General features: G+C 71.8%; 50 protein-coding genes, 1 pseudogene and 1 riboswitch (1 of these 52 running past the window's edge). Of the genes and pseudogenes, 21 read left to right on the top strand and 30 right to left on the bottom strand.

What is annotated here, in order from left to right; translation table 11 throughout:
* Positions 1 to 530: the 3' portion of a FadR/GntR family transcriptional regulator gene (locus tag ACIGXO_RS16400; protein WP_399786364.1), read on the top strand. The gene continues 181 nt to the left of window position 1, outside the view; the window shows 530 of its 711 coding nt (coding positions 182-711); its start codon lies beyond the left edge, outside the window; it ends in the stop codon at positions 528 to 530.
* 125 nt (positions 531 to 655) lie between these two features.
* A pseudogene (locus tag ACIGXO_RS16395) lies at positions 656 to 1759 on the top strand (CynX/NimT family MFS transporter); the annotation flags it as partial.
* 35 nt (positions 1760 to 1794) lie between these two features.
* Here the strand turns inward: ACIGXO_RS16395 and ACIGXO_RS16390 are convergent.
* Positions 1795 to 2808, bottom strand: a complete 1014-nt coding sequence (locus tag ACIGXO_RS16390; RefSeq protein ID WP_399786361.1) for an adenosylcobinamide amidohydrolase — start codon at positions 2806 to 2808, stop codon at positions 1795 to 1797.
* A gap of 34 nt (positions 2809 to 2842) precedes the next feature.
* On the opposite strand from ACIGXO_RS16390, the gene mltG reads away from it, so the two are divergent.
* Entirely contained in the window at positions 2843 to 3709 is an 867-nt protein-coding gene (gene mltG, locus ACIGXO_RS16385; RefSeq protein ID WP_399786358.1) for an endolytic transglycosylase MltG, read from the top strand.
* A 25-nt stretch (positions 3710 to 3734) separates the two neighbouring features.
* Here mltG and ACIGXO_RS16380 read toward each other — a convergent pair whose 3' ends face one another.
* The 4 genes from ACIGXO_RS16380 to ACIGXO_RS16365 are packed head-to-tail and all read right to left on the bottom strand — an operon-like array spanning position 3735 to position 7467.
* A complete protein-coding gene (locus ACIGXO_RS16380; protein ID WP_399786355.1) occupies positions 3735 to 4463 on the bottom strand; it encodes an ABC transporter permease in 729 nt (242 codons plus the stop codon).
* A 47-nt stretch (positions 4464 to 4510) separates the two neighbouring features.
* Complete coding sequence (locus tag ACIGXO_RS16375) at positions 4511 to 5422, bottom strand: ABC transporter ATP-binding protein (protein ID WP_399786352.1); 912 nt, start codon at positions 5420 to 5422, stop codon at positions 4511 to 4513.
* A gap of 49 nt (positions 5423 to 5471) precedes the next feature.
* Entirely contained in the window at positions 5472 to 6383 is a 912-nt protein-coding gene (locus ACIGXO_RS16370) for an ABC transporter permease subunit (RefSeq protein ID WP_399786349.1), read from the bottom strand.
* A complete protein-coding gene (locus ACIGXO_RS16365; RefSeq protein ID WP_399786346.1) occupies positions 6376 to 7467 on the bottom strand; it encodes an ABC transporter ATP-binding protein in 1092 nt (363 codons plus the stop codon). The genes ACIGXO_RS16370 and ACIGXO_RS16365 overlap by 8 nt, the downstream gene beginning before the upstream one ends.
* Positions 7468 to 7650: 183 nt before the next feature.
* On the opposite strand from ACIGXO_RS16365, the gene ACIGXO_RS16360 reads away from it, so the two are divergent.
* The 4 genes from ACIGXO_RS16360 to ACIGXO_RS16345 all read left to right on the top strand — a co-directional run bounded on the left by ACIGXO_RS16360 (position 7651) and on the right by ACIGXO_RS16345 (position 12007).
* Entirely contained in the window at positions 7651 to 8511 is an 861-nt protein-coding gene (locus ACIGXO_RS16360) for a M24 family metallopeptidase (protein WP_399786343.1), read from the top strand.
* The gene (locus ACIGXO_RS16355; protein ID WP_399786340.1) at positions 8508 to 10307 is read left to right on the top strand and encodes an SDR family oxidoreductase; all 1800 of its coding nucleotides are present in this window, start codon (positions 8508 to 8510) and stop codon (positions 10305 to 10307) included. Before ACIGXO_RS16360 ends, ACIGXO_RS16355 begins: the two co-directional genes overlap by 4 nt.
* Positions 10308 to 10542: 235 nt before the next feature.
* Complete coding sequence (locus ACIGXO_RS16350; protein WP_399786337.1) at positions 10543 to 11535, top strand: MerR family transcriptional regulator; 993 nt, start codon at positions 10543 to 10545, stop codon at positions 11533 to 11535.
* Positions 11536 to 11551: 16 nt separating this feature from the next.
* Positions 11552 to 12007, top strand: coding sequence for a hypothetical protein (locus tag ACIGXO_RS16345; protein ID WP_399786334.1), 456 nt, complete (start codon positions 11552 to 11554; stop codon positions 12005 to 12007).
* 95 nt (positions 12008 to 12102) lie between these two features.
* On the opposite strand, the gene ACIGXO_RS16340 is transcribed toward ACIGXO_RS16345, so the two are convergent.
* The 3 genes from ACIGXO_RS16340 to ACIGXO_RS16330 form a co-directional block, all read right to left on the bottom strand.
* Positions 12103 to 12666 (bottom strand): hypothetical protein, encoded by a 564-nt coding sequence (locus tag ACIGXO_RS16340; RefSeq protein WP_399786331.1) that lies wholly within the window; start codon positions 12664 to 12666, stop codon positions 12103 to 12105.
* 54 nt (positions 12667 to 12720) lie between these two features.
* Positions 12721 to 13620 (bottom strand): zinc metalloprotease HtpX, encoded by a 900-nt coding sequence (gene htpX, locus ACIGXO_RS16335; protein ID WP_399786328.1) that lies wholly within the window; start codon positions 13618 to 13620, stop codon positions 12721 to 12723.
* Positions 13621 to 13838: 218 nt separating this feature from the next.
* Entirely contained in the window at positions 13839 to 14747 is a 909-nt protein-coding gene (locus tag ACIGXO_RS16330; RefSeq protein WP_399786325.1) for an LLM class flavin-dependent oxidoreductase, read from the bottom strand.
* 79 nt (positions 14748 to 14826) lie between these two features.
* Between ACIGXO_RS16330 and ACIGXO_RS16325 the strand changes: the two genes are divergently transcribed.
* Positions 14827 to 15735 (top strand): Cof-type HAD-IIB family hydrolase, encoded by a 909-nt coding sequence (locus ACIGXO_RS16325; protein WP_399786322.1) that lies wholly within the window; start codon positions 14827 to 14829, stop codon positions 15733 to 15735.
* 91 nt (positions 15736 to 15826) lie between these two features.
* Here the strand turns inward: ACIGXO_RS16325 and ACIGXO_RS16320 are convergent, their stop codons facing one another.
* The 5 genes from ACIGXO_RS16320 to ACIGXO_RS16300 form a co-directional block, all read right to left on the bottom strand.
* Positions 15827 to 17122: a M23 family metallopeptidase gene (locus ACIGXO_RS16320; RefSeq protein ID WP_399786319.1), complete on the bottom strand. Its 1296-nt coding sequence runs from the start codon at positions 17120 to 17122 to the stop codon at positions 15827 to 15829.
* A 182-nt stretch (positions 17123 to 17304) separates the two neighbouring features.
* Positions 17305 to 18984, bottom strand: coding sequence for a GAF domain-containing protein (locus ACIGXO_RS16315; RefSeq protein ID WP_399787106.1), 1680 nt, complete (start codon positions 18982 to 18984; stop codon positions 17305 to 17307).
* Between the two features lie 173 nt (positions 18985 to 19157).
* A complete protein-coding gene (gene cydD, locus ACIGXO_RS16310; RefSeq protein WP_399786316.1) occupies positions 19158 to 22715 on the bottom strand; it encodes a thiol reductant ABC exporter subunit CydD in 3558 nt (1185 codons plus the stop codon).
* 28 nt (positions 22716 to 22743) lie between these two features.
* Positions 22744 to 23745 (bottom strand): cytochrome d ubiquinol oxidase subunit II, encoded by a 1002-nt coding sequence (gene cydB, locus ACIGXO_RS16305; protein WP_399786314.1) that lies wholly within the window; start codon positions 23743 to 23745, stop codon positions 22744 to 22746.
* A gap of 9 nt (positions 23746 to 23754) precedes the next feature.
* Positions 23755 to 25263, bottom strand: coding sequence for a cytochrome ubiquinol oxidase subunit I (locus ACIGXO_RS16300; RefSeq protein WP_399786311.1), 1509 nt, complete (start codon positions 25261 to 25263; stop codon positions 23755 to 23757).
* A gap of 301 nt (positions 25264 to 25564) precedes the next feature.
* On the opposite strand from ACIGXO_RS16300, the gene ACIGXO_RS16295 reads away from it, so the two are divergent.
* Positions 25565 to 25933, top strand: a complete 369-nt coding sequence (locus ACIGXO_RS16295; RefSeq protein ID WP_399786308.1) for a cyclophilin-like fold protein — start codon at positions 25565 to 25567, stop codon at positions 25931 to 25933.
* Positions 25934 to 26015: 82 nt separating this feature from the next.
* On the opposite strand, the gene hisC is transcribed toward ACIGXO_RS16295, so the two are convergent.
* Positions 26016 to 27095: a histidinol-phosphate transaminase gene (gene hisC / locus ACIGXO_RS16290; RefSeq protein WP_399786304.1), complete on the bottom strand. Its 1080-nt coding sequence runs from the start codon at positions 27093 to 27095 to the stop codon at positions 26016 to 26018.
* A gap of 426 nt (positions 27096 to 27521) precedes the next feature.
* Here hisC and ACIGXO_RS16285 point away from each other — a divergent pair, with 426 nt between their 5' ends.
* The 3 genes from ACIGXO_RS16285 to ACIGXO_RS16275 all read left to right on the top strand — a co-directional run bounded on the left by ACIGXO_RS16285 (position 27522) and on the right by ACIGXO_RS16275 (position 31370).
* The gene (locus tag ACIGXO_RS16285) at positions 27522 to 28622 is read left to right on the top strand and encodes a LacI family DNA-binding transcriptional regulator (protein ID WP_031049857.1); all 1101 of its coding nucleotides are present in this window, start codon (positions 27522 to 27524) and stop codon (positions 28620 to 28622) included.
* A gap of 249 nt (positions 28623 to 28871) precedes the next feature.
* Positions 28872 to 30095, top strand: coding sequence for a metallophosphoesterase (locus ACIGXO_RS16280; protein ID WP_399786300.1), 1224 nt, complete (start codon positions 28872 to 28874; stop codon positions 30093 to 30095).
* A 210-nt stretch (positions 30096 to 30305) separates the two neighbouring features.
* Positions 30306 to 31370, top strand: a complete 1065-nt coding sequence (locus ACIGXO_RS16275) for a hypothetical protein (protein WP_399786297.1) — start codon at positions 30306 to 30308, stop codon at positions 31368 to 31370.
* A 69-nt stretch (positions 31371 to 31439) separates the two neighbouring features.
* Here ACIGXO_RS16275 and thiC read toward each other — a convergent pair whose 3' ends face one another.
* Positions 31440 to 33224, bottom strand: coding sequence for a phosphomethylpyrimidine synthase ThiC (gene thiC, locus ACIGXO_RS16270; protein ID WP_399786295.1), 1785 nt, complete (start codon positions 33222 to 33224; stop codon positions 31440 to 31442).
* A riboswitch (TPP riboswitch) is annotated at positions 33218 to 33371 on the bottom strand. It overlaps the preceding gene by 7 nt.
* Positions 33372 to 33441: 70 nt before the next feature.
* On the opposite strand from thiC, the gene ACIGXO_RS16265 reads away from it, so the two are divergent.
* Entirely contained in the window at positions 33442 to 34821 is a 1380-nt protein-coding gene (locus ACIGXO_RS16265) for a YibE/F family protein (protein ID WP_399786292.1), read from the top strand.
* 17 nt (positions 34822 to 34838) lie between these two features.
* Here ACIGXO_RS16265 and ACIGXO_RS16260 read toward each other — a convergent pair whose 3' ends face one another.
* The 4 genes from ACIGXO_RS16260 to ACIGXO_RS16245 form a co-directional block, all read right to left on the bottom strand.
* The gene (locus ACIGXO_RS16260; protein ID WP_351602082.1) at positions 34839 to 35264 is read right to left on the bottom strand and encodes an SsgA family sporulation/cell division regulator; all 426 of its coding nucleotides are present in this window, start codon (positions 35262 to 35264) and stop codon (positions 34839 to 34841) included.
* Between the two features lie 105 nt (positions 35265 to 35369).
* Positions 35370 to 36146 (bottom strand): IclR family transcriptional regulator, encoded by a 777-nt coding sequence (locus ACIGXO_RS16255; RefSeq protein ID WP_399786288.1) that lies wholly within the window; start codon positions 36144 to 36146, stop codon positions 35370 to 35372.
* A 486-nt stretch (positions 36147 to 36632) separates the two neighbouring features.
* Complete coding sequence (locus ACIGXO_RS16250; protein ID WP_399786285.1) at positions 36633 to 36836, bottom strand: DUF5326 family protein; 204 nt, start codon at positions 36834 to 36836, stop codon at positions 36633 to 36635.
* A gap of 239 nt (positions 36837 to 37075) precedes the next feature.
* Positions 37076 to 37393, bottom strand: a complete 318-nt coding sequence (locus tag ACIGXO_RS16245) for a cupin domain-containing protein (protein ID WP_399786283.1) — start codon at positions 37391 to 37393, stop codon at positions 37076 to 37078.
* A 48-nt stretch (positions 37394 to 37441) separates the two neighbouring features.
* On the opposite strand from ACIGXO_RS16245, the gene ACIGXO_RS16240 reads away from it, so the two are divergent.
* The 4 genes from ACIGXO_RS16240 (at position 37442) to ACIGXO_RS16225 (ending at position 40906) form a co-directional block, all read left to right on the top strand.
* A complete protein-coding gene (locus ACIGXO_RS16240; RefSeq protein ID WP_399786280.1) occupies positions 37442 to 37819 on the top strand; it encodes a phage holin family protein in 378 nt (125 codons plus the stop codon).
* Between the two features lie 190 nt (positions 37820 to 38009).
* A complete protein-coding gene (locus ACIGXO_RS16235; RefSeq protein ID WP_399787103.1) occupies positions 38010 to 39149 on the top strand; it encodes a cystathionine gamma-lyase in 1140 nt (379 codons plus the stop codon).
* Positions 39150 to 39384: 235 nt separating this feature from the next.
* Positions 39385 to 40281: a LysR family transcriptional regulator gene (locus ACIGXO_RS16230; RefSeq protein ID WP_399786277.1), complete on the top strand. Its 897-nt coding sequence runs from the start codon at positions 39385 to 39387 to the stop codon at positions 40279 to 40281.
* 145 nt (positions 40282 to 40426) lie between these two features.
* Positions 40427 to 40906 (top strand): NUDIX domain-containing protein, encoded by a 480-nt coding sequence (locus tag ACIGXO_RS16225; RefSeq protein WP_030259556.1) that lies wholly within the window; start codon positions 40427 to 40429, stop codon positions 40904 to 40906.
* Between the two features lie 142 nt (positions 40907 to 41048).
* Here ACIGXO_RS16225 and ACIGXO_RS16220 read toward each other — a convergent pair whose 3' ends face one another.
* The 3 genes from ACIGXO_RS16220 to ACIGXO_RS16210 all read right to left on the bottom strand — a co-directional run bounded on the left by ACIGXO_RS16220 (position 41049) and on the right by ACIGXO_RS16210 (position 44671).
* Positions 41049 to 41786, bottom strand: a complete 738-nt coding sequence (locus ACIGXO_RS16220; RefSeq protein WP_399787100.1) for a pyridoxamine 5'-phosphate oxidase family protein — start codon at positions 41784 to 41786, stop codon at positions 41049 to 41051.
* A gap of 309 nt (positions 41787 to 42095) precedes the next feature.
* Positions 42096 to 43601, bottom strand: coding sequence for a globin domain-containing protein (locus ACIGXO_RS16215; protein WP_399786274.1), 1506 nt, complete (start codon positions 43599 to 43601; stop codon positions 42096 to 42098).
* A gap of 428 nt (positions 43602 to 44029) precedes the next feature.
* Positions 44030 to 44671, bottom strand: a complete 642-nt coding sequence (locus ACIGXO_RS16210) for an HAD family hydrolase (RefSeq protein ID WP_399786271.1) — start codon at positions 44669 to 44671, stop codon at positions 44030 to 44032.
* 175 nt (positions 44672 to 44846) lie between these two features.
* On the opposite strand from ACIGXO_RS16210, the gene ACIGXO_RS16205 reads away from it, so the two are divergent.
* Positions 44847 to 45404 (top strand): DUF2269 domain-containing protein, encoded by a 558-nt coding sequence (locus ACIGXO_RS16205; RefSeq protein ID WP_399786268.1) that lies wholly within the window; start codon positions 44847 to 44849, stop codon positions 45402 to 45404.
* Between the two features lie 168 nt (positions 45405 to 45572).
* Positions 45573 to 46025 carry a GNAT family N-acetyltransferase gene (locus ACIGXO_RS16200; protein ID WP_399786264.1) on the top strand — a complete coding sequence of 151 codons (453 nt, stop codon included), beginning with the start codon at positions 45573 to 45575 and terminating at the stop codon, positions 46023 to 46025.
* Here ACIGXO_RS16200 and ACIGXO_RS16195 read toward each other — a convergent pair.
* From ACIGXO_RS16195 to ACIGXO_RS16185, 3 genes are all read right to left on the bottom strand, one after another.
* The gene (locus ACIGXO_RS16195; protein ID WP_399786262.1) at positions 46009 to 46884 is read right to left on the bottom strand and encodes a TetR/AcrR family transcriptional regulator; all 876 of its coding nucleotides are present in this window, start codon (positions 46882 to 46884) and stop codon (positions 46009 to 46011) included. The two genes, ACIGXO_RS16200 and ACIGXO_RS16195, sit on opposite strands and share 17 nt — an antisense overlap.
* A gap of 560 nt (positions 46885 to 47444) precedes the next feature.
* Positions 47445 to 48596, bottom strand: a complete 1152-nt coding sequence (locus ACIGXO_RS16190) for a pyridoxal-phosphate-dependent aminotransferase family protein (protein WP_399786259.1) — start codon at positions 48594 to 48596, stop codon at positions 47445 to 47447.
* A 141-nt stretch (positions 48597 to 48737) separates the two neighbouring features.
* On the bottom strand, positions 48738 to 50111 hold the full coding sequence (locus tag ACIGXO_RS16185) for a serine hydrolase domain-containing protein (protein ID WP_399787098.1): 1374 nt from the start codon (positions 50109 to 50111) through the stop codon (positions 48738 to 48740).
* Between the two features lie 265 nt (positions 50112 to 50376).
* On the opposite strand from ACIGXO_RS16185, the gene ACIGXO_RS16180 reads away from it, so the two are divergent.
* Positions 50377 to 50628: a hypothetical protein gene (locus ACIGXO_RS16180; protein ID WP_399786256.1), complete on the top strand. Its 252-nt coding sequence runs from the start codon at positions 50377 to 50379 to the stop codon at positions 50626 to 50628.
* Positions 50629 to 50685: 57 nt separating this feature from the next.
* On the opposite strand, the gene dnaB is transcribed toward ACIGXO_RS16180, so the two are convergent.
* Positions 50686 to 52140 carry a replicative DNA helicase gene (gene dnaB, locus ACIGXO_RS16175; RefSeq protein WP_399787095.1) on the bottom strand — a complete coding sequence of 485 codons (1455 nt, stop codon included), beginning with the start codon at positions 52138 to 52140 and terminating at the stop codon, positions 50686 to 50688.
* A gap of 485 nt (positions 52141 to 52625) precedes the next feature.
* Between dnaB and ACIGXO_RS16170 the strand changes: the two genes are divergently transcribed.
* Positions 52626 to 53963 carry an MATE family efflux transporter gene (locus ACIGXO_RS16170; RefSeq protein WP_399786253.1) on the top strand — a complete coding sequence of 446 codons (1338 nt, stop codon included), beginning with the start codon at positions 52626 to 52628 and terminating at the stop codon, positions 53961 to 53963.
* Between the two features lie 184 nt (positions 53964 to 54147).
* Here ACIGXO_RS16170 and rplI read toward each other — a convergent pair whose 3' ends face one another.
* The 4 genes from rplI to rpsF all read right to left on the bottom strand — a co-directional run bounded on the left by rplI (position 54148) and on the right by rpsF (position 55930).
* Positions 54148 to 54594 (bottom strand): 50S ribosomal protein L9, encoded by a 447-nt coding sequence (gene rplI, locus ACIGXO_RS16165; RefSeq protein WP_223734983.1) that lies wholly within the window; start codon positions 54592 to 54594, stop codon positions 54148 to 54150.
* Between the two features lie 18 nt (positions 54595 to 54612).
* The gene (rpsR, locus tag ACIGXO_RS16160; protein WP_003978893.1) at positions 54613 to 54849 is read right to left on the bottom strand and encodes a 30S ribosomal protein S18; all 237 of its coding nucleotides are present in this window, start codon (positions 54847 to 54849) and stop codon (positions 54613 to 54615) included.
* Between the two features lie 121 nt (positions 54850 to 54970).
* Positions 54971 to 55561, bottom strand: coding sequence for a single-stranded DNA-binding protein (locus ACIGXO_RS16155; RefSeq protein ID WP_030615309.1), 591 nt, complete (start codon positions 55559 to 55561; stop codon positions 54971 to 54973).
* Positions 55562 to 55639: 78 nt separating this feature from the next.
* Positions 55640 to 55930 (bottom strand): 30S ribosomal protein S6, encoded by a 291-nt coding sequence (gene rpsF / locus ACIGXO_RS16150; protein ID WP_003978891.1) that lies wholly within the window; start codon positions 55928 to 55930, stop codon positions 55640 to 55642.
* Between the last annotated feature and the right edge of the window lie 152 nt (positions 55931 to 56082).

The raw sequence follows: 56082 nt of genomic DNA, 5'->3' as shown, positions 1-56082 counted from the left end.
CGGGGATGCTGCGGTCGCGCCAGGGCGAGGGCACCTTCGTCGTCTCGGCCGCCGACCCGGCCGCCGTCATGCGCGGGATCCAGCGGTCGGGCGTACGGGACGTCCTCGAAGTACGCATCGCGCTGGAGGCCGAGGCCGCCCGTCTCGCGGCCTCGCGGCACGAGCCGGCGGACCTGGACCGGATGCGGGCCGCGCTGGACGCACAGCGCGCGCTGGAGGACGCGGAGGGCCAACCCCTGGCCGACAGCCTGGAGCAGTACGCCGACCACGACGTCGCCTTCCACCGGGCCGTCGTCGCCGCCGCGCACAACGCCGCGCTGAGCGCCACGTACGAATGGTTCAGCAGCTCCGTGCGCGAGGCGCTCGTCTCGGGGCTCGGCGACCGGGAGATGCCGCAGATCCTGCACGGCGATCACCACGACGTCCTGGAGGCGATCGCCTCGGGCGACCCGGACGCCGCGGAGGCGGCCGCCCGCACGCTGCTGGACCGGCCGAAACGCGCGGTGGAGGCCCTGCTCGCCGGACGGTGAGCCACTGCTCGCCGGACGCTGAGCCGTACTGCCTGACGTACCCGCCCCGCCGCTCGTACGCAGGCCCTGCCCGCCCCACGCGTACCGCACCGGACCGCACCCACCGACAGGAGAGTCACCCCACCATGCCCGGGACCAGCCCCGAAGCCCCGCCGACCGGCATCGATCCGCTGATCGACGCCGAAGAGGACCTCGCCCCCGCGCCCCCGCTCGCTGCCGCCCGCCGCCGGCTGCGGACGCACCCCGCGCTGCTCCTCCTCGGCATCGTCCTCGCGTCCCTCAACATGCGGGCCGCGCTCGCGGGCGTCTCGCCGCTGCTCGGCGAGATCGGCGAGCACTTCGGGCTGAACGCGACCACCGGCAGCCTGGTCACCGTGATCCCGCTGGTCTTCATGGGGCTCGGCTCCTACGTGGCGCCGAAGCTGGCCGGGCGCTGGGGTACCGAGACCGTGCTGTTCAGCGCGCTCGTACTGCTCTGCGCCGGCATCGTGGTGCGCGTCGCGCCGCCCCTGGTGGCGCTGTTCGCCGGCTGTGCGCTGGTCGGCGGGTCCATAGCCCTGCTCAACGTGCTGATGCCCGGTCTGATCAAGCGGGACTTCCCCGACCGGGCCGCGCCCATGACCGCGCTGTACTCGACGGCGATGATCCTCGGGGCGACCGTTTCGGCGGCCACCTCCGTGCCCCTGGAGAACGCGCTCGGCAGCTGGCAGGGCTCGCTGGTCTCCTGGGGGCTGCTCGCCGCGGTGGCCGCGCTGGTGTGGATTCCGCAGGTGGTCGTCGCGCGACGCGGCGCGCGGCACGGGGAGGCCGCCGCGTCCCCGAAGCACAGCGTCGAGACCGGCCCGAAGCTCGGCCGCTCACCACTGGCCTGGCAGGTCACGCTCTTCATGGGCTCACAGTCCCTGATCGCCTACGTGGCCATCGCCTGGCTGCCGACGATCTTCACCGACCACGGAATGGACAAGGCGCAGGCCGGACTGGTCTTCGCGTTCAGCACGCTGGTGCAGATGGCCGGTTCCTTCGTGGTGCCGGTACTGGCCGGGCGGATGCGGCGGCAGCGGCTGCTGGCGGCGTGCGTCGCGCTGCTGATGGCGCTCGCCTGCACGGGCCTGCTCGTCGCCCCGGTGGCCGGGGCGTGGGTGTGGGCGGCGCTGCTCGGCATCGGGCAGGGCGGGGCGCTGGGCCTGGCGCTGACGATGATGGTGCTGCGGGCCGGCGATCCGCACACCGCCGCGCGGCTGTCCGGCATGGCGCAGACGTGGGGCTATCTGCTCGCCGCCGTGGGCCCGTTGGCGCTGGGCGCGGTGCACCAGGCGACGGGCGGCTGGACGCTGCCGATCACGCTGCTGCTCGTGGTCTGCGCGGCGCTGGTACTGCTGGGGCTGGGCGCGGGGCGGGACCGGCGGATCGGCGCCTGACCTTCCTGTAGCGGCGCGGCGGCCTCCCCGGGGGAGCCGCCGCGCTCCTGTATCAAGGCACGCAGCGTCGCCTCGTGCACGGCGCGTGCCAGCCGCGCGCCCCAGAGGGAGCGTGGCCCGGCGAACTCCTCAACGGGCTCCACCGGTAGCGGTACTCGGGCGGCGACGCACACCGCGTCCGTAGGTGTGCCCGAAGCGTCCAGGCCGTGGTCGAGCAGCGCCTGCACCTTCGCCTCGGTCGCCGTCATCACGGAGTTGACCAACGCGGCGTCGCTCAGCGCCACGGGCAGCGTGACGAGAATGTTGATCGTGCCGGGGCGGTACGGGGCTTCGGCGGCGCCAGGTGCCGCGTCCGCAGCCCCCGGTGTCGCGTCCGCGGCGCCCGGTGTCGCGTCCGCGGCGCCCGGTGTCGCGTCCGCGGCGCCCGGTGTCGTGACCGCCGGGCCCGGTGTCGCGTCCGCGGCCTCCGGTGTCGTGACCGCGGCGCCCGGTGTCGTGTCAGCGGCCCAGCCGTGCACGCCGGTTCCCGCCGTGACGAGCGCCTGTGCGCCCCCGTCGTATGCCGACGAGCGGGTGCGCAGGATGTCCGCGGCCGTCATCATGCCGACGCCCGGGCCCGTCGCGCCGGCCGCCGCGGCGATCTCCGCGAGGTGCGCCTGGGGGTCGCGGCGCGTATAGCCGTGCGCGACCTGGGCGTTGAGTACCCAGGAGCGGGCGCCGATGCCGCCGCCGAGCACCGCGCTGGAGATCATCCGGTGGCCCGGGCCCGGTCGCCACAAGAGGGCGGGGAGGGTCCGGCCGTCCGTGGTGTCGCGGTGCCGCACGGTGCGCACCGGGAGCGGCGGGATGAGCGTGGTCACCCACGCACCCTACGGTCTGGCCTACCGTGCCCTCATGAGCGATGTGCACGATACGCAGCACTCCGGTGGCCGCCGCCGCGCACGCCTCACCCGGAGGGCGCGGTTTCTCCTGACAGGGGGCGCCGTCCTCGTCGTCGGCCTCGTCCTCCTCCTGGTGCTGCTCCCCGGGGACGGGAGTCCCGGCCGTCCCGAGAAGCTGACGCTCCCGGAGGGCAGGCGGGCCTCGCAGACGTACGCGGCCGTCGACAAGGCGCTCCGCGTGGCCCCGGGGACCACCGAGAAGGCCGCCAAGAAGGCCGCTGCGGCCCGCAATCCGGCGAAGCGGCTACGGCTGCCGGCCGAGGCGAAGGGCAACCCGGAGGGGTACCTCTACCCGGCGACGTATCCGGTCGACGAGGACACCACTCCAAGGGGCCTGCTGTCCTTCATGGTGAACACCGCGCGCCAGAAGTACGCGGCGGACGGCCTGCCGCCGACGGCCCGCCCCGGGGGCCTGAGCGCGTACGAGACGGTCGTGGTGGCCTCCGTCGTACAGGCGGAGGCGGACACCCCGCAGGACATGGGCAAGGTCGCCCGGGTCATCCGCAACCGGCTCGCCAAGGGCATGCCGCTCCAGATGGACTCGACACTCAACTACGGGCTGGGCCGGTCCACTCTGCGCACCAGCCACGCGGACACCCGTACGGACAGCCCGTACAACACCTACCGGCACAAGGGGCTGCCGCCCACGCCGATCGGCAATCCGGGGCAGGACGCGACGCGGGCGGCGATCTCGCCCCCGAAGGGCGACTGGCTGTACTTCGTGACCGTGGCGCCGGGTGACACCCGCTTCACCGCCGACTACGAGGAACACCGCAAGAACGTGCGGGAGTTCAACGAAGCCCAGCAGAGCGACCGGTAGGCGCCGCCCTTCGGGGCCGCCGGTACTACTCCTCCCCCGCCAGCGTCAGCGACTTGAGCCGGCGGGCCGCGTACCAGGTCGCCGCGCCGGTGACCACGACGAGCAGCACGACGGCGGGCACGAGGCCCACCTCCGAGGTGACCGCCCCCTCGGCGCCCGCCTTCTGGGCCAGCGCGAGTGCCCACTGCTGGACGCTGAGGGTGCGCGCCCCGGGGACGAGGCTCCCGAAGACCGCTTCCCAGACCAGCGCGTAGACCAGCCCGATGACGACGGCGTGCCGCGTGACCGTGCCGAGGAACAGGAAGAGGGCGCTGTAGGCGACGGAGGCCACCGCCGCGGCGAGCGCGTAGGCGACCGCGAGCTGCTGGCTGTTGCCGTTCAGCACGAAGCCCGCGATCAGGACGGGCACGGCGGAGAAGACGACGCTCACGCCGATCGCGACGAGCAGCTTGGTGACGATGACCGTCGACCGCCGTACGGGCTTGGCCAGGAGGTACACCACCGAGCCGTCGTCGATCTCCGGTCCGATCGCGCCCGTGCCGGCGATCACACCGATCAGCGGCACCATCGTGGCCAGCGCGAAGCTGCCCAGGACGGTGTTGGCCGTGGTGTCGTCGGCGCCGGTCAGCGCCCGTACGGCGAGGGCGATGACGAGCAGCAGGACGGGCAGCGCGAAGAGGATGGCGGCGCGGCGGCGGCCGAGCAGCGCCCGGTAGGTCAGCCGGGCGACGGTGGGGTGGACGAGCGATGACATCGCGTCAGGGCTCCTTTCAGGTCGTATGCGACCGCTTCGGTACGGCGTCAGGCCGCTACGAGATAGGAGAAGACCGATTCCAGCGACTCGTCTGAAGGCGAGACGGCGAGGAGCCGGATGCCGTGGTCGCGGGCGACGCGCGGCAACAGGGTGGTGAAGCGGCCGAAGTCGACGGCCTGGATGCGCAGCGCGCCCTCTTCGAGGTCGACCTCGATGCCGGACGTCGAGGGGTCGGCGATCAGCGCGGCGGCCAGCGCCCGGTCGTCGTCGGACCGTACGAGGTAACGGTGCGGCCGGTCCGTCATCAGCCGGCGGATCCGCCGGAAGTCACCGGAGGCGGCGTGCCGGCCGGCCACGATGACCTCGATGTGGGACGCGAGCTGCTCGACCTCTTCGAGGATGTGCGAGGAGAACAGCACGGTGCGGCCCTCGTCGCCCATCCCCCGCAGCAGCTCCATGAGCTGCATGCGCTGGCGCGGGTCCATGCCGTTGAACGGCTCGTCGAGCAGCAGCACGGACGGCTCGTGCACCAGCGCGGACGCCATCTTCACGCGCTGCCGCATGCCCTTGCTGTACGTGGAGATGCGGCGGTCCTGCGCGTGCTCCATGTCGACGGTGGCCAGCGCGCGGGCCGCCTCCTTGCGGCCGAGGCCGTGCAGTTCGGCGTTGGCCAGCACGAAGTCGCGCCCGGTGAGGAAGTCGTACATGGCCTCGCGCTCCGGCACGATGCCGATGTCGCGGTAGATCGACTCGTTGCGCCAGACGGTGCGGCCGTCGAGCGTGACGGTGCCGCTGGAGGGCGCCAGGAAGCCGCCCATCATGTTGAGCAGCGTGGACTTGCCCGCGCCGTTGGGGCCGAGCAGACCGGTCACTCCGGGCGCGATGGTCATGGTGATGTCGTTGACGGCAACGACATTTCCGAACCAGCGCGAAGCGTTTTGCATCCGAACAGTGCTCATGGGCGCAGCCCATTCCTTCGAAGGGTGGTGGTGGGCGACGGGTTGGGCGTCACAGTCCGGCCTTTCGGTAGCGGCGCATCAGCAGGGCGAGCGAGCCGACGATGATGGCCAGCACGACGAGGAGGTACACGAATCCGGCGCCCGTGGACGGGCCGATCCCGTTGGGGGCCGCCGAGGTCGCGCCCAGGAAGGCGCTCTGCACGCCGTCGATGAGGGTGATCGGGGAGAACAGCCCCAGCCAGCCGATGACTTCGGTGTTGCCCTGGGCGAAGGAGATGCCCTGGATGGCGCTGACCGCGGCGTACGGGATGGTCAGTACGGCGATGACGGCGGCGACACCGAAGCCGCGGCGCGGCGTGAGCGCGGCGATGACCAGCCCGATCGCGGCGAAGAGCAGCGAGAGCAGGGCCACCGACACCAGGCCCTGGGCGAATCCCTTCGTCTGCTCGGCGAAATCGAGTTTCGCCAGCAGCGCGCCCACGTACAGGATCAGCAGCGGCAGGGCGGTGAGGAGGAACAGTGCGCCGCTCATGGCGGCGTACTTGGCCGCCACGTAGTCGCCGCGCTCGATCGGCCGCGAGAAGTACAGCGGCACGGTCTTGAAGCGCAGGTCGCGGGAGACCGACTGGGGTGCCTGCGCGGCCAGGAAGAGGCCGATGACCGCCTGGAGGTAGACCGCGTAGCGGGTGTAGTCCAGGGGCAGATCGTGCGCCTTGGTGAAGACCGTGACCGCCACGAGGATCGCGGCCGGTACGCACATCACCCCCAGCAGGATCATCGGCAGCACCTTCGTGCGCGCCGAGCGGCCCAGCCCGTAGGCGCCGCGCAGGCTCTGGGAGAAGAGCGAGCGGCGGGCGTACGCGCGTCCCAGCCGGGCGCCGTCGTAGTGGCGGTAGCCGATGTCGTGGATGGAGGCGGCGGGGCCCGGGCCGCCCGTGGGTGCGGTGGTGGACTCAGGCATCGGGGGCTCCTGCTCGGGCTGCTTCGGGGGCTGCGGTGCGCGCAGTGGCGTCCGTACGGGCCGGGGCGGCGGCGCGGTCGCCCTCACCGCCCTCGTGGGCGGCCTCGTGGTCGCGGTCGCGGAAGACCTCGGCGATGCGGTGCCGGCGCTGCTCCATGCGGACCAGACCGAGGCCGAGCTCCGCGACGGTGTCCCGGACCAGGTCGTACGTCTCCTCGCCGGCGGCCTCGACGTACAGGAGGCGGCCGGTCGCGGCCGGGTGCCCTTCGCCCGGGCCGGCCGCAGGACCGGTCACCGCACCGGCGGCCGTCAGGGCCTCGCGCAGCGCGCGCAGCCCGTCCGGGTGCGCGTCGGAGTCGGTGACCTCGATGGCGAGCGAGGTGGTGGCCTGGGTGAACTCGTCCGTGGCCGAGGAGCGCAGCAGCTTCCCGCCGTCGATGACGACAACGTGGTCGCAGGTGCGCTCCAGCTCACCGAGGAGGTGCGAGGTGACCAGCACGGAGATGCCGAAGTCGCGGTGGACGCGGCGGATCAGGCCGAGCATCTCGTCGCGTCCCGCCGGGTCCAGGCCGTTGGTGGGCTCGTCCAGGAAGACCAGCTGGGGGTCGTGGACGAGCGCCTGGGCCAGCTTGACGCGCTGCTTCATGCCGGTGGAGTAGCCCCCGATGGGGCGGTAGCGCTCTTCGTAGAGGCCGACGTGGCGCAGGGTGTCGGCGGTCCGCTCCCGGGCGGCGGTCGGTGGCAGCCCGGACATCCGCGCCATGTGGACGACGAACTCGGTCGCCGAGACGTCCGGTGGCAGGCAGTCGTGCTCGGGCATGTAGCCGACCCGCTCGCGGATGGCGCCGCCTTCGGTGGCCACGTCCAGGCCGAGGACCGCGGCGGTGCCTTCACTGGCGGGCGACAGGCCCAGCAGGATCTTGATCAGGGTGGACTTTCCGGCGCCGTTGGCACCCACCAGGCCGGTCACGCCGGGGGCGATGTCAACGGAGAGCCGGTCCAGGGCGGTCACCCGCGGGAACCGCTTGCTGAGGCTTTCGGTCGCGATCACAGTCACGCGATCGACGGTAGTGGCGCTCGCCACACCGGGCGTCACCCCTGACGGCTGGATGTCCGTCCGCCTCCAGGCGTAGTGGCCCGTAGAGGATCATGCACGGGTCTGAGGAGTTTTCCACAGGCCGGCGACGGACCCTTGACGCAGCCGCCGACCATTGTCACATTCATCAGTGTCAAGTTACGCGCACGTACCGCGACGGAACGGTTGGCGATGACCACAGCAGCGACCACGACAGTGACCAGGAGCCGGGCCGCGGAGCTCAGCGGGTTCAGGGAGGTGCAGCGGCTGGCGTACGCCTGCGCCGAAGCGGTGGCCGCGCAGCTGAGGCCGGGGGTGACCGAGCGCGAGGCGGCCCGCATGCAGCGCCACTGGCTGCGCGAGCGGGGCGTCACGGACTGGTTCCACCTGCCCTTCGCCTGGTTCGGCGACCGCACGGCCTTCGTGAACTTCCGCGTCCCCCTGCAGTTCTTCCCGACGAACCGGGTGCTGGAGCCGGGGATGCCCTTCATCCTCGACATGGCTCCGGTGTACAAGGGCTGTACGGCGGACATCGGGTACTCCGGCTGCCTCGGCCTCAGCCCGCTGCACGACCGGCTGCTGGCCGACCTGGAGGCGCACCGCGAGCTGATCCTGCGTGAGGTGCGCGAGCGCCGGTCGCTGCGCGAGATCTACGAGGACGTCGAGCGCCTCATGGTCCGCCAGGGGTATGCGAACAGGCACCGTGCCTACCCCTTCGGCGTGATCGCCCACAAGGTCGACCGCGTGCGTGAACGCCGCTGGTCGCCCACGCTGTTCGGGTTCGGCACCCAGTCGCTCAAGGGCCTGGCGTCCGACGCGCTGCACGGTCACCGCGACGGCTGGTCCCCGCTGTGGAGCCCGTACCGCTTCTCCGACCATCCGCCGCAGCCCGGGCTGTGGGCGGTCGAACCGCACCTCGGATTCCGGGGCACCGGCGCGAAGTTCGAGGAGATCCTGGTCGTCACCGACTCCAAGGACCCCGAGGAGAGCGCCTTCTGGCTGGACGACGATCTGCCGCATGTGCGGCGCTGGCAGGAGGAGAAGGCGGCGTGAGCAGGGCACGTGGTGAGAGCGGGCAAGCGATCGTGAGTACGGGACTCGAGGGCGCGCGGGAGCGCTGGGTGCGCACGGGCGGCGTGGAGCTGTGCGTGGCGGAGCTGGGTGATCCGTCGCGGCCCACGGTGCTGCTGGTGCACGGCTATCCGGACAGCAAGGAGGTCTGGTCGCGGGTCGCGCCGCCGCTGGCCGAGCGCTTCCATGTGGTGCTGTACGACGTCCGGGGCTGCGGCCGGTCCACGGCGCCGCAGCCGCTGCGCGGCGGGTACACCCTGGAGAAGCTGACCGACGACTTCCTGGCGGTGGCCGACGCCGTCAGCCCGGACCGGCCCGTCCATCTGGTGGGGCACGACTGGGGTTCGGTGCAGTCCTGGGAGTTCGCGACGGTCGAGCGCACACAGGGCCGGATCGCGTCCTTCACCTCGATGTCCGGCCCGTCCCTGGACCACTTCGGGCACTGGATCAAGAAGCGCATGGTCCGGCCCACCCCGCGCCGCGCGGCCCAGCTGCTGAACCAGGGCGCCAAGTCCTGGTACGTCTACATGCTGCACACCCCGGTCCTGCCCGAGCTGGCCTGGAAGGGCCCGCTGGGCAAGCGCTGGCCGAAGATCCTGGAGCGCGTCGAGAAGGTCCCGGCCGGGGAGTATCCGACCGCGTCCCTGCCCACCGACGCCGCGCACGGCGCCTGGCTGTACCGGGACAACGTCCGGTCCCGGCTGCGCCGCCCGCGCACGGACGCGTTCGCGCACTGCCCGGTCCAGCTCATCACCCCGACCGGCGACGCCTTCCTGTCGGAACGGCTGTACGACGAGCTGGAGCAGTGGGTCCCGCAGCTCACCCGCCGCACGCTGCCCGCCAAGCACTGGGTGCCGCGGACCCGCCCGGACCAGCTGGCCGCCTGGATCGAGGAGTTCGTCACCGCCAAGGAGGAGGGCGATCCGGCCAAGGAGGCGGCGCCGCGCGGACGGTACGCGGACCGGTTCGGCGGCAGCCTGGTGCTGGTGACCGGCGCGGCGAGCGGCATCGGACGGGCCACGGCGTTCGCGTTCGCCGAGGCCGGCGCGCGGGTGGTCGCGGTGGACCGCGATGCGGAGGGAGCGGCGCGTACGGCGGATCTGGCGCGGCTGATCGGGGCCGGCGCCGCCTGGCCGGAGGCGGTGGACGTCAGCGACGAGGCGGCCATGGAGAAGCTCGCCGAGAAGGTCGCCGCCGAGTACGGCACGGTCGACGTCCTGGTGAACAACGCCGGCATCGGCCTGTCCGGCTCGTTCCTGGAGACCACCTCCGAGGACTGGAAGAAGGTCCTGGACGTCAATCTCTGGGGCGTCATCCACGGCTGCCGGATATTCGGCAGGCAGATGGCCGAGCGCGGCCAGGGCGGTCACATCGTCAACACCGCCTCGGCCGCCGCGTTCCAGCCCTCCAGGACGCTCTCCGCGTACAGCGCGTCCAAGGCGGCCGTGCTGATGCTCAGCGAGTGCCTGCGCGCCGAGCTGGCCGGGCAGGGCATCGGGGTCAGCGCCATCTGCCCCGGCCTGGTGAACACCAGTATCACGGCCACCTCGCACGTCGCCGGGGTCTCGGCCGAGGAGGAGCGGCGCCGCCAGTCCAAGGCCGCGCGCCTCTACGGCCTGCGCAATTACCCCCCGGAGAAGGTCGCCGACGCCATCCTGCGCGCGGTGGTCCGCAATCAGGCGGTCGTGCCGGTCACTCCCGAGGCGCGCGGCTCCCGTGCCCTGTCCCGCTTCGCCCCGCGGGCCCTGCGCGCGATAGCCCGGATCGAGCCGCTGTAGGCGTCGTCGTGGCCCCGGCCGGAGGGGCCGGTGCCTGCGGGGCACGGCCGGCCCGGAGGGGCCGGAGCCGGGGTGGCGGGAGTCGGCCGGGGCGTTACCGCGCCGCCGCACGCGGTCGTACCATCCCTCGCAGGAAGGGTCGCTGCGCAGGGCCGCCCGGTACCGCGCGTACTCCCCGGCCGTCCGGGCCGCGGGGGCACGGCGGGCGCGCGGCCATCTCGTGAGGAGCACCGCATTGACCGAGCAGCACGGCCCCGCGGCCGAGTACCGCATCGAGGAGCTGGCGCACCGGAGCGGCACCACGGTCCGTACGATCCGCGCGTACCAGGACCGTGGGCTGCTGCCCAAGCCGGAGCGCCGGGGCCGGGCGAACGTCTACGCCGACGCGCACCTCGCCCGGCTGCGGCAGATCTCGGACCTGCTGGACCGCGGGTACACCCTGGCCAGCATCAAGGACCTGCTGGAGGCGTGGGACGCGGGGCGGGGGCTGAGCGGGGTGCTGGGCCTGGTCGCCGAGCTCGACGGGCCGTGGACGGACGAGGAGGCCGGCCGGATCTCCCGCGAGGAGCTGGACGCGGCCTTCGGCGGCAGCCCCGACGAGGCGGCGGTGGCCGACGCGGTGGAGCTCGGGGTGCTGGAGCCGGTCCCGGGCAGCCCGGAGGAGTTCCTCGTGCCCAGCCCGCAGGAGCTCGCGGTCGCGGCCGAGCTGCACTCCGCGGGTGTACCGCTGCCCGCGATCTCGGGTCATCTCCGGGAGCTGCGGGTGCAGGTGGAGCACATAGCCTCGCGCTTCCTGGATTTCACCACCGAGCACGTCTTCCAGCAGTACTTCGACCACCCGCCGAGCGACGCCGAGGCGGAGGAGGCGGCGGGCCTGGTTCGCCGGCTGCGGCCGCTGGCCCAGCAGACCGTGGACGCCGAACTGGCGCGCGCGATGCGGTCGTTGGCGGGCCGCTATCTCCGTCATCAGCTGCACAGCGAGACCCCGGAGCGGCAGGCCGCCGCGGCCGAGCAGGTGCCGCTGCCGGCCGCGACGGTGCAGTCCGTCCGCGACCTCGTCGGTCCGGCGGGCGTCGCGGCCTTCATCGCCGCGGCCACCGACCGCGAGGTGAGCGCCCGCCGCATGGACTCCCTGGTCACGCACGCCGACCGCACGCACACCGACCGCCCGGGTTCCGGCGGCCCGGGGTCCGGTCCCGATGACAACGCCCCCGCGAAGTCCGGCTGATGAGACCATCGGTGTCATGGACCGCCCTCGTCTGCCCAGCACCGAAGCCGTCGTCGGCGCCATTCGTGAGGCCGCCCGCGCGCATGGCCGCGACATCGAGGTGACCCACGACATCGGCGCGGACCGCTCGGGCCGCCGGCTGTCCGCCGGGGCGTTCGCCGTCGCCGACCCGGACGGCTCGCTGCCGCACGAGGCGTACGTCGAACTGTCCGGCGGGTCACCGCGCATCGCGGTCGAGGTCTTCCCGGAGGACGACGCCACCGTCACCGTCGAGGACATCCCCTTCCAGGACCTGCCCCGCGATGCCGTCCCGGCCTTTCTGCACGCCGTGCTGGGCGACCTCGCCCACGTCAAGGGCCGTTTCTTTCCGCCCGGTTGGTGGCTGGTGGTGCCGCTCCCCGGCGACGAGACGTACAAGGAACTGGTCACCGGGCCCGGCCTGACGCCGTGGCTCAGCTCCCGTGTGCGGTGAGGGCACTGCCCGGATGACACGGGCCGTCCGTTTCACGTGAAACATCCGGCACGCGGAGGTACCTCCGTAGGTCTCCCTGCCTCCGCAGGTCTCCCCTACAGCCCCGGGGCTCCCCACACCGGGAACCAGCGGCTCAGGTCCTTCTCCACGGTCAGGTCGTCGGCGAGCAGGGACCGTACTTGGAGTTCGAGCGGGTTGTCGCGCTTCTCGCCGGATCCGGGGAGCGGGGCGAAGGGATAGAACGTGCCGCGCTTGTAGAGGTAGACCAGGGCCAGTGAGCGGTCGCGCTCATCGCGGAAGCCGATCAGCGAGCAGAGCAGCTGCGGCCCGAAGCCGGCCTCCTGGAGCGAGGTGTTGACCGCGTGCAGGTCGTTGACCAGGCCCGCGGTGTCGTCGGCGGCGTGCCGGGCGAGCATCCAGGTGTAGCCGTACTGGTCCTGGCTGAACTCCACCGGCGGGCCGAGCAGCGCCCGTACATCGGCCCGGATGCGGGCGAACGCGCCGCCCTCGACGCTCGCGAAGCAGACCGATCCCCGGCCGGTCGGCGTGAACCCGGTCGCGGCCTGCAGGGTGATCGCGGCGGACGGCAGCGCGAAGAGCTGGTCGAGGTCGGGGCGCACCGCCTTGGTGCGGCCGAGGATCACGTCCAGAAAACCCATGCGGTGACTCCTAGAGGCTGGCGGAGTGGCGAGGCGGTGCCGCCCCGGCCCGGCTCACGGGCGGCCCAGCTGGGCGGAGATGCGGCCGAGCTGGTCCAGGCGCTGTTCCAGCGTCGGGTGGGAGGACAGCAGCTGGACCGCGTTCTCCTTGGAGAACGCCGGGGCGAAGTAGAAAGCGTTGAACGGCTCTGCCTTGCGCAGATCGCGGGTCGGAATCCGGGCCATCTGGCCGGTGACCTTGGTGAGCGCGGCGGCCAGCGCGGACGGCCGCCCGGTGAGCAGGGCGGCGGCCCGGTCGGCCGACAGCTCGCGGTAGCGGGACAGCAGCCGGGTGAGCAGGAAGCTGATGACGTAGACGACCGCGCTGACGGCCGTGACGATCACGATGGCGAGGGCGGCATTGTTGTCCCGGTTGCTGCGCCCCACGCCGCTCCAGAGCGCCGCCCGGGTGATGATCCCGGCCAGTACGCCCAGGAACGAGGCGATGGTCATCACCGCCACGTCGCGGTGGGCGACGTGCGACAGCTCGTGCGCGAGCACCCCCTCCAGTTCCTCGGGCTCCAGCCGCCGCAGCAGCCCGGTGGTGGCGCAGATCAGGGAGTTCTTCTGGTTGCGCCCGGTGGCGAAGGCGTTCGGTACGTCGCTGTCGGCGATGCAGACCTTCGGCTTGGGCATGTCCGCGAGCGTGCACAGCCGGTCCACGGCGCCGTGCAGCTCGGGTGCCTGCTCGGGGGTGACCTCGCGCGCGCCCATGGCGAACGCGGCGATCCGGTCGCTGAACCAGAACTGCCCGATGAACAGCGCGCCGGAGATCACCAGCACGAACACCCATGCGCCCTTGAGCAGCACCACCAGCACGCCGACGACCACGACGTACAGCAGGCCGATGAAGAACATCGTCATGACCATGCGCGAGGTCAGTCCGCGGTCCGGGGCGAATCGGGTCTGTGCCATGAGGTCCTCCAGCCGGACGGTCCAGCCGTCCACCCGTGCGACGACGCCTCTGCCCCGATTCTCCCTCTTGATTCCCCTTTGGTTCCTCTTGACGGGGTAAAGGGCCGTGATCATCTCCCTGGCACCGGGCGCTCCCGGCCCCTGCACCGCCCTCAGCGACCTTTCGCCGCCCGCAGCGGCCTTTCGCCGCCGTCAGCGGCCTTCGCCCGCCGGCGTCCCTAGGCCGCCGTCAGCTGTGCCGGGGCCTCCGTCGCGATCCGCTCGAACACCGACAGGTCCGCCTCGAAGATCGTGCCGTCGATCGGCCAGTGCAGGACGAGCTCGTCGATGCCCAGCTCGCCATGGCGCCCGGCGAAGTCCACGAACGCGTCGACGGAGTCCAGCGGCCGGTCCGGCGTGAAGCCGGTCAGCAGGGTCTTCGGCAGCTTCCCGGCGTCCCGGCCGACGGCCTCGCACGCCGTGCCCAGCTTCTCGATCTGCCCAGCGATCGCGGCGTGCGACTGCTCGGGCGTGCCGGCGGCGGACACCTTCGGGTCGCCCGTGGTGACCCACGCCTGGCCGTACCGCGCCGCCAGCCGCAGCCCGCGCGGCCCGGTGGCCGCCACCGCGAACGGCAGCCGCGGCCGCTGCACGCACCCGGGGACGTTGCGCACCTCATGCGCCTTGTAGTGCTCGCCGTCGTACGTGACCGCGTCCTCGGTGAGAAGCCGGTCCAGCAGTGCGACGAACTCGGCGAAGTGATCGGCGCGTTCGCGCGGCGTCCACGGCTCCTCGCCCTCGCCGAGCAGGGCGTACGCGTCGAAGCCGTTGCCGCCCGCGCCGATGCCGAGCGTGATCCGGCCGTCGCTGATGTCGTCGAGCGAGATCAGCTCCTTGGCGAGGGTGACCGGGTGCCGGAAGTTGGGGGAGGTCACGAGGGTGCCCAGCCGCAGGCGGGAGGTCGCGGCGGCGGCCGCGGTCAGCGTGGGCACCGCACCGAACCACGGCCCGTCCCGGAAGGGCACCCGCCAGGAGAGGTGGTCATAGGTGTACGCGGCGTGGAAGCCCAGCTCCTCGGCGCGCTGCCACACCTCCCGCCCGCCTTCGGACCAGCGGCGGACGGGCAGGATCACGGTGCTCAGTCGCATGTCACCGAGCCTACGGTGGACAGGGACCGGAAGCCCGTAAAGCTCATGCGCGCGACCCAACGCACGCCTGTGCGCGCATATGCGGGAAGATGGCCTGGTGACTGATGGCCCTGTGACAGACGATCCCGCCGCCGAGCCAGCGCTGCCCGGCCGCCGCACCCGGCTGATCGCCACGGACCTCGACGGCACCCTGCTGCACGACGACAAGACCGTCTCGGACCGTACGATCGCCGCGCTCGCCGCCGCCGAGGAGGCCGGCATCGAGGTCTTCTTCGTCACCGGCCGGCCGGCCCGCTGGATGGACGTCGTCAGCGACCACGTCCACGGGCACGGCCTGGCGATCTGCGCCAACGGCGCCGCCGTCGTCGACCTGCACCGCGGCCGCCGCATCGTCGAGGTCCGCGCGCTGGAGCGGGGCGCGGCGCTCGGCGTCGTCGAGTCGCTGCGCGCCGCGGCGCCGGGTACGTCGTTCGCCGTCGAGCGCACCGGCGGCATCCATTACGAGCCGCAGTACCCGCCGTTCCACCTCGATCCGGCCGCGCTGATCGCGCCCGTCGAGAAGTTGCTCGGCGAGGAGTTCGAGAAGGCCGGTGAGCCCGTACTGAAGCTCCTCGCCCACCACTCCGAGCTGCACCCGGACGCTTTCCTCGCGCTGGCCCGCGAGGCCGCCGGCCACCTCGCGTCGTTCACCCGGTCCAGCCCCACCGCGCTGCTGGAGATCAGCGGCGCGGGTGTCAGCAAGGCCGGCACGCTGGCCCGCTGCTGTGCCGAACGCGGCATCGCCCCGCACGAGGTGGTCGCGTTCGGGGACATGCCGAACGACCTCGAAATGCTGACCTGGGCTGGTACGTCGTACGCCATGGCCAACGCGCATCCGGACGTACTGTCCGCCACCACCCACCGCACGGCGGCCAACAACGAAGACGGCGTCGCTCTCGTCATCGAACGTTTGATCGACCAGTTGCTGAAGGAACGATCCGGCGGCTGACCCGGCGGCGCCGCACACCAGTACCGCTGACCGTCGGCGCGGCACACTCGTACGCCTGCCGACGCGGCACACTCGTGTGCCCGTCAGCGCGTCACACTCGTACGCCGCGCCCCCGCAGCCAGTGGAGCGGCTCGACCGCCGCGCCGGCACCGGGGCCGCGCCGCACCTCGAAGTGCAGATGGGGTCCGGTGGAGTTCCCGGTGTTCCCGGACAGTGCGATCGGCTGCCCTGCGCGCACCCGCTGCCCCGGGCGCACCAGTACCGCCGAGAGGTGCGCGTACTGGGTGTACGTGCGCCTGCCGTGCCGCACCACCACGCTGATCCCGAACGGGCCCCCGCACTCCACCGCCGTCACCCGGCCCCGGCCCACCGACCGCACGCGCGTGCCGACCGGCACCGCGAAGTCCTGCCCGGTGTGGCGGTGCGACCAGTGCGCACCGGCGCCACCGAACGAAGCCGACAGCGCGTACCCCGTCACCGGCCGGGTCCACCCCCGCGCGGGCACGGCGGCGGGCGCGAGGAGCCCGGCGGCCGAGGCCACCCGGTCCGGCGGCCCGGCGCAGCCGCCGGCCCCGGCAGCGCCGGTCACCAGCCGCCACAGCCGCCCGCGCGCCCGGTCCAGGCTGCGCCCGATGCGCGCCCGCTCGCCGGCCAGCCGCCGCTGCCGGGCGTCGAGGGCCTGCGTACGGCCGGCCGCCGCCGCGCTCCCCGCGGCCAGTTCCCGGCTCGCGCGCAGCGCCGTGCGCGCCCGGGCCGCCACGGCGCGCTCCCGCCGTTCGGCCAGCCGGTGGCCGCGCAGCAGGTCCGCCGGGGACGCCGCGGCCAGCACGCGCACGGCGTAGGACAGGCCGCTGCCGGTGCGGTACTGCTCGGCCGCGATCCGCCCGGCGGTGCGGCGCAGCGCCGCCGCGGTACGGCGTTCCCGGCGCAGCCGCTCGGTCAGCCGCCCGGCCCGGGCCCGCTCCGCCCTGGCGGCGCGCAGGCCGTTCCGGTACGACCGGCCGGCCCGGCTCGCGGCCGCGTCGAGCAGCTGCACCTCCAGGCGCGCTCGCGCCAGCCGGCCGGCCCGCCCGCGCGCGGCGGTGCGGTCGCGCACCGCGGTACGGCCGGAGCCACCGCTCTCGTACCGCGCGCCGCCGGCGCGCCGTACCTCGGTACCGGCCCCGCGCCGCGCCGCCCCCTCGTGGGCCGCCGCGCCCTCGTGGCGCACGACGTGCCCAGGCAGCGCTGCGCCTTCGTATGCGGTGGCGGCCACGGCCGGGCCCACGGGCGCGCCGTCCGTGAGCAGTCCGCCGGGCAGCAGCCCGCCCAGCACGATCGTGAACGCGCACACGACGGCACCGCGCCGGCGGGCGCGCGGCCGTCCGGCGCGGCCCCTGCGTGGCACGCGTGCCTCCGGACGGCACGACAGACCTGGATGCATGGGCAGATAGTGGCGCGATCAGGACGCGGGGCGAGGGACCGTGGTTCCCGCTCCCGCGCGGAAGCCACCGAACGGAGCACTGGCGTCCGGCCACCTGGGGGAGCCGTGCCGGGACGCGCCATCCGGCACAGCGGCACCGCCATCCGTTACAGCGGCGCCTCCCAGCGCACCGTCGTACCCGCGCCCTCCTCGCCGAGCCCCGGCCCGTACGTACTGGACCCGCCCAGCGCCTCCGCCCTCCGGGCGAGGTTCTTCAGGCCGCTGCGCCGGCCGCCCTCGGGGATGCCCACGCCGTCGTCGGCGACCGTCAGCCGTACCGCCTCCCGCCCGTCCGGCAGCGTGGCCGTGGCGTCCACGACGACCTCGATGCGGGAGGCGTGGGCGTGCCGGAAGGCGTTGGACAGCGCCTCGCGGAGGGCCGCGATCAGGTTCTTGCCGGCCGACTCGCCGACCCTGGCGTCGACCGGGCCGGCGAAGTGCACCGACGGCTGGAAGCCCAGCGGCACCGCCGCCGTGCCGATCTCGCGCAGCACGCGTGTGCGCAGCCCCGCGGGCGCCTCGGCGGGCCCCTGCTGCAGGGCGAAGATCGCCGTACGGATCTCCTGGATCGTCACGTCCAGCTCGTCGACGGCCTTGCCGACGCCCTCCCGCACCTCGGGCACCACGGCCTTGCGCGCGGCGCCCTCCAGCATCATCCCGGTCGCGAACAGCCGCTGGATGACCAGGTCGTGCAGGTCCCGGGCGATCCGGTCGCGGTCCTCGTAGACGGCCAGCCGCTCGCGGTCGCGCCGCGCGTCCGCCAGGACCAGCGCCAGCGCGGCCTGCTGGGCGAACTGGGTGGCCAGCGTGCGCTCCGCGGCGGTGAACTGGCGCGCGCCGCGGGCCCGCGGTGTCGCGAGGGTGCCCAGTACGCGGCCGCCGCTCTTCAGGGGCAGCAGCATGCTGGGCCCGAAGTACGGCGCGACCTCGGTGACCATGCGCGGATCGGTCGCCGAGTCCTCGACGAACACCGGTTCGCCGGCGAGGAGGGTGGCGGTCACCGGGCTGTCGGGCGGGATGTGCGTCCCCGTGAGCCGTACCGGGTCGTCCGCCGCCGCGGCCACGATCTCCAGCCCGCCGTCCGCCACGGGCAGCAGCACGATTCCGGCCGCCGAGTCCGCCAGCCGCCGGGCCTGCTCGGCGACGACCGCCAGCGACTCGTCCACGTCGCTGCCCGCGAGGAGCGCGGTGGTGACGGCGGCCGCGCCGTCGATCCAGCGCTCGCGCTGCCGGGTCGCCGCGTACATCCGGGCGTTGCCGATCGCCAGGCCCGCCTCGGTCGCGAGCACCCGCACCATGTGCAGGTCGCCCTCGCTGAACTCGCCGCCGCCGCGCTTCTCCGTCAGGTAGAGGTTGCCGAAGATCTCCCCCTGCACACGGATCGGCACCCCGAGGAAGGTGCGCATCGGCGGGTGCCCGGGCGGGAAGCCGGCCGCCCGCGGGTCCTGCGTGAGGTCGGCCAGGCGCACGGGCTGCGGGTCGTTGATGAGCGCGCCGAGCAGGCCCTTGTGGCCGTCGGGCAGCGCGCCGATGCGCCGGTGGTCCTCCCCGGTCACCCCATACGTCACGAAGTCCGAGAGGCCCTCACGCGCCTCGTCGACGATGCCGATGGCCGCGTACCGGGCGTCGGCCAGCTCGGCCGCGGTCTCCACGATGCGGTCCAGCGTGATGTGCAGGTCCAGGCCCGCGCCGACGGTCCGCATGGCCTCGAGGAGGCGCGGCAGCCGGGCGGTGATCTCCGGGGCCAGCCCCTGAAGGCTGCGCGTCGCCTCCGTGGCGTCGTCCATCGTGCCGGCATCGGATCCGCGCGCGAGGCCCTCCGCCGCTCCGGGCCCGCTCGCTGATCCTGCCGTGGCTGCCATGCCCCGAGCCTAATAAGTCCCTTTTGTCGAGGAAAGTCGTGGTCGTTGCGATGCTCGCGTGCTCCCACGTGGCGCGGGGCGCGTGCCGCCGTGTGGCGCTAAGCGCGCGCAGCCCCGGCGTACCGCGCGTCCGTCGCCCGCTCCCGGTCCCGCATCCGGCGGAACGGGCCGTCGGCCGCGGCCAGTTCCTCGTACGGGCCGCGCTGCACAACGCGCCCGCGGTCCAGTACGAGGATCTCGTCGACCGCCTCCAGACCGGCCAGCCGGTGCGTGATCAGGACCGTCGTCCGGCCGCTGGTCGCCTCCAGCAGGTCGGCGGTCAGCGCGTCGGCGGTGGCCAGGTCCAGGTGCTCGGCCGGCTCGTCCAGCACCAGCACGGGGAAGTCCGCGAGCAGCGCGCGGGCCAGCGCGAGGCGCTGCCGCTGCCCGCCGGACAGCCACGCGCCGTGCTCGCCGACCAGCATGTCCAGCCCGTCCGGCAGCCCGCGCACCCAGTCCGCGAGCCGGGCCCGCTCCAGCGCCTGCCACAGGTCGTTGTCCTCGGAGGAAGGACGGGCCAGCCGGAGGTTCTCCCGCACCGAGCTGTCGAAGAGGTGGGCGTCCTGCGCACACAGGCCGACCAGCCGCCGCACCGCGTCGCCGGCCGCCTCCTGCGCGTCCACCCCGCCGAGGGTGTACGAACCGGCCTCGCGGTCCAGGAAGCGCAGCAGCACCTGCGCGAGCGTGGTCTTGCCCGAGCCCGACGGTCCGACGACCGCGATCCGGCGGCCGGGCGCGAGCGTGAAGCCCACCCCGTCGAGCGCCGGCCGCACCTGCCCGGGGTGCCGGGCCGTCAGCCCGCTCACCACCACCGGGAACGGCGACTCCGGTACCGCCACCGGCTCGGCCGGCTCGCCGACCGGCGCCGGCGCGTCCAGTACCTCGAAGACCCGCTCGGCGGCGCGGCGGGTGCGCTGCCGGTACTGCACGGCCAGGGGCAGCCCGGCGACCGCCTCGAACGCGGCCAGCGGCGTCAACACGACCACCGCCAGGCTCACGCCGCTCAACCGCCCGTCGTGCACGGCCTGTACGCCGACGACCGCGGCGGCCGCGACGGTCAGCCCGGTCAGCAGCGCGATCAGCCCGGCGCCGGCACCGGCCGCCGCGGCCGACCGGGACGCCACCGCGGTCAGGTCGCGGTCCGCGCGCCGGGTGCCGGCCAGCCGCTCGCGCAGCGCGCCGGCGACCGTGAGTTCGGCCGTACCGGTGAGGAGGTCGACAACGCGTGCGGAGAGCACGCCGCGGGCCGGGGCCAGCCGCCGCTCGGCCCGCCGCGCCAGCGCGCCGGACACCAGCGGTACGACGACGCCCGCCAGCAGCAGCCCGGCGGCGAGCACCGCGCCGGCCTCCGGCAGCAGCCAGGCGGTGAACCCGGCCGCACCCGCGCCGACCACGACGGCCGCGCCCGCGGGCAGCAGCCAGCGCAGGAAGTAGTCCTGCCCGGCGTCCACGTCGGCGACCAGCCGGGACAGCAGGTCGCCGCGGCTGCGGTCACGCAGCCCGGCGGGCGCGAGCTTCTCCAGCCGCCGGTAGACCGCCACCCGGACGTCCGCCAGCATCCGGAACACCGCGTCGTGCGCGACCAGCCGCTCGGCGTACCGGAAGACGGCCCGGCCGATGCCGAACGCGCGGGTCGCGGTGACCGCGACCATCAGGTACAGCACGGGCGGCTGCTGCGAGGCCCGCGAGATCAGCCAGCCGGAGGTGGCCATCAGCCCTACGGCGCTGCCCAGCGCGAGGCTGCCGAGCAGCAGGGCGAGGGCGAAGCGGCTGCGGTGGGCGCGGGCCAGCTTCCGGAGGCGGGCCAGGGCGGGGCCCTGTGCCTGCGCCTGCGCCTGCGCATCGGCGTCGTGGTCGGTGCCGGGGCCGGGGCTCCGGGGGTGGTCGTCGGACTGCTTCGCTTGACGTCCGACGACCACCCCCTCCGCCCCGTCCCCTCCCGTTGTCACGGCGGGTGCAGGTGCGTTGTGGTGTCCGGAAATGTGGATCACGCGGTCCGCTGCCTGCAGCAGCGCCGGGCGGTGGGCCACCAGCAGGACCGTGCGGCCCTCCGACAGGCGGCGTACGGCGTCCACTACGGACTCCTCCGTCGCGCCGTCCAGGTTCGCCGTCGGCTCGTCGAGCAGCAGCACCGGGCGGTCGGCGAGGAACGCGCGGGCGAGCGCGAGGCGTTGGCGCTGTCCGGCGGAGAGGCCCGCGCCGGACTCGCCAAGCCGGGTGCCGGGGCCGTCGGGGAGCGCGTCGACGAAGTCGAGCGCGCCGGCGTCGCGCAGCGCGGCCCGCACCGCCGCGTCGTCGGCGTCCGGCCGGGCCAGCCGCACGTTCTCGGCGACGGTGCCGGCGAAGAGGTACGGGTGCTGCGGCACCCACGCGATACGGCTGCGCCAGCTGTCGGGGGAGAGCGTGGCGAGGTCGACGCCGTCGATCAGCACCCGGCCGGCGGCCGGCTTCGCGAAGCCGAGCAGGACGTTCAGCAATGTGGTCTTGCCCGCGCCGGACGGTCCCGTCAGTGCCACGGTCTCCCCGGCCGCGACCTCGAACGAGGTCTGCGCGAGGGAGGGTTCGGGGCGGCCGGGGTGGCGTACGACCAGGCCGTCCACGACGATCCCGGTGCCCGCCGGGGCGTCGTGCGTCCCACCGTGCCCGGCCCCCGCTTCGGTCTCCAGTACCGCGAAGATCTCCTCGGCGGCCGCCAGCCCCTCGGCCGCCGCGTGGTACTGCGCGCCCACCTGCCGCAGCGGCAGATACGCCTCGGGCGCCAGGATCAGCACCATCAGCCCGGTGGACAGGTCGAGGTCGCCCTTGACGAGCCGCATGCCGACGCCGACCGCGACCAGCGCGACCGAGATCGTGGAGAGCAGTTCCAGGGCGAAGGAGGACAGGAAGGCGATGCGCAGCGTGCGCAGCGTGGCCCGGCGGTACTCGCCGGTGATGGTGCGGATCGCGTCCGCCTGGGCCTTGGCCCGGCCGAAGACCTTCAGCGTGGGCAGTCCCGCGACGACGTCGAGGAAGTGGCCGGACAGCCGGCTCAGCAGCTTCCACTGCCGGTCCATCCGCGCCTGGGTCGCCCAGCCGATGAGGATCATGAACAGCGGGATGAGCGGGAGCGTGACGACGATGGTCGCCGCGGAGATCCAGTCGCCGGTCACGATCCGTACGAGCACGGCGACGGGCACGACGACCGCGAGGCCGAGCTGCGGCAGGTACCGCGCGAAGTAGTCGTCGAGCGCGTCGATGCCGCGGGTGGCGAGGTTCGTCAGCTCGCCGGTGCGCTGCGTCCCCAGCCAGGAGGGTCCGAGCCCCGTGGCCTTCTCCAGCAGCCGCGTCCGCAGCTCGGACTTCACCGCCGCGCTCGCCCGGTGCGCGGCCAGCTCGGTCAGCCAGGAGACGAGCCCCCGGCCGACCGAGACCAGCGCGAGCAGCAGGAGCGGCGTGCTCAGGCCGCCGAGGCCGAGGTCGCGCTGGAAGGCGCCGACGACGACCTCGGCGATGAGCATCGCCTGGCCGATGACCAGGCCCGCTCCGGCAAGGCCGAGCATCACCACCGCGACGAGGAAGAAGCGGGTGGCGCGGGCGTACCGGAGCAGGCGCGGGTCGATCGGTTTCACGTGAAACATCCGTCCTGGCGTGCGTAACGGAAGGGGATCAGTGCGCGTCGGCGATGTGCTGCGTGCCGATGCGCTTGCGGAACACCCAGTACGTCCAGCCCTGGTAGAGCATCACGAGCGGGGCCGCGAAGACCGTCAGCCAGGTCATGATCTTCAGGGTGTACGGGCTGGACGCGGAGTTGCTGACCGTGAGGTTCCAGCTCTCGTTCAGCGAGGACGGCATGACGTTCGGGAAGAGCGTCAGGAACAGCATCGTGACCAGGGCCGCGATGGTGACGCCCGAGAAGGCGAAGGACCAGCCCTCCCGACCGAGCATGTTCGCCACCAGCGCGGCGAGCAGCGCGACCGCCGACACGACCAGCGCGACCAGGCTCGTGCCGTCGCCCTTGTCGATCTGAGTCCAGATCATGAAGAAGAGCGCCAGCCCCGCGGCGATCATGCCGAGGAACGAGGCCGTGACGCGCGCCCGCTCCCGGATGCCACCCACCGTCTTCAGCGAGGCGAAGACCGCGCCGTGGAAGGTGAACAGCGCCAGCATCGCCAGGCCGCCGAGGATCGCGTACGGGTTCAGCAGGTCGAGCAGGGTCCCGGCGTAGTTCTTGTCGGCGTCGATCTTCACGCCGCCCACGATGTTGCCGAAGACCACGCCCCACAGGACCGGCGGGAGCAGCGAGGTCCAGAAGATCGCGTTCTCCCAGTTCTGCTGCCAGCGCTCCTCGTCCCGCTTGTGGCGGTACTCGAAGGCCACGCCCCGCACGATGAGGCAGAGCAGGATCAGCAGCATCGGCAGGTAGAAGCCCGAGAAGAGCGTGGCGTACCACTCGGGGAAGGCCGCGAAGGTCGCGCCCGCCGCCGAGATCAGCCAGACCTCGTTGCCGTCCCAGACCGGGCCGATGGTGTTGATGAGGACCCGCCGCTCGCTCCGGTCACGGGCGAGCAGCTTGGTGAGGACGCCGATCCCGAAGTCGAATCCTTCGAGGAAGAAGTACCCGACCCACAGGAAGGCGATGAGGACGAACCAGACGTCGTGAAGGTGCACAGCTGCCCCCTAGTACGAGAAGGCCATCGGCCGGTCGGCGTCGTTGTCGTCGCCGCCGATCCTGGTGGGCGGGTTGAGGTCGGACTCCGACAGCTCCTGCGGTCCGGCCTTGACGTACTTGACGAGCAGCCGGACCTCGACCCAGGCGAGGACCGCGTACAGCGCGGTGAAGACGGCCATCGACGTGATCACCTCGCCCTGCGAGACGCCGGGGGAGACCGCGTCGGAGGTGCGCAGCACGCCGTAGACGACCCAGGGCTGACGGCCCATCTCGGTGAAGATCCAGCCCCAGGAGCTCGCGATCAGCGGGAAGCCGAGGGTGATCATGGCGAGCCGCCAGGCCCACTTGGAGAGCCCGTCGCCGAGCGCCTTGTCCTTGGTGAGCGCGAGGTGCGGTACCTCCTCGTCGCCCGTCCGCAGCCGTTGCGAGAGCCAGAACTTCTTGCGGGTGAGCCAGAGGCCGGCCACGCCGAGCGCGAAGGAGGCCATGCCGAAGCCGATCATCCAGCGGAAGCCCCAGTAGGCGACCGGGATGTTGGGCCGGTAGTCCCCGGGCCCGTACTTCTCCTGCTCGGCCTTGTTCACATCGTTGATGCCGGGCACCTTCGAGGAGAAGTCGTCGTGGGCGAGGAACGAGAGCAGGCCGGGTATCTCCACCTCGACGGTGTTGTGCCCCTTGGACACGTCCCCGTAGGCGAAGACCGAGAAGGGCGCGGGTGCCTGCCCGTCCCACAGCGCCTCGGCCGAGGCCATCTTCATCGGCTGCTGCTGGAACATGACCTTGCCCAGCAGGTCGCCGCTGACGGCGGTCAGCAGACCGGACACGACCAGCGTCACGAGGCCGAGGCGGAGTGAGGTCCGCATGACCTTGACGTGCTTCTTGCGCATCAGGTGGTACGCGGCGATGCCCACGATGAAGGCGCCGCCCGCGAGGAAGGCCGCCGTGAGGGTGTGGAAGACGACGACGAGGGTGGTGTCCTGCGTCAGCACCTCCCAGAAGTCGGTCAGCTCCGCGCGCCCGGTGGCCTTGTTGATCTTGTAGCCGGTGGGGTGCTGCATCCAGGAGTTGGCCGCGAGGATGAAGTACGCCGACAGGATCGTGCCGATCGAGACCATCCAGACGCAGAAGCAGTGGATCTTCTTGGGCAGCTTGTCCCAGCCGAAGATCCACAGGCCGATGAAGGTGGACTCGAAGAAGAACGCGATGAGGGCTTCGAACGCGAGCGGGGCGCCGAAGACGTCACCGACGAAACGCGAGTAGTCGGACCAGTTCATGCCGAACTGGAACTCCTGGACGATGCCGGTGACGACACCCATCGCGATGTTGATCAGGAAGAGCTTGCCCCAGAACTTCGTCGCCTTGAGGTACCGCTCCTTGCCCGTGCGGACCCATGCCGTCTCCAGTCCGGCCACCAGGGCGGCGAGAGAGATCGTCAGGGGCACGAAGAGGAAGTGATAGACGGTCGTGATGCCGAATTGCCATCGCGCCAAGGTCTCTGGCGCCAACGCCAGTTCCACGTCGATGTCTCCTTACGGTCGCCGTTCTCGCCACACCTCCTGCACCTTTTGTCCTGCATAAAGAGGGACAAAAGCGGAGGTGCTTGTGAACGCGTTCACATTCACAAGCAATTATCTCCCATGGCGTTCCGTCCAGCGGATCGGGGGGTGCGTGACCGTCGTCACGCGGTATTCCGTCGCGCGGAAAACCCTGATACGGCCTGCGAAGCGGCCGCCGGGCAGGCCGTTAGTGAACGTGTACACGCCGTTTTCCGTCGGCCCCTCTTCCGCAGACCTTCAACATATTGTTGAATTTGGCGCCATGCAGATACGCATCTCATGGCCCGCAGGTCACCTGACCGCCACCCTGGAGGACACCCCGACCACCACCGCCCTGGAAGCCGAGCTCCCGCTCGCCTCCACCGCCCGCACCTGGGGCGAGGAGGTCTACTTCGCCACGCCCGTCTCCCGCGCGCTGGAGGCCGGCGCCCAGCAGGTCGTCGAGCCGGGCACGGTCGCGTTCTGGACCGACGGCGACGCGCTGGCCCTGCCGTACGGCCCGACGCCCATCTCCCGCGGGGACGAGTCCCGGCTCGCCTCCCCCTGCAACATCCTCGGCCGCGTCGACGGCGACCCGCGCCGCCTCGCCACCGTCCGCGACGGCGATCCCATCCGGGTGGAACGCGCCTGACGCCTCCGGAGACGGCGCAGCAAAAGGGGGTGGCCGCGGCCCACAAGGACCGCGGCCACCCCGCCGCACTCACGCCTGCCGGTCACAGCTCCTTGCGGAACGCCTCCGCCGTCTGCAGAAAGATGTCGTTGCCCGCGGTCTCGCCGATCGAGACCCGCACGCCCTCGCCGGGGAACGGCCGCACCACGGCGCCCGCCTGTTCGCACGCCCGCGCGAAGTCCACGGTGCGCTCCCCCAGCCGCAGCCACACGAAGTTGGCCTGCGACTCCGGCACGGTCCAGCCCTGCTCGGTCAGCGTCCTGGCCACCCGGGTCCGCTCCGCCACCAGCGCGTCCACCCGCTCCAGCAGCGCGCCCTCGCTGCGCAGCGACGCGACCGCCGCGTCCTGCGCGAGCTGGCTCACGCCGAAGGGCACCGCCGTCTTGCGCAGCGCGGCCGCGACCGGCTCGTGCGCCACCGCGAAGCCCACCCGCAGGCCGGCGAGGCCGTACGCCTTGGAGAAGGTGCGCAGCACGCAGACGTTCGGGCGGTCGCGGTAGAGCTCGATGCCGTCCGGCACGTCGGCGTCGCGGATGAACTCGCGGTACGCCTCGTCCAGCACGATCAGCACGTCCGAGGGCACCGCGTCCAGGAAGCGCTCCAGCTCGGCGCGGCGCACCACGGTGCCGGTGGGGTTGTTCGGGTTGCACACGAAGATCAGCCGAGTCCGCTCGGTGACCGCGGCGAGCATCGCGTCCAGGTCATGGACCTCGTTCTCGTCCAGCGGGACCTGCACGGAGGTGGCGCCGGAGATCTGGGTGATGATCGGGTACGCCTCGAAGGAGCGCCAGGCGTAGATCACCTCGTCACCCGGCCCGGCCGTCGCCTGGATCAGCTGCTGGGCCACGCCCACCGAGCCGGTACCGGTCGCCAGGTGCTCCACCGGCACGCCGAACCGCTCCGACAGCTCCGCCATCAGCCCGGTGCACGCCATGTCCGGGTACCGGTTGAAGGCGCCGGCGGCGGCCACCGCGGTCTCCAGCACGCCGGGCAGCGGCGGGTACGGGTTCTCGTTGGAGGACAGCTTGTACGCCACCGGGCCGCCCGCGGCGGCCGGCTTCCCGGGCTTGTAGGTGGGGACGCCGTCCAGCGCCGCACGCAGCTTCGGGGTCTTCTCGCTCACCGCAGGTCCTCCTCGACCGTCCCGCTCGTCACCAATACTGCACACCTTATGAGGATTGAGCCGTGCGGCGTAGGGTCCTCCGCCCTCCGGTCCCCTCCGGAACCGGTATGGGCATGCGCATGTCATATACCGGCGCCATGTCCCAGCTCAGGGCGCAGGGCCTTTGCGGAGCGCCTCCCCCTGTGTCACGCGCCGGTGGCTCGCGCCGTGGCGCGCATCACCCGTGAAGGTGACTTGAGACCTCTTCGATACCTGACGCAATCTGTAGGTCAACCCCGACGATCACCGGGCAGAACTACGTCCTGACCACCAACGTCCTTCCTTTCAAAGGGGTTTGACGGCCTTTCGGCATGCAGAAACGTGCCTTTCGACTGCGCATAAGGGAGCCCCGCGATGGCCCCCTCCGAGCCCTACTATCGGCTCGCCATGACAGCAGCAGGGAAGCACCAGGTGAGCCGGTCGACCGGACGCCGGTTGGGGCGGGCAGGCATCCGGGACGTGGCCGCCGCAGCCGGTGTCTCCATCACGACTGTCTCCGACGCGCTCAACGGCAAGGGCCGGCTTCCGGACGCCACCCGTCGCCACGTCCGCGAGGTCGCCGACCGGTTGGGCTACCGCCCGTCCGCCGCCGCCCGCACGCTCCGTACCGGGAAGTCCGGCCTGATCGGGCTGACCGTCACCACGTACGGGGATGAACCTTTCACCTTCACCGAGTTCGCGTACTTCGCGGAGATGGCGCGCGCCGCCACCTCCGCCGCGCTGGCCCGCGGCTATGCCCTGGTCATCCTCCCCGCGACCTCCCGTCACGACGTCTGGTCCAACGTCGCGCTGGACGGCACGGTCGTCATCGACCCGGCCGACGGCGATCCCGTCGTCACCGAGCTCGTCCGGCACGGCATCCCCGTCGTCTCCGACGGCCGTCCCGGCGGCACCCTCCCCGTCACCGGCTGGGTCGACAACGACCACGAGGCAGCCGTCATGGGCCTTCTGGAGCACCTCGCCGACGCCGGCGCCCGCCGCATCGGCCTCCTCACGGGCACCACCACCGACACCTACACCCGCCTGTCCACGACCGCGTACCTCCGCTGGTGCGAGCGGGTCGGCCAGGACCCGGTGTACGAGTCCTACCCGGCGCACGACCCGTGCGCGGGCGCCGTCGCCGCCGACCGGCTGCTCGCCCGTCCGGACCGCCCGGACGCCGTCTACGGCCTCTTCGACCCGAACGGCACCGATCTGCTCGCCGCCGCCCGCCGGTACGGCCTCCGGGTCCCCGACGACCTCTTGCTGGTGTGCTGCAGCGAGTCCACGGTCTACGCCACGACCGAGCCGCCCATCACGACCCTCTCGCTCAAGCCCCGGCGCATCGGCACCGCCGTCGTCCAGCTGCTCATCGACGCCATCGAGGGGCTCGACAGCGGACGCCCGGTCGAGCAGGTAATACCGACCGACCTGATCGTGCGCACCTCCTCCCAACGGAGGTCTCCACGTACGACGGTCAGCCCACCGCGCGGACCGTCCGGCGACTGAGCGTTCCGCCGGGCGGCCACGGCCGCGCGGGGAAAAACGGGGCGAAGCCGGGAGAAAACAGCAGGGAATGCCGGGCTCCGAACGATTGACCACCCCCGGGTGCGTCACAACCTGCGAGCGGCGTTCCTATGATGGGCGCACGACACCACGGACCGCCGTCGACCAGGCAAGGTCCGCGAGGTGCACGGCGGCGCGACGGTGGAGGGGTCGATGACTCAGGGGGCCGGTCTGGGACCCATGGTGCGGACCATGGCAGCACAACCTCCTGCGCCCGTTCCTCCTGGAACTCCCGGGGCCGCACCGGACGGTCCTCCCCAGGGTGCGTACGCCGCCGATGACCCGTACGCACCGCAGGAGGGATACGTCCCGCAGGACGGATACGGCCTGCAGGCCGGCCAGGCACTGCAGGGCGTGCCCGCTCCCCAGGAGCGCCTCAACCCCGAGGTCCGCGTGCGGACCAGGGCCCGGCCGTACGCGCGCCTCACCTACGGCACCGGCCCGCAGGGCACGCTCCCGCAGGACGAGCTGCCCGCCGACTACACCCCCACCGAGCGCGACATCCCCGTCGTCGGCCCGGACGGCACCCCTGCCGCATACACCGACACGCTCGTCGACCAGCCCGCCGTCGACCTCCAGCAGGTCGGCGAGGGCGAGGGCGGCGGCCCGCTGTACGTCGTCGGTGACGTGCACGGTTACTACGACGAGCTGCGCGCGGCGCTGTTCGCCGAGGGGCTGATCGACGCCGAGGGCCACTGGGCGGCCGGCAACACCCGGCTGTGGTTCCTCGGCGACTTCACCGACCGCGGCCCCGACGGCATCGGCGTCATCGACCTGGTCATGCAGCTGTCCGCCGAGGCCGCCGCGGCCGGCGGCTACTGCAAGGCGCTGATGGGCAACCACGAGCTGCTCCTGCTCGGCGCCAAGCGGTTCGGCGACACCCCCGTGCAGTCCGGCGCCGGCACCGCCTCCTTCCAGGCCGCCTGGCTGCTCAACGGCGGCCAGAAGACCGACATGGACCGCCTCCAGGACCACCACCTGCAGTGGATGGCCCGGCTGGACGCCGTCACGCAGGAGGACGGCCACCTCCTCCTGCACTCCGACACCACCGCGTACCTCGACTACGGCGACTCCATCGAGGCCGTCAACGACGCCGTCCACGAGGTCCTCACCCGCAGCGACGCCAACGAGGTCTGGGACCTCTTCCGCAAGCTCACCAAGCGCTTCGCGTTCCGCGACGAGTCCGGGCCGCAGGCGGTGCGCGAGCTGCTCGCCACGTACGGCGGCGAGCGCATCGTCCATGGCCACAGCCCCATCCCGTACCTCCTCGGCGAGGTCGGCACCGAGGACGGCGAGGGCGAGGACACCGTCGTCGAAGAGCCGCACGTGTACGCCGACGGGCTCGCGGTCGCCATGGACGGCGGCGTCACGATGGCCGGAAAGCTGCTCGTCGTCCAACTTCCCCTGACTGTCTGACCCGTATCGGGGCAGGGGTACCGCAGGCCGGCGGTGGGACGTGCCGGGCGGCCGGGGAGGGCTTGTCACGGGCGGAGCGAATTTCCGAAATCCTCTGTCCCGCCGTGCTGGAGGCGCTCTACCATCGGTCTATCCGTAGCAGGCTCTCCTCCGTTTCCCGCCAACTGCCCGGCCCACGCCGGCCCGTACGGCCCTACGGAGCATCGGGGGATGCACATGAACAGCGCTCCGCACCTGCTGAACGAGGACCGCGAGGAATTCCGGCGGGCCCTCGACGAGGCACTGCGCACCGTGGCAGACCGCCCGGATTTCGCCACGACGGGCATGCGCCTCAACACCGAGCAGCTGCGCACCATGGCGCTCAGCGCCACGACCGCCATCGCCGCGTGCGCGACGGCCGAGTACCAGCATTACGTCGCGCTCCGCGCGGAGTTGCGCGCGCCCGCCTCCGCGCGCCCGGCCACGGCCGGTACCGAAGCGGGCGAGGGCGGCGGTGAGGGCGCGGGTGCCGCCGGCGTCGGCTTCGCCACGGTGGGCGAGGTCGCCGAGGCCACCGGCGCCGGACTGGCCGCCATGGTCACGGTCCTCGCGCCCGTGCTGGCCGGCATCGCCGCGGTCCTCTTCCTCCTCATCGGCTACGTCCTGCACACCGTCGACCCCGACGAGACCCTGGCGCAGCCGCTGATCAGCGTCGGCTGGGTCTTCGCGGCCCTGACCGCGGCGACGATCCTCATCGCGATGGGCGGACTGGTGATCACCGCGCTCCGCAACGGCGCCACGTCCCTGCGCGCCGCCCACCCCACGGAACTGGCCCAGGAGGTCGAACGGGCGAAAGCCCGCTGGCTCCAGGCCCTCCGGGAACGGGGCCTGGAGCCCTTCCTGCTGGAAGCGCTGACGGCCCCGGAGCCGCCTCCCGAGCCGGACGTCCGGAAAGGCGAGAAAGGCCCGACGGTCCCCGCGAGTACCGTCGTGCCCGCCGAGCCGTCGGCCACGGGCAGCCCTGCCACCGTCCAGGAACACGCACCGGACACGGCCGGCGCGGGCGAGGCGACCGGGCCCGCGTCCGCGGACGGGCAGTCGCCTCCGGCCGCCGAAGCCGCCGGACGCTTCGTGGCGCACCGCTCCCCGGACAGCGGCCGGATGCCCACCCTCGGCTACACCCACCCGCGCTTCTCGGGTCCCGAGGGCGACCACCGCGCCACCACCCGGCCCCGGTTCACGAGCCCGGACTTCACGAGCCCGGACTACGGCGGCCCGGACCACCAGCCGGAGTGATGCCCGCACGACGAGGAGGCCCCGGAATCACCGGAGCCTCCTCGTCGTGCGTTCAGGTCGTGCCGGCGGTCAGTCCGCGATCGGCAGGTACACCCGGTTGCCCGCTGCCGCGAACTCCTTGGACTTCTCGGCCATGCCGGCCTCGGGGTCCACGGCCAGGTCGCCGCCGTGTTCGCGGCGGATGTCCTGGGAGATCTTCATGGAGCAGAACTTCGGGCCGCACATGGAGCAGAAGTGTGCCGTCTTGGCCGGCTCGGCCGGGAGCGTCTCGTCGTGGAAGGCGCGGGCCGTGTCGGGGTCGAGGGCCAGGTTGAACTGGTCCTCCCAGCGGAACTCGAAGCGGGCGTCGGAGAGGGCGTCGTCCCACTCCTGGGCGCCCGGGTGCCCCTTGGCCAGGTCCGCCGCGTGGGCCGCGATCTTGTACGTGATGACGCCGGTCTTCACGTCGTCGCGGTCCGGCAGGCCCAGGTGCTCCTTGGGCGTGACGTAGCAGAGCATCGCCGTGCCCCACCAGGCGATCATCGCGGCGCCGATACCGGACGTGATGTGGTCGTAGGCGGGCGCGATGTCGGTGGTGAGCGGGCCGAGCGTGTAGAACGGCGCCTCCTCGCAGATCTCCTGCTGGAGGTCGATGTTCTCCTTGATCTTGTGCATCGGGACGTGGCCCGGGCCCTCGATCATGGTCTGCACGCCGTGCGCCTTGGCGATCGTGTTCAGCTCGCCGAGCGTCTTCAGCTCCGCGAACTGCGCCTCGTCGTTGGCGTCGGCGATGGAGCCCGGGCGCAGCCCGTCACCGAGGGAGAAGGTGACGTCGTACGACGCGAGGATGTCGCAGAGCTCTTCGAAGTTCTCGTAGAGGAAGGACTCCTTGTGGTGCGCCAGACACCACGCCGCCATGATCGAGCCGCCGCGGGAGACGATGCCGGTCTTGCGGCGGGCGGTGAGCGGGACGTACCGCAGGAGCACGCCGGCGTGGACCGTCATGTAGTCGACGCCCTGCTCGGCCTGCTCGATGACGGTGTCCTTGTAGATCTCCCAGGTGAGCTCCTCGGCCTTGCCGTCGACCTTCTCCAGAGCCTGGTAGAGGGGGACGGTGCCGATCGGGACGGGGGAGTTGCGCAGGACCCACTCGCGGGTGGTGTGGATGTTGCGGCCGGTGGAGAGGTCCATGACCGTGTCGGCGCCCCAGCGGGTCGCCCAGGTCATCTTCTCCACCTCCTCCTCGATGGAGGAGGTCACCGCGGAGTTGCCGATGTTGGCGTTGACCTTCACCAGGAAGTTCTTGCCGATGATCATCGGCTCGATCTCCGGGTGGTTGACGTTCGCCGGCAGCACCGCGCGGCCCGCCGCGATTTCGTCCCGCACGAACTCGGGGCTGCAGTTCTCGCGGATCGCGACGTACTCCATCTCCGCGGTGATCTCGCCGCGCTGCGCGTACGCGAGCTGGGTGACGGCGCCGTCCCGGCCGCGGCGCGGCTGCCGGGGCCGGCCCGGGAAGACCGCGTCGAGGTTCTTCAGGCCGCCACGCGGCGAGGTGTGCTTGAGGCCGTCGTCCTCAGGACGCATCGGCCGGCCCGCGTACTCCTCGGTGTCGCCGCGGGCGATGATCCAGTTCTCCCGCAGCGGCGCGAGGCCGCGGCGGACGTCGGTTTCGATGTTGGGGTCGGTGTACGGCCCTGACGTGTCGTAAAGCGTCACGTGCTCGCCGTTGGTGAGGTGCACTCGCCGGACCGGGACCCGGAGGTCCGGGCGCGTTCCGGAGACATAGCCCTTGTGCCAGCCGATCTGCTCGGTGGCAGCCTGAGCGTCCGCGCCCTGGCCGTTTTCAGGCGTGCGTGCATCCTGCAGAGTCATTGAGACCCACTCCCTACGCCGGCATTACCCGGTAACAGGTTCGGCGGTCGACGCAGCTCTTTCCGTGTCGGCGTTTCACGTGAAACACCGCCGGTACGGAATCAGCGCCCTCTCAGCCCGGTGCTCCGAGCTCCCGCGATTGCAAAGGTGCCACCACGGTAGCGGCCGGAGCCGCGTGGTGAACAGGGGGCCCGGTGAGTTGTTGGATGATCGGGCGGTGACCCGCAACGAGCCCGAGCCCCAGCCGCACCCTCATCCGCATGCGCATGCGCACGGCCACAGTCATGGCCACGGCCCCGCCGCGCCCGTCTCCCGCCATCTGCGCAAGGTCATCGCCGCGGTACTGATCCCGTTCGCCCTGGCGGTGGGCGTCGGGCTCATCGCGCTCTGGCCCGGCGGCGCGCCCGCGCACAAGCCGACGGGGGTCGGGTTCGACCAGGAGACCCAGTCCGCGCGGGTCGTCCGGCTGACGAAGGTGGACTGCGCGGACGTCAACGCGCAGCAACAGCAGCAGATGCAGCAGCAACAGCCGCCGACAGGACCCGGCGGCGGCGCCCAGCAGCAGGCGCGGAGCTGTGAGCAGGCCACCATCGAGGTCACCAGCGGCAAGGACACGGGGCACCGCTTCAAGACCGTGGTGACGCCGGACGCCTCGCGCCGCTACACCGAGGGCCAGGACGTCGTGGTGGCGTACGCGCCCAAGGCACCCCGGGACCTGCAGTACTCGGTCACCGACGTGGACCGCACCTTCCCGATGTGGGTACTGGCCGCGGTGTTCGCGCTGGCGGTAGTGGTCGTCGGGCGGCTGCGCGGGGTACTGGCGCTGGTCGCGCTGGCGGCGAGCTTCGCCGTCCTCACGCTGTTCATCCTGCCGGCCATCCTGCAGGGCTCGAATCCGCTGCTGGTGGCGGTGGTCGGAGGCAGCGCGATCATGCTCATCGCGCTGTACATGTGCCACGGCCTGACGGCCCGTACATCGGTCGCGGTGCTCGGCACGCTGGCGTCCCTGCTGCTGATCGGGCTGCTGGGATCGGTCTTCATCGGCTGGGCGCAGCTGACGGGCAACACGGACGACCAGACGGGACTGGTGCACAGCCTCTACCCGGGCATCGAGATCCGCGGTCTGCTGCTCGCGGGGATCATCATCGGGTCGCTGGGCGTGCTGGACGACGTGACCGTGACCCAGACGGCGGCCGTGTGGGAGCTGCGGGACGCCGATCCGACGGCGAGCCGGCGGCAGATCTACGGGGCGGCGATGCGGATCGGGCGGGACCACATCGCCTCGGTGGTGAACACGCTGGTACTGGCGTACGCGGGCGCCGCGCTCCCGCTGCTCCTGCTGTTCTCCATCGCGCGCAGCAGTGTCGGCACGGTCGCCACCAGCGAGGTGGTGGCCGAGGAGATCATCCGGACGCTCGTGGGCAGTATCGGGCTCGTCGCGTCCGTACCGCTGACCACGCTGCTGGCGGTACTGGTGGTCTCCGCCGACCGCGGGAGCCGGAGCGGTCCGCTCACGGAGCACGGCCGGGCGGCCGGTCCGGGGCCCGGGCAGCCGGGCAGCAGGCGCGGTGGACGGGGCCGCCGCCGCAAGCGCTGACCGGGCCGGACCGGCGGTCAGCCCGCCCGTTGCGCGTTCGCGAAGATCCGGTCCAGCTCCGCGTCGAGCGTGCCGCAGATCTCCTCCTGGCCGAGCGGCACCAGCCGGTCCGTACGGTCCAGGAAGGCGACCAGCGGAGCCGCGCCCACGCGGAAAAGCGCCTGCTCCGAGCCCACCTGCAGACTGACGAAGACATCACTGAGGTGGGCGCCCGAGACCGGCTCCACGTGGATGTCCCCTTCACCGGCCGGCCGGCTCAGGCCGTCCAGGAGGAGTTCCCGGCTGAACGCCCAGGTCACCGGGGCGTCGCCCGGGAGATCGAACGTGAAGCGCACGGCATAGGGATCGGCACTGTCGAAATCGAGCTCCACCGGAATCCGGAAGGCGAGTTCCTCGGAGACGATGAAGCTCATCATCACTTCTGCCTGCACTGTCTGGCTCATCAACCACTGCCCCGCACTACTTGATCGAAGTGGCCGGTAATGATCCGCCGACCGCTATTGACGCCATCGTCGACCAGTTGCCGACAGATCACAAGGAGTAATTTTTCAGATACTGATAGAGAAGGCCAGCGTCATAAGGGTCGACTCCGCCATCCTCTGCACCTTTTCGGTTACCGGCAGCAGTCTCTCCGCCTCACCTGCGGGGAGAGAAATCGCCACGGTCGCCGCCGCCGAACCCACCTGAATGGGAATTGCCGCACACACCGTACCGAGGGCATATTCCTCGCGTTCGACGGCGAGTTGGGACTTACGCACCGTGTTCAGCCGATGCAGCAGATCACCCTCCGTCCGTACGGAATGAGGCGTGAGCGACTGCACTTGGTGCCGGGAAAGATGATCTTTCCGCCCCTCCTCGTCGAGTTGGGCCAGCAGGCACTGGCCTATCGCGTGCGCGTGAGCGGTCGTACGGAAGTCCGCCCATTCCTCGACCGGCGGCCGCTCCGGATCGTCACTCACCGCGACCACCTCCACCTCGCCCGCGTGGTACACCGCGAAATACAGCGCGGCGCCCACCTCTTCGCCCATCGCCGACAGCGCCTGCGCGATCCTGGCGTAACGCCGGCGGCGGGCCCCGGACCGGCCGATGAGCTCGGCGGCCTCGCCGAGGAGGAACACACCGTTCTCCCGCTGGAGATATCCCTCGTGCGTCAGGGTGCGCAGCAGGTGGTACGTGGTCGGGAGGGGGTAACCGGTCTCCCTGGCCAGCTGTTTGGCGGGCGCGCCGCGCGGGTGGGCGGCCACCGCTTCGAGGAGGCGCAGCGCCCGCTGTACGGAGCCGATCAGCGTCGGGGAAGTCGTGGATGCGTCGTTCGCCGTGGCCAAGACCAACCCCCAGGACAGGTCGCCGGGGTGCCGACCCCGGGCTCGGGCCCCGCGCCCGCGCCGCGTGCGTTTCCGGTCACCGTCCGCGCCGCCCGGGCCGGCCGGGCTTTCCGGAACATCGGCATCCGGAAGACGCCTCGCGTCGGCACTCTAACGTGAGCGCCGCGGACGGCAGGTCGATTAGCTTGCGAATTACCCCGGGCGGCGCATTTCTTGTATGGGCCGGAAGCCCGTCTGTCGCGGGCATTCCGGACACCAGTTCGCAAAGACAAACCCGTGCGGAGGAACAGCGGTACGTACGGCGGGAACGTACCGCGGGACGGACGGCAGGAACGAACAAAGGGCGCCCCGGTCCCCCTTGTCGGGGAACGGGACGCCCGGACATTCTCCGCGCTGTCACCCGCACCGCTATCGCGGTATCACCACGCGCTGTGCGACGAACTCGCAGCTCACCGCATGAGGAACTCGCAGCTCACCGAATGCGGGCTACGACGACGATCCGCTGAACCTGCGGACGAGATAGACCACACCCGCGATCAGCGCCACTGCCAGCAGGATCTTGAAGAGCAGCCCGACGAGGAAACCCACCACGCTGCCGATCAGCCCGCCGAAGACGACCAGCAGGATGACGGGCACCGCGACCCACTTCACCCACCACGGGAGTCCCGCGAAAATCTCCTTCACGGCCATTGCTCTGCCCTGCTTTCTGGTCGTCGCCCGGTAATCTCCCGGCCCGCCCGGCTCCTGTCCGATCCCGCCCTGCACCATCGATGCTAGGACGCCGCCCGGCCGCATTGGGGGCCCGCGGCCCCGGCTGTCCCCTGAGCCTTCCCCTACGGGTACGGACGGCCCGCCTCCGCTGCCGGGAGGAGCCTGCTCACCCCTCCGGCCCAGTCCTCCCGGCTCAGCTCTCCGCTCAGCTCTCCGGCTCAGCTCTCCGGTGGCGAGAAGATCACCATGACCCGCAGATCCTCGGTGATGTGGTGGAACTTGTGCGGCACCCCGGCCGGTACGTACACCACGCTGCCCCGCGCGACCTGCGTCGTCTCCACCCCCACCGTGATCGACGCGCGCCCGCTCACCACCAGGTACACCTCGTCCTGCTGGTGCGGCGCCTGCGGATCGCTGCTGCCGGCGTCCAGTGCGTACAGCCCGGCGGACATGTTCCGCTCCCGCAGGAACTGCAAGTACGCGCCATCATTGGCGGCCCGTTCCGCCTCCAGTTCCTCCAGCCTGAACGCCTTCATCACTCGCGCACCCCTCACTGCCGCCGTCGTGTCTGCGACGATCCCACCATGAAGAATTTTCTGGTCAAGACGCTCGCCAACGCCGCGGCACTCGCCGTGGCCACCTGGCTGCTCAGCGACATCACGCTGACCGGCACCAGCACCGGCAACAAGGTCTGGACGCTGATCCTGGTCGCGCTGATCTTCGGCGTGGTCAACGTCATCGTGAAGCCCGTGGTGAAGCTGCTGTCGTTCCCGCTCTTCATCCTCACCCTGGGCCTGATCACGCTCGTGATCAACGCCCTGATGCTGATGCTGACGTCCTGGCTGGCCGGCAAGCTCGACCTCGCCTTCCACGTCGACGGTTTCTGGACCGCGGTACTGGGCGGCCTGATCGTCTCGATCGTCTCCTGGGCGCTGCACGTGATCCTGCCGGACGAGGACTGACCGGCACCGCCACGGCCGTTCCCGACGCGGACTTCCCGGCCCGTACCAAGGCGGCGTGGCAGGCTTCGAGGACCGCCCGGCCATGGCCGAGGCCGCCCGCGAGGACCTGCTCACGGTCGTCCGGGCCGGGCGGGCCGGAGACGTACGACGGGAAGGCAGGCACGGGCCCATGACAGGCGACGACGCGCGCATCACCGGCGACAGCACCCGGGCCGTACGTGCCGGCCTCCCCGAGGCCGAGGCGTACCACCCGACCCTCCCCGGGCCAGTCTTCGCGGCCCACTACCACCTGCCGGGCGACGCCACCGGGCCGTACACCTACGGCCGCGAGTCCAACCCGACCTGGACCCTCCTCGAAGCGGCGGTCTCGGAACTGGAGTCGCCCGGCGCGCCGGCCCACACCTCGGTCTTCGCCTCCGGGATGGCCGCGATCTCCGCCGTCCTGTTCTCCCAGGTCCGCACCGGCGACGTGGTCGTCCTGCCGAGCGACTGCTATCAGCTCATGCCCGCCGTACGGGAGCGCCTGGAGAGCTACGGCGTCGAGGTCCGCACCGCCCCCACCGCCGGTGACGCCCAGCTCGACGTGCTGACCGGCGCCCGGCTGCTGTGGATCGAGACGCCCTCCAACCCGGGCCTGGACGTCTGCGACATCCGCCGGCTCGCCGAGGCCGCGCACGCCCAGGGCACCCTGGTCGCCGTCGACAACACCCTCGCCACGCCGCTCGGCCAGCGCCCGCTCGACCTCGGCGCCGACTTCTCCGTGGCCAGCGGTACGAAGGCGCTGACCGGCCACGGCGACCTCCTGCTGGGCTATGTCACCACCCGCGACCAGGCCCTCACCGACTCCGTACGGCAGTGGCGCAAGACCGTCGGCGCGATCCCCGGCCCGATGGAGGCGTGGCTCGCGCACCGGTCGCTGGCCACGCTCGCGTTGCGCGTCGAGCGGCAGGCGGTGGGCGCGCTGGCGCTCGCCGAGGCGCTGCGCGACCGCCCCGAGGTCACCGGGCTGCGCCACCCGGGGCTGCCGGCCGATCCCGCGCACGCGGGCGCGGTGGCCCAGATGCGCCCCGGATGCTTCGGTTGCGTCGTCTCCTTCGTGCTGCCGGACAAGGCGCACGCGGAAGGTTTTCTGGCCGAACTGACGCTGGTGGACGACGCGACGAGTTTTGGGGGAGTACGGTCGACGGCCGAGCGGCGTGGACGCTGGGGCGGCGACGCCGTACCGGACGGCTTCATCCGCTTCTCCGTCGGCGTGGAGGACCCGGACGACCTGGTCGCGGACGTACTCCGGGCCCTGGACCGGGCGTTGGACGGGGCCGCGCGGGGCTAGTTCCGGCCGGCACCGCTCCGGCCTGCGGGCTATACCGGCCGAGTCGGCCGTACGCACAGCAGACGGTCCGAGCCTCCCCCCTCTTGGCTCGGACCGCCCTCGGTTCAATGCGCAACGAACCGCACAATCAAGGCTAGTTGACTCAGCGTCAGTGTCCAATCACGCTAGCGACACAGCCCTATCGACAAATTTATAGTTGGCCCGCGAGCAGGCATCCCTGGAGAAGGGGGTATGGATGGATCTGGCGCTGTTGCGCACCTTCGTCACTGTGCACCGGGCCGGTTCCTTCACCCGCGCCGCCGCCCTCCTCGGACTCTCCCAGCCCGCGGTGACCAGCCAGATACGGTCGCTGGAACGCCAGCTCGGCCGCCCGCTGTTCCTGCGCAGGCCGCGCGGGGTCATCGCCACCACCGTCGGCGAGGAACTCGCCCACAAGGTCGCCCCGCATCTCGACGCGCTGACCGAGATCACCGAGGCCGGCCTCGACGAGGAATCCGTCACCCGCACCCTCCATCTCGCCGGTCCCCCGGAATTCGCCGCCGAACGCGCCCTGCCGGCCCTCGCCCCGCTCATCGACCGGGGCCTCGCCGTCCGTACCTCCTTCGGTTCCGCCGAGGAGCTGCTCAACGGGCTCGCCGCCGGCCACCACGATCTCGCCGTCACCACGGTCCGGCCGCGCGGCGGCCTGCTCACCGCGACCCCGCTGTGCGACGAGGAGCACGTCCTGGTCGCCGCGCCCCGCTGGGCGGCACGGCTCGGCGGCCCGGCCGGCCTCCTGGACCGCGGCCCGCAGGTCCTCGATCCCGTACCGGTGGTCGAGGTCCACGAGAGCCTGCCCCTGGTCACCCGCTACTGGTCCGCCGTCTTCGACGCCCGGCCCACGGCCCCCGCCGCCGTGATAGCCGCCGACCTGCGCGCGGTACTGGCCTGCACGGCGGCCGGTGCCGGGCTCGCCGTCGTACCGCGCTACCTCGCCGCGCCGGCGCTGGACCGCGGCGAGGTGGTCTCGCTGCTGGACCCACCGGTGCCGCCGCTGCGCACGTACTTCCTCGTCGTCCGTACCGGCACGCTCGCCCTGCCGCACATCGCCCGCGCGCACGAATGGCTGCTGCGGGCCGCGGCGGCCTGGTGACCGAGGGGCGCTACCGCACTGGTGAGCGGCATGGAGGGGGTCGTTCCGGCGCTGACCGGGGCGTTTCCGGCGCACCCGCGGCCGGATGTCACGCGCCCCGCAAGACGCGGGTTTCACCAGCCGTCGAAAGCGGCATCTGTCCCCTATGACCGTACGGCCAGTCGTCAAACGCACCGCCCGCGCGATCCTGCTCGACGGTGACGACCTCATCCTGATCAAGCGCACCAAGCCGGGACGGAACCCGTACTGGATCACGCCGGGCGGCGGCGTGGAGCCCGAGGACGCCACGGTGATCGACGCCCTCCACCGGGAGGTGGACGAGGAGCTGGGCGCCAAGGTCAAGGACGTGGTCCCGGTCTTCGTCGACACGGTCGAGCACGTCACGGACGGCGGCGTGGACGGCGTGAAGGTGCAGCACTTCTTCGTCTGCCGGCTGGACTCCATGGACCTGACCCGGCGGCACGGCCCCGAGGTGGAGGAGCCGTGCGGGGAGTACGAGATCGTGCGGGTGCCGTTCACGCGCGTCGGGATCGCCTCCGTCGAGGTCGTACCGCTCTCCCTGCGGCACTATCTCGACGCCAACATCGAGGGCGTCCGGGCGCTGCACGCACCCGATCTGGGCTGAGGCCCTGCCTCGTGCGAACCGTCCGTTTCACGTGAAACATCCGCGTCCACGTCGTGTCACCACGACGCACACTTCCGGTTGTTTCACGTGAAACACAGCCTGTTTCACATGTTTCACGTGAAACAGGGGTCGGCGACCTGAGTCAGCCGAACCAGCCGCGGAAGTCGCCGGGGTCCGCCGGTGCCCGCTGCTGTACGAGCGCCAGCACTCGCTCCGCCTCCTCCTGGAAGGACGAGGGGTCGGGGATACGGGGACGAGTCGACGCCGGCTCCGCCGATGCTTGCGGCGTCTCTTCGCGACGCCGATAGGGGGCCCGCTCGGCCGCCTCGGCCGCCGCACCGAAGAAATCGCCGCCCTTGCGCTTCACATCGTCCGTGCCCCAGGCGCGGTCGCCGCGCTCCTGCCGGGGGACCTTCTGCAGGTGGGGTATGTGCTTGGCGCAGTGGATGTACGCCTCCTCCACCTCGACCGCCACCCACAGCTGTGCGCGCCGCCCCGGAATCGGGTCGACGGGCAGATCGGGGTGGCGTACCCGCATCTCCTCGTCCGGGACGACCCAGGCCCGCCCGTTCACGTGCAGGCCGATCCGGTCGCGCAGGAAGTCCACGAAGAGAATGCCCAGCCGCGGGTTCTCCGAGAGGTTGCCGAGCGAGGCCAGCACTCCGTTGCCGCGGTACTCGGGGTAGATCAGGGTGCGCTCGTCCAGCACGCGTACGAAGCCGGGCGGCCCGGCCCGGAAGCTCGAGTCGCACTCGCCGCTGCCGTCCGCGGTCGCCAGGAAGAACATCTCCTGACGGCCGACGAACTCCCGCATGCGCTCATTGAGATGGTCCAGGAGCTGGTCACGGTAGAAACGGTCGGCCCGGTCGGTCGTCCCCATCCGCTCCTGCACGCGGTGCTCACCGTCGCTGCCGGGCCGCTCGGCCGGCTCGTCGACGGCCCAGCTGGGCACCGGCCGCACGGCCGACCGCTCGTACGCCGACGAATCCGGACCGGACCGCTCGTGGGTCTGCCCGGTCGAGCGGGGCCGCTCGGGCGCGGGCGCGGCCGGGCTGGGCCGCTCGTAGGTGTACACATCCGGGTACTCGCTCGCGTACCGGCCCGGGTACCGGACCGCGTACTCGTCCGGATACGCGCCCGCAGGCTCGCCCGAGTAGCCCCAGCGGCTGCTGTCTTCGGTGCTCAAGTACTACTCTCCCGCCGCGACAAGCTCTTCAACGGCATCATGCCGGATGCGGTCCGACGGGACGCCGACGCCGACCAGCGCGTCCACACCGCTGCGGATCATGCCGGGCGGCCCCGACACATACGCGTCGTACTCGCCCCACGGACCGTACTCCCGCACCGCGTCCGGCAGCCGCCCGCTGATGCTCCTGTACACCCCGCCCGTCGGCCCGCTGGAGATCACCGGGCGCACGGACAGCCAGGGGTGGGCGTGCTCCAGCCGCAGCATGGTGTCGATGTCGTAGAGGTCATGATCACTACGAGCACCGTAGAACACCTCCACCGGACGCCGGCGCCCGTGCTCGGCGACATCCTCGACCAGCGCCTTGATGGGCGCGATGCCCGTACCGCCGCCCAGGCACAGCAGACCGTTGTCGGTGGTGTGGTCGACGGTCATCGAGCCGCCCGGAGCGCCGAGCCGGATGACGTCGCCCGGCCGCGCCCGGTGCACCAGCGCCCCCGAGACCCAGCCCGCCGGCACCGCCTTGACGTGGAAGGAGAGCAGGCCGTCCGAGCGCGGCGCGCAGGCGAAGGAGTAGTGCCGCCACACCCGCGGCCACCAGGGCGTCTCCACGCTGGTGTACTGCCCGGCGAGGAACGGGTACGGCTGGTCCGGCCGTACGGTGACGATCGCGACGTCGGACGTGCGCAGCTCGTGCGCGACCACCTCGGCGTCCCACCAGGCGGGCGCGGTGGCCTCGTCCTCGGCAGCGGCGTCGATCATGATCTGCGAGATCTTGGTGTACGCGCGGATCCAGGCGGCCTCGGCCTCGCCGTCCCAGCTGAGCGTGGCGTACCGGGCGAGCGCGCCGAGCAGGCACTCGCCGACGGCCGGGTAGTGCTCGGGCAGCGTGCCGTACTTGCGGTGGCCGCGGCCGAGGTGCGACAGGAACTCGGTGAGCGAGGCGTCGTCGTCGACCCGCTGGGCGGCGGTGAGCAGCGCTTTGAACAGCCGGTCGCGCTGCTCGTCCATCGAGACCGGGAAGAGCTGGCGCAGGTCGGGGTGGCGGACGAAGAGCAGCGCGTAGAAGTACGAGGTGACCTGCTCCGCCACCGGCTCGATCTCCGCCATCGTGCGCCGGATGAGCAGCCCGTCGGCGGACGCCTCGGCCGCGGCGGGCCGCTGCGTACGGACCGACACCTCCAGCGCGGACTCCGGCACGGGCCCGGCCGCGGCCGGTACCTCACGGCGGGGCGGGAGCGTGGCCGTCCGGCCGGCGGCCCGAGGAGCGGCTTGCGGCGCAGCTTGAGGCGCGGCTTGCGGAGTCGCACGGGGAGCGGTCGGCGGAGCAGCCCGGTCGGCTGCTGATTCGACCGATTCGACGGATTCGACAGGCTCAGCCGATTCGGTCGAATCAGTCAATTCGGTGGGCTTTTCCGGTGACTTGGCGGGAGAGGGAGTGAACCAACTCCATGCGCCACTGTCACCGTCGGCGCCGTTACCGGCCGACGCGGTGGTCGGAGCGTCCATGGTCTGCCTCGCCTCGAACGGTCGTGGAACGTCTTCGCATTCTTGATCGGCAACCGCTGGCCGGGCAATACCCGCGAAAGCGGGCAGCTCCGACTGGTGTCGCACCCAACGCAGTTCCCGTCTCCGCACGCCTCCGCAGCATGTCAGCCCGCGCCCTTACGTATGGGCGGACAGCCTGAAGTCCCGGTAGCGCACGGTGCGTTGCCGGTAGGCTGGCGGACTCCGGGCGTGCGCCGGGATACCCCACGGCGCACCCGCCCGATGAATCGGATTCGACCATACCGGCAGCGGTCGAATGCACAAGCCCCGTTCTGCGGCAGCTCACCGACGTCCCGGTGAAGCCCTGGTGAGTTCCGGGTGAACCGACCAGTGGCGTGGCCGGTGGCGAGAGCCCGTTGAGTGGTCGGCGGCAGCGCGAGCCGGTGGACTCATCCTCCGGTCTTCCCGCCGAGCGTCAGCGCGTACGCCTCCCGCAGGTCCCGGCCCGCGTACGCGACGGTCGCGAGCTCGCTGACGTGATGGTCCGCGTTCACCGCCACGGATGCCGGGACGGCCGCGAACAGTGCGGCGTCGGAGCGGGAATCCCCGTACGCCACGCAGTCGGCCCGGCTCAGCCCGAACGACGCGCACAGCTCGTCGGCGATCCGCACCTTGGCCCCGGCGGACAGGATGCCGGCCGGGTCCACCCGCTCCCGGAACGGCACGTCCGGCCAGCGCGAGCCGTACGCCGCGTCGGCGCCCCAGCCCAGCAGCCGGTCCACGAAGAACGACGGCGACAGGGAGATCACCGCGCAGTGCTCCCCGCGCTCGCGGATGTCGGCCCACACGTCCCGGATGCCGGCCAGCCAGGGCGCCGCCTCGAAAGCGGCCGCGACATCGGCATGGGTCAGCTCGGTCCACAGGTCGCAGGCCAGCTGCGCGAAGCGCGGCGGGGTCAGCTCGCCGGCCGCGAAGGCGCGCTCCAGCTCATTGGTCTCCCGTTCCAGCCCGAGCTGCCGCGCGATCTCCACGGCGGCGGCGGACCCGTACAGCAGCGTTCCGTCCAGGTCGAAGAGGTGCAGCTTGGCCATGGGGGCGAGAGTAGGCGGTCGCACCGGGGAGCGGGCGGGCCGGGGCGCGTCGGCCGGTATCGGCCGGTAGAGGTGGCCGGCGCCGGCCGTAGAGATGCCCGTACTCGTCCGCGCGTACGGGCGGATACTCCCGCCGTCAGACGCGCCGCCGGCCACCGGGCGCGACGGTGGTGACATGCAGCAGCTCAGCCGTTCCGCACGCCGGGCCATCCTCGTCGTCCACGTCGTCGTCTCCGTCGGCTGGCTCGGGCTCACGCTCGGCCTCCTGGCGCTCGGCATCGCGGCGTCCACCGCGGGCGGGGGCGGTGCCGACGCCGCCTCGGAACTCGCCGCGGCCGCCTATCGCTCGATGAAGATCTTCATCGACTGGCTGATCATCCCGCTCGCGCTGCTCACCCTGATCTCCGGCCTGGTCCTCTCGCTCGGCACGCCGTGGGGGCTGGCCCGGCACCGGTGGGTGGTCACCAAGTTCTGGCTCACGCTGGGCGCGGTCACCGCCACCGTCCTCGCGCTGCGTACGCAGATCGGCGCGGCGGCCGGCGCAGTGGTGGCCGGCCGCCCGGTACCCCCCGAGACCGATCTCGTCGTGGCACCGGCCGTCGCGCTCGCGCTGTACGTCTTCCTGACCGCGATCTCCGTACTCAAGCCCTGGGGGCCGACAGCGCGCGGCCGCCGCCTGCGCGAGGAGCGCGCGCGGCGGCCGGAGCGGGCCGGCCGGGCGGCTGTGCGGTGATCGCTCCAGGCCGCGGCCGGTCGAGAACGGTCGGCCGGGATGCTCGTCCGGGTGCTCGTCCACGGGCGCGTCTCTGCGGATATACGCCCGCGCACTCCGGAGCAGCGTGGCGTGCGCGACGTGCACTACCCCTGGGACACGGCTCCCGCACGGCATATGGTCGCGGCCATGAGCGATTTCAAGATCCGTCGGGCGGCCGAAGCGGACCTCCCCGCCATCGTGGCGCTGCTGGCCGACGACGCACTGGGTGCCACCCGCGAGTCCCCGGACGACCTGGCGCCGTACCGTACGGCGTACAAGCGGCTGGCCGATGACCCCAATCAGCACCTGGTCGTCGCCGAACGCGCAGGCCGCGTCGTGGGCACGCTCCAGCTCACCGTCATTCCGGGCCTCTCGCGGCGCGGTGCCACCCGGTCGATCATCGAGGGCGTGCGCATCCACTCCGAGGAGCGGGGGAGCGGCCTGGGCACCCGGCTCATGGACTGGGCGGTGGAGGAATCCCGGGCGCTCGGCGTCGAGTTGGTGCAGCTGACCTCCGACGCCACCCGCGTCGACGCCCACCGGTTCTACGAGCGGATCGGCTTCGACGCCTCCCACCTGGGCTTCAAGCGCCAGCTGTGACCTCGGCGGGGCCGTCGACGGTCCCCGTCATGGCGCCCTCAGCGGCCCCACCGGCGGGCTGCGCCTCGGGGACTGGGCTGCCCTCGGTGCGCGCCCTGGACCGGGTCCGGTGCGCCTTCTGCCGGCAGGCCCCGCCGCAGTAGCGGGCGGGCCGGCCGGTATGCGCCATACGCACAGGTCCGCCGCATTCTTCGCACGCAGTTTCGTTATTTCCTGCGCCTTCGAACGGGAGTTTCGTTACGTCCCGTCCGGCCCGCAGCCCGTCACACATCAGGGCCGTCATACGGCCCGACACCCCCTCCCCCGGCGCTTCTACCGGTCCGCCTTCCACTCCGCCGGACGCCGCCGACCGGCGGACTTCCATGGCCATGCACCCGGTCAACAGCACCCGCACATCGGCGATACCCACGTCTTTACGGACCGCGCCGGCCTCCTGAGCCCTGAGCAACAGCACTTCCAGCGCCGACCAGAATTCCTCTTCCAGCCCCGGCAGCACGGAGGACGCATCGGCCACCGTCGCTCCTTCCAGCGCGGCACACATCGCCTTGTTCTGTGCGACCAGCCGGACCACCGAGGAAATGAACCGGAAAAAGACCTCTCCCGGGTCCGGTACATCGGCCAAGTCCCGCGCCGTATCGGTGAACAGCCGCAGCCGGTCCGCGACCGTGGCCCTGAACAGGGCGTCCTTGGAAGGGAAATGGCGGTAAACGGTGCCGGCCCCCACCCCCGCGCGCCGCGCGATCTCTCCAAGCGGAACGGTCAACCCGCCTTCCTCAAAGGCGGATCGGGCTGCCTGCAACACGAGCGCCCGATTGCGTCGCGCGTCGGCGCGCAATGCGGGGGACCCAGTTTCCGGCATTCTCCCGGCCTCCTCGAAAACGGCTGCACCTCTGTCCCGGAAACCGCGCAGATAAACGGGCCGGGCGTTCCGATTCTAAGGGCCGCTAAAAGCATGATCGACAACCGCGTATCCGGCGCGCCGCCAGAAAGAGCCGTCAAAAACTGCAACAGAAACGGGTCGCCCCCTCCGTTTACGGAGGTGTGACTGGACCACCCCCGGAGAGCCGGCCGTGAGCCGGCTACGGACTCGACTCAGGCGCGCCGCCCTGCGGGACCCGCCACCCCGCGGCGCTTCCCCTGCCTCCCCCGCCCGCGTATCGGTCAACTAGCCCATAAATTAGGGCACTTAGCGGGCGCAGCGCTCCGTTTTCAGGTGAATTGCCGGCGAATGCTCGTCGCCCCTCGAGGAGCGACCATTCCGCTTCCGCGCCCGGCTCCGCCTTGCCCGCCCGCGCACATGACTGTGGGGCCGTGTTTCACGTGAAACACGGCCCCACTCAGACCATCTCCCGGCCTACAGCCCCTTCAGGCACCCGAATGGCCTACATCGACCTCCAAATGCCTCCCCCAGCAGCTCGCTCAGCCCCCGATCCCCGCATCCCATGCGGCTCCCGCCGCCTCCAGGGCGGCCTCGGCGTCCGGCTCAGCGCCCAGCGTCCGCAGTCCCTCGCCCAGCGCGGACAGCGCGGACAGGACCACTCCACGGTCCGCCGCCCGGCCGTAGTGGTTCAGCCGGATCATCTCCTTGGCCAGTGCCCCGGCCGCAGCCTGCAGCGGCACGCCACCGTTCGCGGCCAGTGCCGCGGCCACGATCTCGCGGGCGTCCACGTCCTCCGGCGCCCGGAGCGTGGTAGCGGCCGGCGCGGCGTCCTCGTCGCGGAGCACGTACGGCGTCAGGCCGCCCAGGGCCCGTACGCCCGCACGCGTTGCCGCCGCGGCCGCGCGATGGCGGGCGATGACGGCGTCCAGCCCCTCGTCGTTCACCCGGTCCGCGGCCTGCTCCAGCGCCAGCATCTCAAGCTGCGCCGGCGCGTGCGGCAGCGCTGTACGGCCGCCGTCGATCCAGCGCTCCTTCCAGTCCAGCAGCGAGAGGTAGGACCGGCGCGGCGCCTGCTCATTGGCGGCGATCCGTTCCCAGGCACGGGCGCTGACCGAAGCAGCCGAGACACCGGCCGGTCCCGCCAGCGCCTTCTGCCCGCCGATGACGCAGAGGTCCACGCCCCACTCGTCGGTACGCAGCGGCTCCGCGCCCACCGACGCCACCGCGTCCAGCATCAGCAGCGCCCCGTGTGCCCGCACCACCGCGCCGATCTCGGCGACGGGGTTGGTGTTGCCGGTCGCGGCCTCGGCATGCACGAGGCTCACGAAGTCGATGTCGGGGTTCTCCCGCAGCGCGTCCGCGACCTGCTGCGGCGAGACCGCGCCGGTGAAGGGGGCGGTGATCGTGACCACCTCGGCGCCGCAGGACCGCAGCCAGCCGCCGAAGGTCTCGCCGTACGGGCCGGTGATGATGTTCAGGGCGGTGCTGCCGGGCCGTACGGCCGAGCGGATGCACGCCTCGAGCGGCAGCAGCGCCTCGCCCTGCATCGCCACGACGTCCGCTTCGGTACCCATCAGCGCGGCGACCTTGTCCTCGATCCGCGCGAAGTGCGCCGCGGTGAGCGGCGGCAGGTCGAGCAGCACCGGGGCGTCGGAGTTCGCGGTCGAAGTCGCATCGTTCACGGCAGTCACAGTGGCCTTCCAGCGGTAGCGGGCCCCGCACGACGGCGGCTCCCGGGCACTCCTGATATCTCGCTCGACTGTACGTCCGCCCCGCCACCCGTACTCCGGCGCCCGCTGCCCTCACCGAACCCGCCCCCGCCCCTCCCGAGCTCACCCCTCCGTACGCCAGCCGCCCGCGTCGACACCGCCCGGCACCGGCGCCGACGGCTCGTACGGCGCGCGGGTGAACACGAACGTGCCCAGGTCCAGATGGCTCACCGATCCGTCCCCGGCCCGCACCGCGCGCAGCGTCTCCCCCGCGTAGTAACCGTCCAGGCCCGTCCAGCTCCCGTCCTCCGCCGGCCGGAACCGCGAGCTGCGGCCCCCGCCGGACATGGGGCTCAGCTCCAGCTCCCGCCCCGCCCGCAACCGCAGAAGGTACGGGGCGGAGCCCCAGAACCAAGGCCCGGTCAGCGCCAGCAGTTCCTCGTCCAGCGGTCCGGCCAGCGGCCGCCACGGCTCGGGAATCCGCGGCTCCCGCTCCGCCACGATCCGCACGAAGTCGGCGGCGATTCCGCTCACCGCGGGGCCCGACGTGCAATTGGCCAGCGCGATACCCGTGACGCCCGCATCCGTACCGGCATCCGTACCGACCCACAGGGAGGCCAGGAAGCCCGGCATGGAGCCGGTGTGTCCGGCCAGTACGCGGCCGTCGTCCGTCCGCAGCAGCTGCAGCCCCAGGCCGTACCCGGCACTCAAGTCGTCCACCGCCGGCACGGCGGGCGTCCGCATCTCGGCCACGCTCGCCGCACCGAGCACCCGCTCGTCGCCTCGGGCCAGGAACGCCGCCCACCGGCACAGGTCCGACACCGTCGACCAGAGCTGGCCGGCCGGCGCCATCCGCCCGGTGTCCTCGGCCGGTTCGGGCAGCAGCACGTCCGCCCAGGGGTGTACGGCCCAGCCGGCCGCGTGCGGCGCGACCGGGTCCAGGGTCGTACGCGTCATCCCCAGCGGATCCAGCACCTCACGGCGCAGCACCGCGCCCCAGTGCTCGCCCCCGCGCAGCCGCTCGACGAGCGCGCCCAGCAGCGCGTATCCGGGGTTGGAGTAGTGGTGCCGGCGGCCCGCCGGGTGGCGGCGCGGCCGCTCACCGAAAAGGTCGGCCGGCCCCGGCCGCAGCAGGCCCGGCGTCCGCTCCCACCACGGCCCGCGAGCCTCGGCCGCCAGCCCGGCACTGTGCGAGAGCAGCTGCGCGACCGTCACGTCGGGTACCGGCGTACCGTCGAGGTGCTTGCCCAGCGGATCGGCCAGCCCGAGCAGCCCCTCGTCCCGCAGCCGCAGGACGAGCACCGCCACGAACGTCTTGGTGAGCGAACCGATGCGGTACTGCATGTCGGCGTGCGGCACCGCGCCGTCCACCGCTCCGCGCAGCCCCAGCCACACCGGCTGCCCGTCCCGTACGACCGCGCCCACCATGGACGGCGCCCGCCCCTCCGTCTGCTCTGCAGCCAGCCGCCGCCACAGCTCCCGCCTGGTACCCGGCAACAGCTCCACGCCCTGACGATCCTCATCCGACGACACCGCCACGCCGCTCCAGCTCCTCACACCACTCACGCCCGCTCCGTCCCTCCTGCTCCGATATGCCGACCGCCGACGAACTCCCGTACGGCACCGGCGGATCCGCCGGCCTCAGTCTCATGGACCGTACGTCCGGCGGACAGCGCCCCTTCGAGGCGGTCGAGGGATCTCCGGACCAGAGCTCCAGGCGGGCCACGCGCGCCGCGAGCCGACGGACGTTCAGGTCGTCGGCGTGCTCGTCGAGCAGCGGCTTCAGCAGGGTGAGGGCCCCCAGCGGATCGTGCTGATCGAGCAGGGACTCCGCCCAGCGCAGACGCCGTACCTCCGCGGGCAGTTCGCGGCCGCGGTGGCCTTGGGCGAGGAAGTACATGCCGCGTACCTGGCGGGCGCGTTGATCGGTGTGATCGCCACCTGGATCACGGACGACACGCCTGCGCCGGCCGGCGACACGGTACTGGCGTTCTGGCGGCTGTTCCGTTCCTGACCTCGTGGGCGTCGCCACTGCCGCGCCAGGGACGTCGATTCCCCGACGCGCGTCCCGTCAGGTCTGGGCCATGTCCACGAAGCGGGAGTAGTGGCCCTGGAAGGCGACGGTGATGGTGGCGGTGGGGCCGTTTCGGTGCTTGCCGACGATGATGTCCGCCTCGCCCGCTCGCGGGGACTCCTTCTCGTAGGCGTCCTCGCGGTGCAAGAGGATGACCATGTCGGCGTCCTGCTCGATCGACCCCGACTCACGGAGGTCGGAGACCTGCGGCTTCTTGTCCGTACGCTGCTCAGGACCACGGTTCAGCTGGGAGAGCGCGATGACCGGGAGCTCCAGCTCCTTGGCGAGCAGCTTGAGGTTACGGGACATGTCCGAGACCTCCTGCTGACGGCTCTCGACACGCTTGGAGCCGCCGGACTGCATCAGCTGCAGATAGTCGATGACCACCAGCTTCAGGTCCTGCCGCTGCTTGAGGCGGCGGCACTTGGCCCGGATCTCCATCATCGAGAGGTTCGGCGAGTCGTCGATGTAGAGGGGCGCGGCCGAGACGTCGGGCATCCGGCGGGCGAGCCGGGTCCAGTCCTCGTCCGTCATCGCGCCGGAGCGCATGTGGTGCAGCGCCACCCGTGCCTCGGCGGACAGCAGGCGCATCGCGATCTCGTTGCGGCCCATTTCGAGCGAGAAGATGACGCTCGGCATGTTGTGCTTGATCGAACATGCCCGGGCGAAGTCCAGCGCGAGCGTGGACTTACCCATCGCCGGGCGGGCCGCGACGACGATCATCTGGCCGGGGTGCAGGCCGTTCGTCAGCGAGTCGAGGTCGGAGAAGCCGGTGGGGACGCCGGTCATCTGGCCCTGGCGGGAGCCGATCGCCTCGATCTCGTCGAGCGCGCCCTCCATGATGTCGCCGAGCGGGAGATAGTCCTCGCTGGTGCGCTGCTCGGTGACGGCGTAGATCTCCGCCTGCGCGCTGTTGACGATCTCGTCGACGTCGCCGTCGGCGGCGTACCCCATCTGCGTGATCTTGGTGCCGGCCTCGACGAGGCGTCTCAGCACCGCCCGCTCGTGGACGATCTCCGCGTAGTACTCGGCGTTCGCGGCCGTCGGCACGGACTGCACGAGGGTGTGCAGATACGACGCGCCACCCACCCGGCCGATCTCGCCGCGCTTGGTCAGCTCGGCGGCGACGGTGATCGGGTCGGCCGGCTCGCCCTTGGCGTACAGGTCGAGGATGGCCTGGTAGACCAGCTCGTGCGCCGGGCGGTAGAAGTCGTGGCCCTTGAGGACCTCCACCACATCGGCGATGGCGTCCTTGGAGAGCAGCATGCCGCCGAGCACGGACTGCTCGGCGTCCAGGTCCTGCGGCGGGACCCGCTCGAAGCCGCCGGACCACGCACCATCGCCGTCCTCGCGGTCGAACCGGTCCTCGCGGCCGCGTCCCTTGCCGTCGTTCCGGCGGGAGCGGGCGGGCAGCCGGTCGCCGGGGCCGGAGTCGGCCCACGGGTCATCCATGGGCTGCATGGGCTCAGGCACGCTCACCACGCCACCTCCTCCCGTCCGCGACGCGGACCTTGCTGTGCCCTTCTTTCTTACGGCACGGCTCTGACAATCGAGACACCCGACTCCGCTTACGGCGCGACGAGTTCGGATGAATCCAGGGACCGGCACGGGGAGGGGGCGCCGCACAACGGTAGGCCGCCGGGCACCGTCCGCCAATCTGGTTATCCACAGGCCGTGTGGATGATTGCCCCCAACCTGTGGAGAACTCCCCGGTTCCTGTGCACGGCGCGGGGGAAATCGGTGTGGACAAACACACAATCACCCCCGAACGACGCCGCTGACCTGCGGTTTCTTCGTCCATAGCCTGTGGGGGAGAAAAACTTCGGCAACCTGTTCAAGATCGCGCCATTCGCCACGCGGAAGAGCGCCTCGAGGGCCGAAGAGTAAGGGCCACAACCCAGTTGTGTCTCTTACCTGTGGAAGATTAGATTGGGTGCATGACACAGGCTCCCGCGAAGCCCCGGCGCACCGGCCGCAGGCACGACCGCGAGATCATCGCACTCGCTCTCCCCGCGTTCGGCGCGCTCGTCGCGGAACCCCTCTTCGTCATGGTCGACAGCGCCGTCATCGGCCACCTCGGCACCCCTCAGCTGGCCGGGCTCGGCGTCGCCGCCGCCCTCCTCACGACCGCCGTCTCGGTCTTCGTCTTCCTGGCCTACGCCACCACAGCGGCCGTCGCCCGCCGGGTCGGCGCCGGCGACCTCTCCGCCGCCATCCGTCAGGGCATGGACGGCATCTGGCTCGCCCTCCTCCTGGGCGCCGCCGTGATCGCCGTCGTACTGCCCACCGCCCCCGGGCTGATCGACGTCTTCGGGGCGTCCCCCACCGCCGCTCCCTACGCCACCACCTACCTGCGCATCAGCTCCCTCGGCATCCCCGCGATGCTCGTCGTGCTCGCCGCCACCGGTGTGCTCCGCGGTCTGCAGGACACCAGAACACCGCTGTACGTCGCGATCGGCGGCTTCACTCTCAACGCCGCCCTGAACGCCGGCCTGGTCTACGGCGCCGGACTGGGCATCGCCGGCTCCGCCTGGGGCACCGTCCTCGCCCAGTGCGGCATGGCGGCCGTCTACCTCACCGTCGTCGTACGCGGCGCCAAGCGGCACGGCGCCTCGCTGCGCCCCGACGCCGCCGGTATCCGCGCCTCCGCACAGGCCGGCGTGCCGCTCCTGGTGCGTACCCTCTCGCTGCGCGCCGTCCTGATGATCGCGACGGCGGTGGCCGCGCGGCTCGGTGACGCCGATGTGGCCGCCCACCAGATCATCCTGACCCTGTGGTCGCTGCTGGCCTTCGCGCTGGACGCGATCGCCATCGCCGGCCAGGCCATCATCGGGCGCTACCTGGGCGCGGCGGACGTGGAGGGCGCGAAGGCCGCCTGCCGGCGCATGGTCGAGTGGGGGATCGCCTCCGGAGTGGTGCTCGGCATCCTGGTCGCACTGGCCCGGCCGCTGTTCATCCCGCTGTTCACCGCCGACCCGGCCGTGAAGGACGTACTGCTGCCGGCCCTGCTGGTGGTCGCGGTGAGCCAGCCCGTCTCCGGCATCGTCTTCGTCCTCGACGGCGTGCTGATGGGCGCGGGGGACGGGCCGTACCTGGCCGGGGCGATGCTCGTCACGCTGGCGGTCTTCGCGCCCGTGGCGCTGGCGGTACCGGCGCTGGGCGGCGGGCTGACCGCGCTGTGGTGGTCGATGGCGCTGATGATGGCCGTTCGCATGGTGACCCTGTGGGTCCGCACCCGCTCCGGCCGCTGGATCGTGACCGGCGCGGCCCGCTGAGGGCGAGCACGGGCGGTACCCGCCGCCCGTGCGCCGCGCCCGCGGGCTGCGCGACCGGCTCCGAACGACCGAAGGGGCCGCATCCTCGAAAGGATGCGGCCCCTTCAGCGTGACTCGGCCACTGCGCCACGGTCAGCGGCTGCTGCCCGCGGCCCCGTGATCAGGCCGTGCGATCGGGCTGCACTCAGGCAGCGACGACCTCGACGCCGAGGTTGGCGACAACCTCGGGGTGCAGACGCACGGAGACCTGGTGCGCGCCCAGGGTCTTGATCGGCGAACCGACCTCCACGCGGCGCTTGTCCACGTCCGGGCCACCGGCGGCCTTGATCGCCGAGGCGATGTCGGCCTGGGTGACGGAGCCGAACAGGCGGCCGGCGTCGCCGGCGCGGACGGCCAGCTGCACCTTGACGCCCTCGAGCTGACCCTTGACCTCGTTGGCCTGCTCGACCGACGCGATCTCGCGGATCTTGCGACCGCGGCGGATCTGCTCTACGTCCTTCTCGCCGCCCTTGGTCCAGCGGATCGCGAAACCGCGCGGGACCAGGTAGTTACGGGCGTAACCGTCCCGGACGTCAACGACGTCGCCGGCGGTGCCGAGGCCAGAGACCTCGTGGGTGAGGATGATCTTCATGTTTCGGTCACCCTTCCCTTATCGCGCGGTGGAGGTGTAGGGCAGCAGCGCCATCTCACGGCTGTTCTTCACGGCCGTGGCGACGTCACGCTGGTGCTGGGTGCAGTTGCCGGTGACCCGGCGGGCACGGATCTTGCCGCGGTCGGAAATGAACTTCCGCAGCAGGTTCGTGTCCTTGTAGTCGACGTAGGAGATCTTCTCCTTGCAGAACACGCAAACCTTCTTCTTCGGCTTGCGAGCAGGCGGCTTCGCCATTGTCTCTCTCCAGTGAGTTTCAAGAAGTTTGTGCTGGCGCCCTCAGGCCGCCGGGCCACGTTTCACGTGAAACCACGTTTCACGTGAAACAGCCCCGCGTGTACGTGCCAGACGTACGTGCCTAGAAGGGCGGCTCGTCCGAGTAGCCGCCGCCGGAGCCACCGCCCCAGCCGCCACCGCCGCCACCCTGCTGGCCACCGCCCGCAGGAGCACCGGTCGCCCAGGGGTCGTCGGCGGGAGCCCCGCCGCCCTGCTGACCGCCGCCGGGGCCGCCGCCCCAGCCGCCGCCACCACCCTGGCCGCCGCCCTGCGGGCCGCCGCCGAAGCCGCCGCCCTGAGCACCCCGGCCGCTGGTCTTGGTGACCTTGGCCGTGGCATTGCGCAGGCTCGCGCCGACCTCGTCGACGTCGAGCTCGTAGACCGTGCGCTTCACGCCCTCGCGGTCCTCGTACGACCGCTGCTTGAGGCGGCCCTGCACGATCACGCGGGTGCCCCGCGTGAGGGACTCGGCGACGTTCTCCGCCGCCTGACGCCACACCGAGCAGGTCAGGAACAGGCTCTCGCCGTCCTTCCACTCATTGGTCTGACGGTCGAAGGTGCGGGGAGTGGACGCGACGCGGAACTTCGCGACCGCCGCACCGGACGGGGTGAAGCGCAGCTCGGGGTCATCGACAAGATTGCCGACGACCGTGATGACGGTCTCGCCTGCCATTAGGGGAACCTCTCGGCGGGTGTGCTGCTGGCTGCTGTGTTGCTACTCGAACCCGATGTCCGCTGAACGCTTACGCGGTCAGTGGGTCTCGGGACGGAGGACCTTGGTCCGGAGGACCGACTCGTTCAGGTTCATCTGACGGTCGAGCTCCTTGACGACGGCCGGCTCGGCCTGGAGGTCGATGACCGAGTAGATGCCCTCGGGCTTCTTGTTGATCTCGTACGAGAGACGACGACGGCCCCAGGTGTCGACCTTCTCGACCTTGCCGTTGCCCTCACGGACGACGGAAAGGAAGTTCTCGATCAGGGGGGAGACAGCGCGCTCCTCCAGATCGGGGTCGAGGATGACCATCACCTCGTAGTGACGCATGTGGAACCCACCTCCTTTGGACTCAGCGGCCACGGTCGTTCCGTGGCAGGAGGGTCGTGATGCGTTCCGCGCCCGGTCCGTACAGCGAATGCGGACAGACATGGGCGCAGACCGTACAGAGTACCTGCCTGAAGGCTTCCGGTTGAAATCAG

The organism is Streptomyces sp. NPDC053542 (assembly GCF_044544685.1).
GTDB lineage: Bacteria > Actinomycetota > Actinomycetes > Streptomycetales > Streptomycetaceae > Streptomyces.
The sequence above is the reverse complement of the archived record's forward strand: the minus strand, read 5'-3'. Positions and strand labels throughout refer to the sequence as shown.

Bases quoted from the DNA above. Each gene is read 5' to 3' on its own strand.
- mltG (WP_399786358.1), top strand. From the start codon at position 2,843: ATGAGCGATGTGCACGATACGCAGCACTCCGGTGGCCGCCGCCGCGCA.
- ACIGXO_RS16380 (WP_399786355.1), bottom strand. From the start codon at position 4,463: ATGTCATCGCTCGTCCACCCCACCGTCGCCCGGCTGACCTACCGGGCG.
- ACIGXO_RS16375 (WP_399786352.1), bottom strand. From the start codon at position 5,422: ATGAGCACTGTTCGGATGCAAAACGCTTCGCGCTGGTTCGGAAATGTC.
- ACIGXO_RS16370 (WP_399786349.1), bottom strand. From the start codon at position 6,383: ATGCCTGAGTCCACCACCGCACCCACGGGCGGCCCGGGCCCCGCCGCC.
- ACIGXO_RS16360 (WP_399786343.1), top strand. From the start codon at position 7,651: ATGACCACAGCAGCGACCACGACAGTGACCAGGAGCCGGGCCGCGGAG.
- ACIGXO_RS16345 (WP_399786334.1), top strand. From the start codon at position 11,552: ATGGACCGCCCTCGTCTGCCCAGCACCGAAGCCGTCGTCGGCGCCATT.
- ACIGXO_RS16340 (WP_399786331.1), bottom strand. From the start codon at position 12,666: ATGGGTTTTCTGGACGTGATCCTCGGCCGCACCAAGGCGGTGCGCCCC.
- htpX (WP_399786328.1), bottom strand. From the start codon at position 13,620: ATGGCACAGACCCGATTCGCCCCGGACCGCGGACTGACCTCGCGCATG.
- ACIGXO_RS16330 (WP_399786325.1), bottom strand. From the start codon at position 14,747: ATGCGACTGAGCACCGTGATCCTGCCCGTCCGCCGCTGGTCCGAAGGC.
- ACIGXO_RS16325 (WP_399786322.1), top strand. From the start codon at position 14,827: ATGCGGGAAGATGGCCTGGTGACTGATGGCCCTGTGACAGACGATCCC.
- ACIGXO_RS16315 (WP_399787106.1), bottom strand. From the start codon at position 18,984: ATGGACGACGCCACGGAGGCGACGCGCAGCCTTCAGGGGCTGGCCCCG.
- cydD (WP_399786316.1), bottom strand. From the start codon at position 22,715: ATGTTTCACGTGAAACCGATCGACCCGCGCCTGCTCCGGTACGCCCGC.
- ACIGXO_RS16295 (WP_399786308.1), top strand. From the start codon at position 25,565: ATGCAGATACGCATCTCATGGCCCGCAGGTCACCTGACCGCCACCCTG.
- ACIGXO_RS16285 (WP_031049857.1), top strand. From the start codon at position 27,522: ATGACAGCAGCAGGGAAGCACCAGGTGAGCCGGTCGACCGGACGCCGG.
- ACIGXO_RS16280 (WP_399786300.1), top strand. From the start codon at position 28,872: ATGGCAGCACAACCTCCTGCGCCCGTTCCTCCTGGAACTCCCGGGGCC.
- ACIGXO_RS16275 (WP_399786297.1), top strand. From the start codon at position 30,306: ATGCACATGAACAGCGCTCCGCACCTGCTGAACGAGGACCGCGAGGAA.
- thiC (WP_399786295.1), bottom strand. From the start codon at position 33,224: ATGACTCTGCAGGATGCACGCACGCCTGAAAACGGCCAGGGCGCGGAC.
- ACIGXO_RS16260 (WP_351602082.1), bottom strand. From the start codon at position 35,264: ATGAGCCAGACAGTGCAGGCAGAAGTGATGATGAGCTTCATCGTCTCC.
- ACIGXO_RS16250 (WP_399786285.1), bottom strand. From the start codon at position 36,836: ATGGCCGTGAAGGAGATTTTCGCGGGACTCCCGTGGTGGGTGAAGTGG.
- ACIGXO_RS16245 (WP_399786283.1), bottom strand. From the start codon at position 37,393: ATGAAGGCGTTCAGGCTGGAGGAACTGGAGGCGGAACGGGCCGCCAAT.
- ACIGXO_RS16240 (WP_399786280.1), top strand. From the start codon at position 37,442: ATGAAGAATTTTCTGGTCAAGACGCTCGCCAACGCCGCGGCACTCGCC.
- ACIGXO_RS16230 (WP_399786277.1), top strand. From the start codon at position 39,385: ATGGATCTGGCGCTGTTGCGCACCTTCGTCACTGTGCACCGGGCCGGT.
- ACIGXO_RS16225 (WP_030259556.1), top strand. From the start codon at position 40,427: ATGACCGTACGGCCAGTCGTCAAACGCACCGCCCGCGCGATCCTGCTC.
- ACIGXO_RS16220 (WP_399787100.1), bottom strand. From the start codon at position 41,786: ATGGGGACGACCGACCGGGCCGACCGTTTCTACCGTGACCAGCTCCTG.
- ACIGXO_RS16215 (WP_399786274.1), bottom strand. From the start codon at position 43,601: ATGGACGCTCCGACCACCGCGTCGGCCGGTAACGGCGCCGACGGTGAC.
- ACIGXO_RS16210 (WP_399786271.1), bottom strand. From the start codon at position 44,671: ATGGCCAAGCTGCACCTCTTCGACCTGGACGGAACGCTGCTGTACGGG.
- ACIGXO_RS16205 (WP_399786268.1), top strand. From the start codon at position 44,847: ATGCAGCAGCTCAGCCGTTCCGCACGCCGGGCCATCCTCGTCGTCCAC.
- ACIGXO_RS16200 (WP_399786264.1), top strand. From the start codon at position 45,573: ATGAGCGATTTCAAGATCCGTCGGGCGGCCGAAGCGGACCTCCCCGCC.
- ACIGXO_RS16195 (WP_399786262.1), bottom strand. From the start codon at position 46,884: ATGCCGGAAACTGGGTCCCCCGCATTGCGCGCCGACGCGCGACGCAAT.
- dnaB (WP_399787095.1), bottom strand. From the start codon at position 52,140: ATGGATGACCCGTGGGCCGACTCCGGCCCCGGCGACCGGCTGCCCGCC.
- ACIGXO_RS16170 (WP_399786253.1), top strand. From the start codon at position 52,626: ATGACACAGGCTCCCGCGAAGCCCCGGCGCACCGGCCGCAGGCACGAC.
- rplI (WP_223734983.1), bottom strand. From the start codon at position 54,594: ATGAAGATCATCCTCACCCACGAGGTCTCTGGCCTCGGCACCGCCGGC.
- rpsR (WP_003978893.1), bottom strand. From the start codon at position 54,849: ATGGCGAAGCCGCCTGCTCGCAAGCCGAAGAAGAAGGTTTGCGTGTTC.
- ACIGXO_RS16155 (WP_030615309.1), bottom strand. From the start codon at position 55,561: ATGGCAGGCGAGACCGTCATCACGGTCGTCGGCAATCTTGTCGATGAC.
- rpsF (WP_003978891.1), bottom strand. From the start codon at position 55,930: ATGCGTCACTACGAGGTGATGGTCATCCTCGACCCCGATCTGGAGGAG.